Source organism: Pseudomonas chaetocerotis, from assembly GCF_015712105.2.
Lineage (GTDB): Bacteria > Pseudomonadota > Gammaproteobacteria > Pseudomonadales > Pseudomonadaceae > Aquipseudomonas > Aquipseudomonas chaetocerotis.
This window is the reverse complement of record NZ_JACFYX020000017.1, coordinates 1-57,671: the sequence shown is the minus strand read 5'-3', so window position 1 is coordinate 57,671 and position 57,671 is coordinate 1. Positions and strand designations below refer to the sequence as shown.

53 protein-coding genes and 4 tRNA genes (1 of these 57 running past the window's edge) are annotated in these 57,671 nt (G+C 61.8%); 38 read left to right on the top strand and 19 right to left on the bottom strand.

The features are described 5' to 3' along the window. The 9 genes from H3221_RS23625 to H3221_RS23585 form a co-directional block, all read right to left on the bottom strand. Nucleotides 1-339, bottom strand: partial view of a type II toxin-antitoxin system HipA family toxin gene (locus tag H3221_RS23625; protein ID WP_196476150.1) — the beginning only. The gene continues 858 nt to the left of window position 1, outside the view; 339 of the gene's 1,197 nt are visible here — the first part of the coding sequence; its start codon is at nt 337-339; its stop codon lies beyond the left edge, outside the window. Further along, nucleotides 339-590, bottom strand: a complete 252-nt coding sequence (locus H3221_RS23620; RefSeq protein ID WP_196476151.1) for a helix-turn-helix transcriptional regulator — start codon at nt 588-590, stop codon at nt 339-341. Before H3221_RS23620 ends, H3221_RS23625 begins: the two co-directional genes overlap by 1 nt. Nucleotides 591-1,087: 497 nt before the next feature. Beyond that, nucleotides 1,088-1,174, bottom strand: a tRNA-Leu gene (locus H3221_RS23615). Between the two features lie 122 nt (nt 1,175-1,296). After that, a tRNA-Cys gene (locus H3221_RS23610) sits at nt 1,297-1,370 on the bottom strand. Nucleotides 1,371-1,408: 38 nt separating this feature from the next. Further along, a tRNA-Gly gene (locus H3221_RS23605) sits at nt 1,409-1,484 on the bottom strand. A 67-nt stretch (nt 1,485-1,551) separates the two neighbouring features. Then, nucleotides 1,552-2,112, bottom strand: coding sequence for a CDP-diacylglycerol--glycerol-3-phosphate 3-phosphatidyltransferase (pgsA, locus tag H3221_RS23600; RefSeq protein ID WP_017677046.1), 561 nt, complete (start codon nt 2,110-2,112; stop codon nt 1,552-1,554). A 33-nt stretch (nt 2,113-2,145) separates the two neighbouring features. Beyond that, nucleotides 2,146-3,969, bottom strand: coding sequence for an excinuclease ABC subunit UvrC (gene uvrC, locus H3221_RS23595; RefSeq protein ID WP_196476152.1), 1,824 nt, complete (start codon nt 3,967-3,969; stop codon nt 2,146-2,148). 2 nt (nt 3,970-3,971) lie between these two features. Further along, nucleotides 3,972-4,616, bottom strand: a complete 645-nt coding sequence (gene gacA, locus H3221_RS23590) for a response regulator transcription factor GacA (RefSeq protein ID WP_192985671.1) — start codon at nt 4,614-4,616, stop codon at nt 3,972-3,974. Nucleotides 4,617-4,779: 163 nt separating this feature from the next. Beyond that, a tRNA-Ser gene (locus H3221_RS23585) sits at nt 4,780-4,867 on the bottom strand. Nucleotides 4,868-5,031: 164 nt separating this feature from the next. Here H3221_RS23585 and H3221_RS23580 point away from each other — a divergent pair. From H3221_RS23580 to H3221_RS23550, 7 genes are all read left to right on the top strand, one after another. Beyond that, a complete protein-coding gene (locus tag H3221_RS23580; protein WP_160018101.1) occupies nt 5,032-5,700 on the top strand; it encodes a Bax inhibitor-1/YccA family protein in 669 nt (222 codons plus the stop codon). Between the two features lie 133 nt (nt 5,701-5,833). Continuing rightward, nucleotides 5,834-6,226, top strand: coding sequence for a sulfurtransferase complex subunit TusD (tusD, locus tag H3221_RS23575; protein ID WP_196476153.1), 393 nt, complete (start codon nt 5,834-5,836; stop codon nt 6,224-6,226). Continuing rightward, complete coding sequence (tusC, locus tag H3221_RS23570; protein ID WP_196476154.1) at nt 6,226-6,585, top strand: sulfurtransferase complex subunit TusC; 360 nt, start codon at nt 6,226-6,228, stop codon at nt 6,583-6,585. The genes tusD and tusC overlap by 1 nt, the downstream gene beginning before the upstream one ends. Next, nucleotides 6,585-6,884, top strand: a complete 300-nt coding sequence (tusB, locus tag H3221_RS23565; protein ID WP_196476155.1) for a sulfurtransferase complex subunit TusB — start codon at nt 6,585-6,587, stop codon at nt 6,882-6,884. The genes tusC and tusB overlap by 1 nt, the downstream gene beginning before the upstream one ends. Further along, entirely contained in the window at nt 6,881-7,216 is a 336-nt protein-coding gene (locus tag H3221_RS23560) for a TusE/DsrC/DsvC family sulfur relay protein (protein WP_196476156.1), read from the top strand. Before tusB ends, H3221_RS23560 begins: the two co-directional genes overlap by 4 nt. Beyond that, the gene (locus tag H3221_RS23555) at nt 7,213-8,208 is read left to right on the top strand and encodes a glycosyl transferase family protein (protein WP_196476157.1); all 996 of its coding nucleotides are present in this window, start codon (nt 7,213-7,215) and stop codon (nt 8,206-8,208) included. Before H3221_RS23560 ends, H3221_RS23555 begins: the two co-directional genes overlap by 4 nt. Nucleotides 8,209-8,281: 73 nt before the next feature. Then, nucleotides 8,282-9,280 carry a glutathione S-transferase family protein gene (locus H3221_RS23550; protein ID WP_196476158.1) on the top strand — a complete coding sequence of 333 codons (999 nt, stop codon included), beginning with the start codon at nt 8,282-8,284 and terminating at the stop codon, nt 9,278-9,280. Nucleotides 9,281-9,334: 54 nt separating this feature from the next. Here the strand turns inward: H3221_RS23550 and cysG are convergent, their stop codons facing one another. The 6 genes from cysG to ftsK form a co-directional block, all read right to left on the bottom strand. Continuing rightward, nucleotides 9,335-10,723, bottom strand: a complete 1,389-nt coding sequence (cysG, locus tag H3221_RS23545; protein WP_196476159.1) for a siroheme synthase CysG — start codon at nt 10,721-10,723, stop codon at nt 9,335-9,337. 159 nt (nt 10,724-10,882) lie between these two features. Then, nucleotides 10,883-12,163, bottom strand: a complete 1,281-nt coding sequence (gene serS / locus H3221_RS23540; RefSeq protein ID WP_196476160.1) for a serine--tRNA ligase — start codon at nt 12,161-12,163, stop codon at nt 10,883-10,885. An 80-nt stretch (nt 12,164-12,243) separates the two neighbouring features. Then, a complete protein-coding gene (gene crcB, locus H3221_RS23535) occupies nt 12,244-12,624 on the bottom strand; it encodes a fluoride efflux transporter CrcB (protein WP_196476161.1) in 381 nt (126 codons plus the stop codon). After that, nucleotides 12,624-13,946, bottom strand: coding sequence for a replication-associated recombination protein A (locus H3221_RS23530; RefSeq protein WP_196476162.1), 1,323 nt, complete (start codon nt 13,944-13,946; stop codon nt 12,624-12,626). The genes crcB and H3221_RS23530 overlap by 1 nt, the downstream gene beginning before the upstream one ends. 3 nt (nt 13,947-13,949) lie before the next feature. Further along, the gene (lolA, locus tag H3221_RS23525) at nt 13,950-14,576 is read right to left on the bottom strand and encodes an outer membrane lipoprotein chaperone LolA (RefSeq protein WP_017677060.1); all 627 of its coding nucleotides are present in this window, start codon (nt 14,574-14,576) and stop codon (nt 13,950-13,952) included. Nucleotides 14,577-14,701: 125 nt separating this feature from the next. Next, nucleotides 14,702-17,107 carry a DNA translocase FtsK gene (gene ftsK / locus H3221_RS23520; protein WP_394328055.1) on the bottom strand — a complete coding sequence of 802 codons (2,406 nt, stop codon included), beginning with the start codon at nt 17,105-17,107 and terminating at the stop codon, nt 14,702-14,704. Between the two features lie 193 nt (nt 17,108-17,300). On the opposite strand from ftsK, the gene trxB reads away from it, so the two are divergent. From trxB to infA, 4 genes are all read left to right on the top strand, one after another. Further along, nucleotides 17,301-18,251: a thioredoxin-disulfide reductase gene (gene trxB / locus H3221_RS23515; protein WP_074678619.1), complete on the top strand. Its 951-nt coding sequence runs from the start codon at nt 17,301-17,303 to the stop codon at nt 18,249-18,251. Nucleotides 18,252-18,306: 55 nt separating this feature from the next. After that, entirely contained in the window at nt 18,307-18,987 is a 681-nt protein-coding gene (gene aat, locus H3221_RS23510) for a leucyl/phenylalanyl-tRNA--protein transferase (RefSeq protein ID WP_196476163.1), read from the top strand. Between the two features lie 53 nt (nt 18,988-19,040). Further along, a complete protein-coding gene (locus H3221_RS23505) occupies nt 19,041-19,748 on the top strand; it encodes an arginyltransferase (protein WP_196476164.1) in 708 nt (235 codons plus the stop codon). Nucleotides 19,749-19,884: 136 nt separating this feature from the next. Continuing rightward, nucleotides 19,885-20,103, top strand: a complete 219-nt coding sequence (gene infA, locus H3221_RS23500) for a translation initiation factor IF-1 (RefSeq protein WP_002553999.1) — start codon at nt 19,885-19,887, stop codon at nt 20,101-20,103. 95 nt (nt 20,104-20,198) lie between these two features. On the opposite strand, the gene clpA is transcribed toward infA, so the two are convergent. Beyond that, a complete protein-coding gene (gene clpA / locus H3221_RS23495; protein ID WP_074678625.1) occupies nt 20,199-22,469 on the bottom strand; it encodes an ATP-dependent Clp protease ATP-binding subunit ClpA in 2,271 nt (756 codons plus the stop codon). Between the two features lie 29 nt (nt 22,470-22,498). Next, the gene (clpS, locus tag H3221_RS23490; protein WP_003460431.1) at nt 22,499-22,861 is read right to left on the bottom strand and encodes an ATP-dependent Clp protease adapter ClpS; all 363 of its coding nucleotides are present in this window, start codon (nt 22,859-22,861) and stop codon (nt 22,499-22,501) included. Between the two features lie 231 nt (nt 22,862-23,092). Here clpS and cspD point away from each other — a divergent pair, with 231 nt between their 5' ends. After that, nucleotides 23,093-23,362, top strand: coding sequence for a cold shock domain-containing protein CspD (cspD, locus tag H3221_RS23485; protein WP_072424088.1), 270 nt, complete (start codon nt 23,093-23,095; stop codon nt 23,360-23,362). 134 nt (nt 23,363-23,496) lie between these two features. On the opposite strand, the gene icd is transcribed toward cspD, so the two are convergent. Continuing rightward, on the bottom strand, nt 23,497-24,753 hold the full coding sequence (gene icd, locus H3221_RS23480) for an NADP-dependent isocitrate dehydrogenase (protein WP_196476165.1): 1,257 nt from the start codon (nt 24,751-24,753) through the stop codon (nt 23,497-23,499). Between the two features lie 357 nt (nt 24,754-25,110). On the opposite strand from icd, the gene H3221_RS23475 reads away from it, so the two are divergent. The 13 genes from H3221_RS23475 (at nt 25,111) to H3221_RS23415 (ending at nt 40,531) form a co-directional block, all read left to right on the top strand. After that, nucleotides 25,111-27,339 carry an NADP-dependent isocitrate dehydrogenase gene (locus tag H3221_RS23475; RefSeq protein ID WP_196476166.1) on the top strand — a complete coding sequence of 743 codons (2,229 nt, stop codon included), beginning with the start codon at nt 25,111-25,113 and terminating at the stop codon, nt 27,337-27,339. Nucleotides 27,340-27,475: 136 nt separating this feature from the next. Next, nucleotides 27,476-27,916 carry an NUDIX hydrolase gene (locus tag H3221_RS23470; RefSeq protein ID WP_196476167.1) on the top strand — a complete coding sequence of 147 codons (441 nt, stop codon included), beginning with the start codon at nt 27,476-27,478 and terminating at the stop codon, nt 27,914-27,916. A 137-nt stretch (nt 27,917-28,053) separates the two neighbouring features. After that, nucleotides 28,054-29,166 (top strand): tRNA 2-thiouridine(34) synthase MnmA, encoded by a 1,113-nt coding sequence (gene mnmA, locus H3221_RS23465; RefSeq protein WP_196476168.1) that lies wholly within the window; start codon nt 28,054-28,056, stop codon nt 29,164-29,166. Beyond that, nucleotides 29,163-29,783: a high frequency lysogenization protein HflD gene (gene hflD / locus H3221_RS23460; protein ID WP_196476169.1), complete on the top strand. Its 621-nt coding sequence runs from the start codon at nt 29,163-29,165 to the stop codon at nt 29,781-29,783. Before mnmA ends, hflD begins: the two co-directional genes overlap by 4 nt. Before the next feature lie 2 nt (nt 29,784-29,785). Continuing rightward, nucleotides 29,786-30,649, top strand: a complete 864-nt coding sequence (locus tag H3221_RS23455) for a DMT family transporter (RefSeq protein WP_196476170.1) — start codon at nt 29,786-29,788, stop codon at nt 30,647-30,649. A 148-nt stretch (nt 30,650-30,797) separates the two neighbouring features. After that, nucleotides 30,798-32,168, top strand: coding sequence for an adenylosuccinate lyase (gene purB, locus H3221_RS23450; protein WP_072424092.1), 1,371 nt, complete (start codon nt 30,798-30,800; stop codon nt 32,166-32,168). Nucleotides 32,169-32,246: 78 nt separating this feature from the next. Further along, entirely contained in the window at nt 32,247-33,413 is a 1,167-nt protein-coding gene (locus H3221_RS23445; protein ID WP_196476171.1) for a ribosomal protein uL16 3-hydroxylase, read from the top strand. After that, on the top strand, nt 33,406-33,831 hold the full coding sequence (locus H3221_RS23440; protein ID WP_196476172.1) for a GNAT family N-acetyltransferase: 426 nt from the start codon (nt 33,406-33,408) through the stop codon (nt 33,829-33,831). The genes H3221_RS23445 and H3221_RS23440 overlap by 8 nt, the downstream gene beginning before the upstream one ends. Before the next feature lie 8 nt (nt 33,832-33,839). Next, on the top strand, nt 33,840-34,481 hold the full coding sequence (locus tag H3221_RS23435; RefSeq protein ID WP_196476173.1) for a DUF7931 domain-containing protein: 642 nt from the start codon (nt 33,840-33,842) through the stop codon (nt 34,479-34,481). Then, nucleotides 34,478-35,287 (top strand): secretin N-terminal domain-containing protein, encoded by an 810-nt coding sequence (locus tag H3221_RS23430; protein ID WP_196476174.1) that lies wholly within the window; start codon nt 34,478-34,480, stop codon nt 35,285-35,287. The genes H3221_RS23435 and H3221_RS23430 overlap by 4 nt, the downstream gene beginning before the upstream one ends. 562 nt (nt 35,288-35,849) lie before the next feature. Continuing rightward, nucleotides 35,850-37,445, top strand: a complete 1,596-nt coding sequence (locus tag H3221_RS23425; RefSeq protein WP_160018127.1) for an isocitrate lyase — start codon at nt 35,850-35,852, stop codon at nt 37,443-37,445. Between the two features lie 301 nt (nt 37,446-37,746). Then, complete coding sequence (locus tag H3221_RS23420) at nt 37,747-39,750, top strand: PhoX family protein (RefSeq protein ID WP_196476175.1); 2,004 nt, start codon at nt 37,747-37,749, stop codon at nt 39,748-39,750. A 124-nt stretch (nt 39,751-39,874) separates the two neighbouring features. Next, nucleotides 39,875-40,531, top strand: coding sequence for a hypothetical protein (locus H3221_RS23415; RefSeq protein ID WP_196476176.1), 657 nt, complete (start codon nt 39,875-39,877; stop codon nt 40,529-40,531). A gap of 45 nt (nt 40,532-40,576) precedes the next feature. Here the strand turns inward: H3221_RS23415 and H3221_RS23410 are convergent, their stop codons facing one another. Then, nucleotides 40,577-41,974 carry a pectin acetylesterase-family hydrolase gene (locus H3221_RS23410; RefSeq protein ID WP_196476177.1) on the bottom strand — a complete coding sequence of 466 codons (1,398 nt, stop codon included), beginning with the start codon at nt 41,972-41,974 and terminating at the stop codon, nt 40,577-40,579. Between the two features lie 582 nt (nt 41,975-42,556). Here H3221_RS23410 and H3221_RS23405 point away from each other — a divergent pair. The 13 genes from H3221_RS23405 (at nt 42,557) to nuoN (ending at nt 57,448) form a co-directional block, all read left to right on the top strand. Beyond that, a complete protein-coding gene (locus H3221_RS23405; protein ID WP_013715479.1) occupies nt 42,557-42,970 on the top strand; it encodes an NADH-quinone oxidoreductase subunit A in 414 nt (137 codons plus the stop codon). 10 nt (nt 42,971-42,980) lie between these two features. Continuing rightward, the gene (locus tag H3221_RS23400) at nt 42,981-43,658 is read left to right on the top strand and encodes a NuoB/complex I 20 kDa subunit family protein (RefSeq protein WP_036999426.1); all 678 of its coding nucleotides are present in this window, start codon (nt 42,981-42,983) and stop codon (nt 43,656-43,658) included. Nucleotides 43,659-43,721: 63 nt separating this feature from the next. Continuing rightward, nucleotides 43,722-45,503, top strand: a complete 1,782-nt coding sequence (nuoC, locus tag H3221_RS23395; protein WP_196476178.1) for an NADH-quinone oxidoreductase subunit C/D — start codon at nt 43,722-43,724, stop codon at nt 45,501-45,503. Between the two features lies 1 nt (nt 45,504). Further along, nucleotides 45,505-45,999, top strand: coding sequence for an NADH-quinone oxidoreductase subunit NuoE (gene nuoE / locus H3221_RS23390; protein ID WP_196476179.1), 495 nt, complete (start codon nt 45,505-45,507; stop codon nt 45,997-45,999). Continuing rightward, entirely contained in the window at nt 45,996-47,342 is a 1,347-nt protein-coding gene (nuoF, locus tag H3221_RS23385; protein ID WP_196476180.1) for an NADH-quinone oxidoreductase subunit NuoF, read from the top strand. Before nuoE ends, nuoF begins: the two co-directional genes overlap by 4 nt. 58 nt (nt 47,343-47,400) lie before the next feature. Beyond that, nucleotides 47,401-50,124: an NADH-quinone oxidoreductase subunit NuoG gene (nuoG, locus tag H3221_RS23380; RefSeq protein ID WP_196476181.1), complete on the top strand. Its 2,724-nt coding sequence runs from the start codon at nt 47,401-47,403 to the stop codon at nt 50,122-50,124. Continuing rightward, nucleotides 50,121-51,113, top strand: coding sequence for an NADH-quinone oxidoreductase subunit NuoH (gene nuoH / locus H3221_RS23375; protein ID WP_196476182.1), 993 nt, complete (start codon nt 50,121-50,123; stop codon nt 51,111-51,113). The genes nuoG and nuoH overlap by 4 nt, the downstream gene beginning before the upstream one ends. Nucleotides 51,114-51,123: 10 nt before the next feature. Continuing rightward, complete coding sequence (gene nuoI / locus H3221_RS23370; protein WP_196476183.1) at nt 51,124-51,672, top strand: NADH-quinone oxidoreductase subunit NuoI; 549 nt, start codon at nt 51,124-51,126, stop codon at nt 51,670-51,672. A gap of 67 nt (nt 51,673-51,739) precedes the next feature. Continuing rightward, nucleotides 51,740-52,249: an NADH-quinone oxidoreductase subunit J gene (gene nuoJ, locus H3221_RS23365; protein WP_017360843.1), complete on the top strand. Its 510-nt coding sequence runs from the start codon at nt 51,740-51,742 to the stop codon at nt 52,247-52,249. Next, the gene (nuoK, locus tag H3221_RS23360) at nt 52,246-52,554 is read left to right on the top strand and encodes an NADH-quinone oxidoreductase subunit NuoK (RefSeq protein ID WP_003460477.1); all 309 of its coding nucleotides are present in this window, start codon (nt 52,246-52,248) and stop codon (nt 52,552-52,554) included. The genes nuoJ and nuoK overlap by 4 nt, the downstream gene beginning before the upstream one ends. Then, nucleotides 52,551-54,401, top strand: a complete 1,851-nt coding sequence (nuoL, locus tag H3221_RS23355) for an NADH-quinone oxidoreductase subunit L (RefSeq protein ID WP_196476184.1) — start codon at nt 52,551-52,553, stop codon at nt 54,399-54,401. Before nuoK ends, nuoL begins: the two co-directional genes overlap by 4 nt. Nucleotides 54,402-54,414: 13 nt before the next feature. Continuing rightward, nucleotides 54,415-55,944, top strand: coding sequence for an NADH-quinone oxidoreductase subunit M (nuoM, locus tag H3221_RS23350; RefSeq protein ID WP_196476185.1), 1,530 nt, complete (start codon nt 54,415-54,417; stop codon nt 55,942-55,944). A gap of 19 nt (nt 55,945-55,963) precedes the next feature. After that, entirely contained in the window at nt 55,964-57,448 is a 1,485-nt protein-coding gene (gene nuoN / locus H3221_RS23345) for an NADH-quinone oxidoreductase subunit NuoN (RefSeq protein WP_196476186.1), read from the top strand. The last annotated feature ends 223 nt before the right edge of the window (nt 57,449-57,671 follow it).

Here is a 57,671-nt window from a genome sequence, read left to right as displayed (position 1 = left end):
CTGGCGCGCCAGCAACGCATCGACTTGTGGCGAGCTGACTGCCACCCGTCCGATGGGCGAACTGCTACCAGATAGAGCCAGCAACAACATCGGGTCAACGTTCGCCACCTTGGCCAGGCGGTTACGCAACTGTTCCAGGACGTAGCCTTCCGGCAGGTTCATCTGGAAGATTGGGTGCAACTCGCGATGGCGGTATTCGTCGAAGCGCACCGGCATCAGCAAACTGATCGCGGCCTTTGCCTCGACATCTTCGTGGTAGCGGAAGAGGTAGTCTCCGGCACTGGCAAGGATCCTCCCACTGTCACCCTCTGGCGTTGCAACTTGCAGCACGGCCGTCATCAGTCGAATACTCCATGGATTTCGTCCAGCGTGGGCATGGCTGCCGGCACCACGTTGAGCTCACAGTCGAGGGCTGCCAGTACGCGCGCGTAGGCAACCATTCCCACCGAGAGATCGCCCTTTTCGATGGCAATGACCTTTTGCCGGGTGATACTGGCCAGGGAAGCGAGCGCAGCCTGAGTCAGCCCACGATTCAGACGGCGATGCCGAAGCTGCTCTCCGAGTCGCAGCGTGATGAGGGAATAGTCCATGTTCTGTATACGCGACAATTTATATTGTATGTAACGTATACCGAACCAATGGGGAAATCAAAGCGAATGGATGCTTAGCCCACGAATCGACGCCGCACGGCATCCACCAGACGCAATCACGGCTGCATTGTGTTAGCGCACGGTACGCCATGAACGTGATTCATTTGATAGGGCAGCACCCAGGCGGCACCTTGTGCATGGACGAACGCGGCCTGCTACTGGACAACATCGAGGTACGAAGGGCAGGCCAGAAAGGTTGCAGAAACAGCGTTTCACCTACGCGATCTAGGGGCCAAGGCAAGCACCGACATGGCTGAATCGAGTGGAGATATCCTGATGCCTGGCGGTCAGCTTGGCCAAACCACAGCAGTGGCTGCAGCGCTTTACATCCGGTAGGTGCGAGGAAAGAAAGGATCGCCAACAAGATAATGGCGGGAGACGCTAGAACTGCGAAAAACGGGTAAGGTAGCGAAAACGTGGAACTAGTTGATCTTAAATGGTGCCCGAAGCCGGACTCGAACCGGCACGCCATTGCTGGCGAGAGATTTTAAGTCTCCTGCGTCTACCGATTTCGCCATTCGGGCGGTAGCGCTGTGCGAAGGACCGGACTATATACAGCCCTCCCCGTCCTCGCAAGGTATGCAAAAGCACATCAGGGATAATGAAAAAGGCCTCGTAAATCATGGATCTACGAGGCCTTTTAGATTGGAGGCTGAGGTCGGAATCGAACCGGCGTTCACGGATTTGCAATCCGGTGCATAACCACTCTGCAACTCAGCCATGAAGCAAACGAGCCGCCTTGGCGACTCGTGTAGAACTGGAGCGGGAAACGAGACTCGAACTCGCGACCCCGACCTTGGCAAGGTCGTGCTCTACCAACTGAGCTATTCCCGCTTGTCTTGTCGACGGGCGCCATTCTATAGAATCGAATCGCGCCGTCAACCCTTTGATTCAAAAATACTTATTTCTTTTCCGAGGTGGTGCTGAGGTGCGGCCAGGCGGCCAACAGGTACTGCAGCATCGACCACAATGTCAGCACGGCTGCGACCACCAGCAGGATGTATCCGAGCACGACCCAGAAGGTAAATACCGGCGGATTACCCAGCAAGATGACCAGCGCCAGCATCTGCGCTGCGGTTTTCCACTTGCCAAGGTTGGACACCGCGACATGCGCTCGAGCACCGAGCTCGGCCATCCATTCACGCAATGCAGACACGACTATCTCGCGTCCGATGATGGTCGCGGCAGCCAGGGTCAGCCAGAGATTGGAGTGTTCGGCAGCCAGCAGCACCAGCGCCACCGCCACCATCAACTTGTCTGCGACCGGGTCGAGGAAGGCGCCGAAAGGCGTGCCCTGCTCCCAGCGGCGGGCCAGGTAGCCATCGAGCCAATCGGTCACGGCGGCAATCGCGAAGACGCCGCTGGCAGCCCAATAGCTCCAGGAGAACGGTAAATAGAACAGCAGGATGAAGACCGGGATCAGCGCGACCCGGAGCACGGTAAGCAAGTTGGGGATGTTCATCGGCACAACTGGGCTGCGAGGTGAGCGGGCATTCTACTCGCTGTGCAGAGTGTCATAAATCAACTCGGCGAGCTTTTTACTGATTCCGGGTGCTTTGGCAATTTCTTCGGCACTGGCACGGGACAATTCCTGCAGGCCACCAAAGTGATTGAGTAGCTCGCGCCGTCGCTTCGGTCCGATTCCTGCTACCTCCTCCAGCGTCGAAGTGCGCCGCGTCTTGCCGCGGCGAGCACGATGCCCGGTAATTGCAAAACGGTGCGATTCATCACGGATCTGCTGGATCAGATGCAGCGCCGGCGAATTGCCGGGCAAGGTGAACTCATGCTCGGCGTCGTTCAGGTAAAGCACTTCGAGGCCGGGTTTGCGCGTCGTACCCTTGGCCACGCCAAGCAAGATCAGATCCGGCACGGCCAATTCCTGCAGCACCTCACGCGCCATGGCCAACTGCCCCTTGCCACCATCCACCAACAGCACATCGGGCAACTTGCCTTCGCCATCCTTGATCTTGCTGAAGCGCCGGGTCAGCGCCTGGTGCATGGCGGCGTAGTCGTCGCCGGCGGTGACGCCTTCAATGTTGAAGCGACGGTAATCGGATTTCAGCGGGCCTTCGGGACCGAATACCACGCAGGAGGCGACCGTCGCCTCACCGCTGGAGTGACTGATGTCGAAGCATTCCATGCGCTGCGGCGGTTCGTCCATTTCCAGTACGGCGGCCAGCGCTTCGAAACGCTCGGCCAGGTGTTGCCGATTGGCCAGGCGCGCGGCCAGCGCCTGCTCGGCATTGGTCACGGCGAGCTGCTGCCAGCGCGCACGCGTACCGCGCACGCGCAAACTGATGCTGAGGCTACGGCCGCGTAGCGATTCGATGGCCTCGATCAGCGTGGCGAAGTCTTCATGCTGCACATTGACGATCAGCTCGCTGGGCAGATCGCGCTCAGCATTGCCGAGGTAGTACTGGGCGAGGAAGGCCATCAGCACATCGCCGCCCTCCTCTTCGATCGCCACCTGCGGAAAGAAATTCTTGCTGCCCAGTACCCGTCCACCACGCACGCTGATCAGGTGCACGCAGGCACCGCCCGGAGTAAGCATCACCGCAACCACGTCGACGTCGCCGGTGCCGCCTTCCATGCTCTGCTGATCCTGCACGCGACGCAGCAAGGCAATCTGATCGCGCAGCTCAGCAGCCTGCTCGAACTCCAACGCCATGGAGGCTTTCTCCATATTGGCGGAGAGCTCCTCACTCAACGCATTGCTGCGCCCATCGAGAAACATCACCGAGTGGCGGACGTCTTCGGCGTACTCCTCTGGGCTGACCAAGCCGACGCAGGGGCCTTTGCAGCGTTTGATCTGGTATTGCAGGCAAGGTCGTGTGCGGTTCCTGTAGTAACTGTCCTCGCACTGGCGAACCAGAAAGGTCTTCTGCAACAGGCTCAGACTCTCGCGAATCGCCAAGGCGCTGGGATAAGGGCCGAAATAGCGGCCCTTGGCCTTCTTCGCACCACGGTGAATGCCGAGGCGCGGAAATTCGCCGTCGGAGAGAAATACGTAGGGGTAGGACTTATCGTCGCGCAGCAGGATGTTGTACGGCGGCCGCCACTCCTTGATCAGCGTCTGTTCGAGCAACAGCGCCTCGGTCTCATTGGCGGTGATGGTGGTTTCGATCTGCGCGATGCGCGCCACCAGCGCTGCGGTCTTGGGTGCCTGGCCGGTCTTGCGAAAATAACTGGAGAGACGCTTCTTGAGGTTCTTTGCCTTGCCGACGTAGAGCAGACGGGTCTCGCCATCGAACATGCGATAGACACCAGGGCGACCGCTGCAGGTCGCCAGGAAGGCACTCGAATCGAATGGGGCGGACATTATCAGCTGACGGCGTCGACCATGCCGTGGCGAACCGCGAGCAGAGCCAACTCGACGTCGCTGGTGATGGAAAGCTTCTCGAAAATGCGGTAGCGGTAAGTGTTGACCGTCTTCGGCGACAGGCACAGCTTGTCCGAGATGTTCTGCACCTTGTGGCAGTTGGCGATCATCAGGGCGATCTGGATTTCACGTTCGGACAACAGATCGAATGGCGAGCTATTGGTCTGCGGCTGGAAAGATTTCAGCGCCAACTGCTGGGCAATCTGCGGATCGATGTAGCGCTGGCCGGCGAATACGAGGCGAATAGCCTGCACCATCTCATCCAGCGCCGCGCCCTTGGTCAGATAACCGGCGGCGCCCGCCTGCAGCAAACGCGTCGGGAAAGGATCTTCCTCGCACACCGTGACGGCGACGACTTTGATGTTGGGATGACTGCGCATCAGCTTGCGAGTGGCTTCCAGGCCGCCAATGCCGGGCATCTTGACGTCCATCAAGACAACATCAGGCTTGAGTTCGCGAGCCTTGAGCAGGGCTTCTTCGCCGGTGCAGGCTTCGCCCACGACTTGCAGACCGTCGATATCGGACAGCATACGGGTGATGCCCGTGCGGACCAGATCGTGATCATCGACAACCAGGACCCTAATCAATCGCCACCTCGTTGCACCTTGTCAGCCACCGTGCAACGACGGTGAGATTGAACTTGCCGGTCACCTTAACAAAAAGCCAGGGCCTGACCTAGCTTGGCGCACGAGAGTCAAAAAGCAAGCGCCAGATTAAGATCAGCAATTGCGTCGTGGCAATTTAGAGAATTGGCGGAAGCGGTGAGATTCGAACTCACGGATAGTTGCCCATCGACGGTTTTCAAGACCGTTGCCTTAAACCACTCGGCCACGCTTCCAAATTCTGAGCGTGGAGGCCAGGACTGAAACCTCCACAGCAGTGCGGGCGGCAATCTTACCGGAACGCAACACACTGTCAAACTCTAAGTCTTGGCAGGCAATCCTGCTCTGTTATGATCCGGTGCATCTGGATTTAAAGCCTCGTAGCCACAGGAGCGTCGCCATGCAAGAGCGAGATTATGCACTCAACCATTCTCAGGTTGAGCAACAGGAAGTCAGCAGCGTTCTGCGCAATACCTACGGCCTACTGGCCATCACCCTGGCCTTCAGCGGTCTGGTTGCCTTCATCTCGCAGCGCGCCAACGTTCCTTACCCGAACATCTTCGTTGTACTGATCGGCTTCTACGGCCTGTTCTTCCTCACTGCCAAGCTGCGCAACTCTTCGTGGGGCCTGCTTTCTACTCTCGCGCTGACCGGTTTCATGGGGTACACCCTGGGCCCGATCCTCAATCGCTACCTGGGCATGGCGAACGGCGCTGAAGTCATCAGCTCCGCCTTTGCCATGACCGCGCTGGTGTTCTTCGGCCTGTCTGCCTACGTGCTGACCACCCGCAAGGACATGAGCTTCCTCAGCGGCTTCATCACTGCAGGCTTCTTCGTTCTGCTGGGCGCCGTGGTTGCCAGCTTCTTCTTCCAGATCAGCGGTTTACAACTGGCGATCAGCGCCGGCTTCGTGCTGTTCTCCTCGGCCTGCATCCTGTTCCAGACCAGCGCCATCATCCATGGTGGTGAGCGCAACTACATCATGGCCACCATCAGCCTGTACGTATCGATCTACAACCTGTTCGTCAGCCTGCTGCAGATCTTCGGCATCATGGGCGGCGACGACTGATAGCTTTCGTCCCCTTCAAGCCCGCTTCGGCGGGCTTTTTCTTGCGCGCCTGTTTACCTCCACTGCAGTGATTCTTTGTTTGCCAGGCGTCCTGGTCTTATCATTGGCCCAGTTTTACCTCGTCGGACGCCCCATGAAGTTTGCCATCGCTTTGTTCGCCGCTCCTCATCTACCCGCCTCCCGTCGCGCCCTGCGCTTTGCCCAGGCGGCATTGGCCGGCGGCCACGAAATCGTTCGCCTGTTCTTCTATCAGGACGGCGTGCACAGCGCTGCCAGCAACGTGGTCAGCCCTCAGGACGAGCTGGATCTACCCAAGGAGTGGCGCGAGTTCGTCAGCGCCAACGGGCTGGACGCCGTGGTCTGTATTGCCGCTGCCCTGCGTCGCGGAGTGCTCAATGCCGAAGAAGCGCAACGCTATGCCAGGCCGGCTGCCAACCTCGAAGCACCCTGGGAGCTATCCGGGTTAGGCCAGTTGCATGAAGCGGCGCAACAGGCCGACCGACTGATCTGCTTCGGAGGCCAATAGTGAGCAAGTCCCTGCTGATCATCAGCCGCCAAGCCCCCTGGAGTGGCCCCGGTGCACGCGAAGCGCTGGATATCGCCCTGGCCGGCGGCGCCTTCGACCTGCCAATCGGCATGCTGTTTCTCGACGACGGCGTATTCCAACTGAGCAAGGCCCAGCTACCAGGTGCGCTACAGCAGAAAGACCTTGGCGCAAATCTACAGGCTCTGCCGATGTTCGGCGTAGAACGTCTGTACGCCAGCCAGCGCAGCCTGGCCGAGCGCGGCCTGAGCGATGCCGAACTGAACCTGGCGGTAGAGCGACTGGACGACAGCGCGCTGACCACCCTACTCGATCATTATGACCAGGTGATCACCCTCTGATGGCCACCCTGCATATGCTTTCCCATTCACCGTTTGCCGATAGCCGCCTGGCCAGCTGCCTGCGCCTGCTGGGCGCTGCTGATGCCGTACTGCTCAGCGGCGATGCGGTCTACGCGCTACAACCCGGCACAGCCAACCTGCAGGCACTGCAACTGATGCCCGCCAGCGTTGCGCTCTATGCTCTGGACGAAGACCTCAGCGCCCGCGGCCTGCAGGCGCCCGAGCGCGTAAAGGTCGTCGACTATCCAGGGTTCGTCGAACTATGCACTCGCTACGCCAAGGTCAACAGCTGGCTATGAACACACTCAACGTCGCCGGACGCGAAATCGCCCTGGACAAGGACGGCTATCTGGTCGACCTGCAGGACTGGTCACGCCCCGTAGCCGAGGCGCTAGCCGCAGCGGAAGCGCTGCAGCTGAGTGACGAGCACTGGGAAGTTCTCGAACTGCTGCGAGCCTTCTACGCCGAGTTTCAGCTATCGCCGGCCAACCGTCCGCTGATCAAGTACGCCGCCCTGAAACTGGGCACGGACAAAGGCAACAGCCTGCACCTCAATCGTCTGTTCAAGGGCACGCCCGCCAAACTCGCCGCCAAGCTCGCCGGCCTGCCGAAACCGACCAATTGCCTATGAACCTGATCACGCCCGCCGAACACCCCTTCGCTCAATTCGTGCGCATTCTCGGCAAGGGCAAGCGCGGCGCACGCGGCCTGACTCGCGAGGAAGCCCTCGAAGCCATGGGCATGCTGCTCGATGGCAAGGTCGAAGACACCCAGCTAGGCGCCTTTCTGATGCTGCTGCGGCACAAGGAAGAAAGCGCCGAGGAACTCGCCGGTTTCACCGAAGCCATCCGCTCCAGGCTCTCTGCCCCCGCCATCCAGGTTGACCTGGACTGGCCCAGCTATGCCGGCAAGAAACGCCACCTGCCCTGGTATCTGCTGGCGGCCAAGGCGCTGGCCGCCAGCGGCGTGCGCACCTTCATGCACGGCGGCGGCGCCCATACCGCAGGTCGTATGTATACCGAGCAATTGCTGGAGCAGCTGGATATCCCCTGCTGCGACGACTGGCAGGCAGTGGAATCAGCGCTCGACAAGTACAACCTGGCCTTCAGCTACCTGGGCAGTTGGATGCCGGCACTGCAACGCATGATCGACCTGCGTAACACCCTGGGCCTGCGTTCTCCGATCCATTCCCTTGCTCGTGTAATCAACCCGCTCGGCGCCCGCTGCGGACTGCAGAGCATCTTCCACCCCGGCTATCAGGCCGTGCACCGCGAAGCCAGTCGCCTGCTGGGTGACCGCGTCATCGTGATCAAGGGTGAAGGCGGCGAGATCGAGGTCAATCCGGACGGAGCGTGCCATCTCCATGGCACCCTCGATGGCGAGGACTGGGACGAAGAATGGCCTGCGCTGTCAGCGCAGCGCCATGTCAAACCCGAACGACTCGACCCGGCCATGTTGGGCGCGTTCTGGCGCGGCGAGCACGATGATCCCTACGGTCGCCTGGCAGTGATCGCCACCATGGCCGTCGCATTGCGTGGCCTGGGCCTGGCCCGTGAAGAAGCGTTCCAGCAGGCCCAGCAGTACTGGGATGCACGCGTTCAATCTAGCCAGCCGATTATTTAAGCCAGCTTTTTCCACCGTTCAATCGAGTTCATGACGTTAGACTCCGGATTCACTCAAAACGGAGGCAAACGTCATGGGCTTGTTGATCGATGGACGCTGGCACGACCAGTGGTACAACACCGGCAACAGCGGCCGCTTCCAGCGCGAAAGCGCACAACGCCGCAACTGGGTAACCGCCGACGGCAGCGCCGGACCAAGTGGTGACGGCGGCTTCAAAGCCGAGGCCGGGCGTTATCACCTGTACGTCTCGCTGGCCTGCCCCTGGGCTCACCGCACCCTTATCCTGCGCAAGCTCAAAGGCCTCGAATCGCTGATCGATGTATCCGTGGTGAGCTGGCTGATGCGCGAACAGGGCTGGACCTTTGATCGCAACTTCGGCTCCAGCGGTGACCACCTCGACAACCTGAACTACATGCATCAGCGCTACACCGCCGATGATCGTCATTACACCGGCCGCGTCACTGTGCCCGTGCTATGGGACAAGCAGACTGGCGGTATCGTCAGTAACGAGTCGGCGGAAATCATCCGCATGTTCAACAGCGCATTCGATGATCTCACCGGCAACGGCGTGGACTTCTACCCCGAGCCCCTGCGTGAGCGTATCGACCAGCTCAACGAGCGCATCTACCCGGCGGTGAACAACGGCGTTTACCGCGCAGGCTTCGCCACCACCCAGGAGGCTTACGAAGAGGCCTTCGATGAGCTGTTCACGATGCTCGATGAGCTGGATGCGCTGCTGGGCGAGAATCGCTATCTGGCCGGCGAATACCTGACCGAAGCGGACATTCGTCTGTTCACCACATTGATCCGCTTCGATGCCGTCTATCACGGGCACTTCAAATGTAACCTGCGACGCATCGAGGACTATCCGAACCTGTCCAACTGGCTACGCGAGCTGTACCAGTGGCCGGGAATCGCCGAGACCGTGGACTTCACCCACATCAAATCGCACTACTATGCCAGTCACGCCACCATCAACCCGACTGGCGTGGTTCCCAAAGGGCCGCAGCAGGATTTCACTCGCGCGCATGATCGCCAGCGCCTGCTGGGAAAAGGTGTGTTTCAGCACTAGAGTGACGGTGGATGATGGCTGAAGCCCCGATAACGAGGCTTCAGCCAAAACGCGTCAGATGCGGTTCTGGGCGCCTTCGAACCAGGCCAGCTTGTCACGCAGGGTGACCACCTCCCCGACGATGACCAGCGTGGGCGCATGCACGTCGTGCTCGGCCACCAGCTGCGGCAGAGTCTCCAGGGTACCGGTGAATACCCGCTGATTTTGCGTGGTACCCTGCTGCACCAGTGCCGCGGGCGTAGTGCCTGAACGGCCGTGAGCGATCAACTGCTCGCAGATGCCCGGCAGGCCAACCAACCCCATGTAGAACACCAGTGTTTGCCCTGGCGCTACCAGGTCTTGCCACGGTAAGTTGCTGCTTCCGTCCTTGAGGTGGCCGGTGACGAAACGCACCGACTGCGCATGATCGCGGTGGGTCAACGGGATACCGGCATAGGCCGCACATCCAGAGGCAGCAGTAATACCCGGCACGACCTGGAAGGGAATGTCTTCCGCCGCCAGTTGCTCGATCTCCTCACCACCACGACCGAAGATGAACGGATCGCCGCCCTTCAGACGCAGCACACGCTTGCCCTGGCGGGCCAGGTCGATCAGCAACTGGTTGATCTGCTCCTGCGGCACGGCGTGATCGGAGCGGCGCTTGCCGACATAGATGCGCTCAGCATCACGACGGCACAGCTCGATGATGGCGGGCGCCACCAGGCGGTCGTACAACACCACATCGGCTTGCTGCATCAGACGCAGGGCGCGGAACGTCAACAGATCGGGATCGCCCGGTCCGGCACCGACCAGATAGACCTCGCCCAGCGCGCGCGGCGCCGCGCCAGCCAGACGCTCTTCCAGCAATCGCTCGCCCTCCTCCGGCTTGCCGGCAAACACGCTCTCGGCGATCTGCCCCTGGAAGACGTCCTCCCAGAACACGCGGCGCTGCTGCACATCGGGAAACAGCTGCTTGACCCGCTCACGGAAGCGCTTGCCCAGATTGGCCAATTGACCGTAAGTAGCCGGAATCCAGGTTTCGATCTTGGCGCGGATCAGCCGTGCCAGTACCGGTGCATCGCCACCACTACTGACCGCAACGATCAAGGGGGAGCGATCGACGATGGCCGGGAAGATCACGCTGCACAGCGCCGGCGCATCCACCACGTTGACGGGAATGCCCAGCGCCTGGGCGTCGGCAGAAATCTGTGCATTGAGCGGTACGTCATCGGTCGCGGCAATGACCAAGGCAATGCCCTGCAAATCGCTGCTCGCGTAGCCGCGCAGGAAGATGCCACCAGGACCCGCCAGTGCCCGCAACTCGCTGCGAATATCCGGGGCGACCACGCGCAAGACAGCACCCGCATCGCTTAGCAGGCGCGCCTTGCGCAGCGCGACTTCGCCACCGCCGATCACCAACACCTGGCGACCCTGCAGTTTGTGGAACAGCGGAAGGAATTGCATAAATCAGCCTCGAATGAGGTGGGAAGGCGAAAGACGGGCTCGTAGGGCGCGCCCGCACCGAAGCAGGCTGAAAGACCTTGGTACCCACAGCGCACCCTACGCCCATCGCCAGGCGCGCCGCCTGTAACCGGGGCAGCCGTGCTACCCCGTTTGCACGGCTCAGCCGATCACTTCAATGCCGCCCATATAGGGCTTCAGAACCTCGGGCACACGAATGCTACCGTCGGCCTGCTGGTAATTCTCCAGTACCGCCACCAAGGTACGGCCGACCGCCAGGCCGGAGCCATTGAGGGTGTGCAGCAGCTCCGGCTTGCCGGTTTCCGGGTTGCGGTAGCGCGCCTGCATGCGGCGCGCCTGGAAGTCGCCGCAGTTGGAGCAGGAAGAAATCTCACGGTACTTGTCCTGGCTCGGCACCCAGACTTCCAGGTCGTAAGTCTTCACCGCCGAGAACCCCATGTCCCCGGTGCACAGGGCCAGCTTGCGATAGGGCAGTTCCAGCAGTTGCAGCACACGCTCGGCGTTTGCGGTCATCCCTTCCAGGGCCTCGAAGGACTTGGAAGGCTCGACGATCTGTACCATCTCGACCTTGTCGAACTGGTGCTGACGGATCATCCCACGTGTATCGCGACCGGAGGCGCCCGCCTCGCTGCGGAAGCACGGCGTGTGGGCGACGAACTTCAGCGGCAGCTGTTTGGCATCGAGAATTTCACCAGCGACGATGTTGGTCAGCGAGACCTCGGCAGTCGGAATCAGGTACAGATCGGCCTGGTCTTCACGGCCGATCTTGAACAGGTCTTCCTCGAACTTCGGCAACTGACCGGTGCCCTGCAGCGCCGGAGCTTGGACCAGGTACGGCGTGTAAGCCTCTTCGTAACCGTGCTCGCCGGTGTGCAGGTTGATCATGAACTGCGCCAGGGCGCGATGCAGGCGGGCGATGGGGCCGCGCAACAGGGCAAAGCGTGCTCCGGAAAGCTTGGCAGCGGTCTCGAAGTCCAGCCAGCCGTGTTGCTCGCCCAGGGCGACGTGGTCCTTGATCTCGAAATCGAAGCTGCGCGGGGTACCCCAGCGCGCCACCTCGACGTTGTCGTCTTCATCCGCGCCGACCGGCACGGACTCGTGCGGCAGGTTGGGGATGTTCAGCAGCAGGTTGTCCAGCTCGTTCTGGATCGCGTCCAGCTCCCGCTTGCCAGCTTCCAGGTCGCTGCCCATCTGATCGACTTCCGCCAGCAACGGAGCGATATCTTCGCCGCGCGCCTTGGCCTGGCCGATGGACTTGGAACGGCTGTTGCGCTCGGCCTGCAGTTGCTCGGTGCGGACCTGCACCGACTTGCGCTGACTCTCCAGGGCCTCGAATCGGGCGACGTCGAGGGCGAAGCCACGGGTGGCGAGGCGCTCGGCGATTTCGGTGAGTTGCGTGCGGACAAGTTTGGAATCGAGCATGTTCGGGTCTCAATACATCGACGAAAAAAGGTTGCGGCCACCAGCGTGACGCGGGTTGCCGAGTGTAAAGCTTTAGCGGGTCAGGATGCCAATCGGGCCAGGCTCAGACCAGCCCAGGCGGCCAGCAGCCCCCCCATGATACTGAGCGCCAGGTAGCCGAGCGCTTCAGGGGTGCGACCGCCCTCCATCAGCTTCATGATTTCCAGGCTGAAAGACGAAAAAGTGGTGAAGCCACCCAGAACACCAGTGATCAGTCCGGTACGCAGCTCCAGCGGCAGATCGGTACGGGTCAGGAACAATCCTGACAGCAGACCAATCAGCAGGCACCCGATGATGTTGACCGCAAAGGTGCCCAGGTAGAAATACCGGGGCCAGTTGCCCGCTAACCAGCTGGCAACCAGAAAGCGCATAACCGAACCAGCCGCGCCCCCCACAGCTACGGCAAACGCCACACGAATCATCACGTTCTCCTCTGCTTAGGACTATTGGCGTCCAGACTACGCAGATGTTGCAATTTTTCGCGAATCTTCAACTCCAGGCCGCGTGGCACCGGGTCGTAATACTGACGCGGCTGCAGATTCTCCGGGAAATAATCCTCACCAGCGGCGTAAGCATCCGGCTCATCATGGGCATAGCGGTATTCATCGCCGTAACCGAGTTGCTTCATCAGCTTGGTCGGCGCGTTGCGCAGGTGCAGCGGCACTTCCTGCGAACCCTGCTCAGCGGCATCACGCATGGCAGCCTTGAAGGCCGTGTACACCGCGTTGCTCTTCGGTGCGCAGGCCAGATAGACGATGGCCTGGGCGACGGCCAACTCGCCTTCCGGACTGCCCAGGCGCTCCTGCACGTCCCAGGCATTGAGGCACAAGGTCAGTGCGCGCGGGTCGGCGTTGCCGATGTCCTCGCTGGCCATGCGGACCACACGGCGGGCGATGTACAGCGGGTCGCAGCCACCGTCGAGCATGCGTGCATACCAATACAGTGCACCATCCGGGCTGGAGCCGCGTACCGACTTGTGCAGCGCGGAGATCTGGTCGTAGAAAGCCTCGCCCCCCTTGTCGAAGCGACGCCGGCTATCGCCCAACAGGCTCTGCAGTAACTCCACGCCGATCTCGCCATCATCCTCGGCCAGATCGGCGGCGTTCTCGAGAAAGTTGAGCAGGCGCCGGCCGTCGCCATCAGCAGCGGCCAGAAGAATCTGAAAGGCCTCGTCTGACAGGCCGAGATGACGTTCGCCCAGGCCTTTCGGGTCGCTCAACGCACGATTGACCAGCTTGCGCATCGCGGCCTCGTCGAGGCTCTTGAGGACATAGACACGCGCACGCGACAGCAGCGCATTATTCAGTTCGAACGAGGGATTCTCGGTGGTGGCACCGATGAAGATCAGTGTGCCGTCTTCCACATAGGGCAAAAAGGCATCCTGTTGACTCTTGTTGAAGCGGTGCACTTCGTCGACAAAGAGAATGGTGCGACGGCCGTACTGAGCCGCATGCTGCTGGGCGACCTCGACTGCCTGACGAATCTCCTTGACCCCGGAGAGCACGGCGGAAATGGTTTCGAAATGGGCGTCGGTTACCTTGGCCAGCAGCCGCGCCAGGGTGGTCTTGCCCACCCCTGGCGGCCCCCAGAAGATCATCGAGTGCAGCGCCCCCTGCTCCAGCGCCTCACGCAACGGTTTGCCCGGCGCCAGCACGTGCTCCTGTCCGACGTATTCGTCCAGGCTGGTAGCACGTAAACGCGCAGCCAGGGGCTGCGCGACGGGTTGGCGACCGAACAGATCCACGCCTTACTCCTGGATGACGTCCGCGCCTTCCGGAATGTCGAAGGTGAACAGATGGTCTTCGACCGGCTCGTTCATCTTCACATTCAGGAAAAGGATGTTGGTGCGCTGGCCAATGCTGTCGATCAGTTGCATGTCGTTGAGGACGCGATTGCGGAACGACAGGCGCAGGCTGTCGAACAAGCTGTCCTTGGCCTTGGGCTTGAGAATGAAGTCGACCACACTACCGCCTTCCTTGTAGTCGATCTCGAAGTTTTCGCGGATCTGCGAGACATCGCCGGAGAGCAACAACGCCGGGGTATGGGTCAGGCGCTGATCGAGCGTCTGAATGGTGACCTGCTCCAGATCCGGATCGTAAAGCCAGACCTTCTCGCCATTGGAAACCAGCAATTGCTCCATGGGCTGGTCGGTGTGCCAACGGAACATGCCCGGACGCTTGAGCGCCAGCTGCCCTGCGGTTTCCTGCAACTGAGTGCCGCTGGCGTCGAGGGTCAGCTGAGAGAAGCGCGCACTGATGGTTTGCGCCTGGCTGAGCAATTCGCTCAAACGCTTGGTGGCAGCCTCTTCATCAGCCTGGGCGGTCAGCAGGGTAAAGCTCAAAGCAGCCAGCATCAGCAGGCGAATAACACGCATATAAACCCCTTGAGTCCGTATGAGAATGGCGAGGCGACTCCGTACCTCGCACTGCTCGGCAGCACCTTGGCTGCCGTGAATCCTGTAGACCGCGAATTCAGCGGTTTATCCACGAGGCGTAACACTCAGTCGCGAGATGAACCGGGTGCAAGCACCTCGCGAGATCCGTTGGTATTCATCGAGCTGACCACGCCAGCCATTTCCATCGCCTCGATCATCCGCGCGGCACGGTTGTAGCCGATCTTCAGCTTGCGCTGTACGGCGGAAATGGAAGCGCGACGGCTTTCCAGCACGAAGTTGACCGCTTCGTCGTACAACGGGTCTTCCTCGCTACCCTCGCCGCCTTCACCACTGCCACCTTCGAAGCTGCCGCCACCCTCTTCGGAGCCGGCGAGAATGTCTTCGTTGTAATCCGGCGCACCGCGCAGCTTCCAGGCTTCGACCACACGATGCACTTCGTCGTCCGAGACGAAGGCGCCGTGAACACGAATGGGCAAGCTGGTGCCCGGCGGCATGTAGAGCATGTCACCGTGGCCGAGCAACTGCTCAGCGCCGCCCTGGTCGATGATGGTGCGCGAGTCGATCTTGCTCGACACCTGGAACGCCATGCGGGTCGGGATATTGGCCTTGATCAGACCCGTGATCACGTCCACGGATGGGCGCTGGGTGGCGAGAATCAGGTGAATGCCCGCCGCACGCGCCTTCTGGGCGATACGGGCAATCAGCTCTTCGACCTTCTTGCCGACGATCATCATCATGTCGGCGAATTCGTCGACCACCACGACGATGGTCGGCAGAGGTTTGAGTAAGGGTGCTTCGTCGTCCATGCTTTCGCGGCGGAACAACGGATCAGTCAACGGCTCACCGGCCTCGATGGCGTCCTTGACCTTGCGGTTGAAGCCCGCCAGGTTGCGCACGCCCATCTTCGACATCAGCTTGTAGCGTCGCTCCATCTCGGCAACGCTCCAACGCAGGGCGTTGGCCGCTTCCTTCATATCGGTGACAACCGGGCAAAGCAGGTGCGGAATGCCTTCGTAGATCGACAACTCGAGCATTTTCGGGTCGATCATGATCAGTTTGGCGTCTTCCGGGCTCGACTTGAACAGAATCGACAGAATCATTGCATTCACGCCCACCGACTTACCGGAACCGGTGGTACCCGCCACCAGTAGGTGCGGCATCTTGGCCAGATCGGTGATCACCGGTTTACCGCCGATGTCGTGCCCCAGCGCCAGAGTGACTGGCGACTTTGCATCGTCATATTCGGGTGTCGACAGCACTTCGGAGAAGCGCACGATCTGACGATTCTCGTTGGGAATCTCGATACCGACAGTGGTCTTGCCCGGAATGACCTCCACGACCCGCACGCTGGTCACCGCCAGCGAACGCGCCAGGTCCTTGGCCAGGTTGGCAATGCGGCTGACCTTGACCCCGGCAGCTGGCTGGATTTCGTAGCGCGTGATCACCGGCCCCGGATGGATCGAGTCCACCGCGACCTCGACACCGAACTCCTTGAGCTTGATTTCCAGCAGGTGGCCGACGCCCTTGAGCGACTCAGGCGAGTACTCGACCTTCTTGGCTTCCGCCGGATCGAGCAGAGAAATCGGCGGCAAGGTGCCTTCCACCGCGCTGTCGACAAATAGTGGCGCCTGCTTTTCCTTCTGCACGCGCTTGCTTGGTTCTGGCGCCTTGGCCACTGGCGGCGGCGCAATTACCGGCGCTGGACGCTTCTCGCGCTCGCTCATGTGCTTGCTCAGCGACTCTTCGCGTTCGAGCAGGCGCTCCTTGACCTTGGCCTGCTCACGACGATCCGACACCACTGGCGCAGCCACCTCGGTGACCCGTTCGTCCAGCTCGCGCAGCTGAATCTTCATCTGCTTGCGCTCGCTACGGGCATTCCACCAGCCAGTGATGGCGCTATGAATCAGCTCGATCAGATCGAGGGTGATCTTGCCGGTCAGATCCATCACGCGGAACCAGGAAAGGTCGGTGAATACGGTCAAACCGAACAGGAACAGCGCCAGGAATAACAGCGTACTGCCCTGTACGTTCAGCGCATGCACGGCCAGATCGCCCAGGCTGGCACCGAGCATGCCGCCACCCGAGCCCTGCATGCCAGCGGCCGCTGCAAAATGAATATCGCCAAGCGCAGCACCGGAAAGAATCAGGAAGACCAGGCCGATGCTGTGCCAGGAAAACAGCCAGCCGTTCCAGTGCCAGGGTTGATTGCGGGTGCGAAACACCTGCCAGGTCTTGGCCGCCAGCAGGAGCGGGAAGATGTAGGCGAAGTAACCCAGTGCGCCGAACAGTGCGCTGGAGAGCCAGGCGCCAATGCTGCCGCCGGCGTTGATGATGCGCTCGACCTGCACACTGTTGTCCCAGGCCGGGTCGGCGACGTTATAGGTCAACAGTGCCATCAGCAGGTACAGGCACAGAGCGCCCAGGGCGATCAATGCGCCTTCCTTCAGTCGATACTGAAGCTTCTGACGCCAGTCGGTAATCTGGGTGGTGGAATTTTTCAAAACAGCCATTTCCTGCGCCCTTGGCGCGTCCATCTGATGGTTAACCGCGAAGCGGCCTATTGTAGGGCCAGCCTGACGCCCAGGCCAATTGCCAAGCTCCCGCACCCACCCCGCTTCGGTGTAGCATAGCCGCCAGCAGCTTCCATGCGGCTCAATTGGAGCACGCATTCTCTTTTGTGACAAAGGCTTATGGGGGTTTTTTATGAGCGAAGTCAAGCATTCCCGCCTGATCATCCTGGGTTCCGGCCCTGCCGGTTACAGCGCCGCCGTTTATGCTGCGCGCGCCAATCTCAAGCCCGTGGTCATCACCGGCATCCAGCCTGGCGGTCAGCTCACCACCACCACCGAAGTGGACAACTGGCCGGGCGACGTCGAAGGCCTCACCGGCCCGGCACTGATGGAGCGCATGCAGAAGCACGCAGAACGCTTCGACACCGAGATCATCTACGACCACATCCATACCGCCGAGTTGCAGAGCCGCCCCTTCGTGCTCAAGGGCGACAGTGGCACCTATAGCTGCGATGCCCTGATCATCGCTACCGGCGCCAGCGCCCAGTACCTTGGCCTGCCGTCGGAAGAGGCCTTCTCCGGCAAGGGCGTCTCCGCCTGCGCCACCTGCGATGGCTTCTTCTATCGCAACCAGGTGGTAGCCGTGATCGGTGGCGGCAACACCGCTGTGGAAGAGGCGCTGTACCTGTCGAACATCGCCAAGGAAGTGCACCTGGTGCACCGTCGCGACAAACTGCGCTCGGAGAAGATCCTGCAGGACAAACTGTTCGACAAGGTCGAGAACGGCAACATGCGCCTGCACTGGAACCACACCCTGGACGAAGTACTGGGCGACCAGACCGGCGTGACTGGTATGCGCCTGAAAAGCACCCTGGACGGCAGCACCAAGGAGCTGGATCTGGCTGGCGTGTTCATCGCAATCGGCCACAAGCCCAACACCGAGCTGTTCGTCGGCCAGTTGGACATGCATGACGGCTACCTGAAGATCAAGGGCGGCAGCGAAGGCAATGCCACTGCCACCAGCATCGAAGGTGTGTTCGCCGCTGGCGACGTGGCCGATCACATCTACCGTCAGGCTATTACCTCGGCAGGCGCAGGCTGCATGGCCGCGCTGGATGTCGAGAAGTTTCTCGACGGCAATTGATGGACAAGGGCAAGCGTCACCGCTCGCCCTACCCTCTTCCGCTGGACAATCGCACATGCTGACCTGGCTGCAACGTGACTCACAGCAGTTTCCGCCACTGGCAAAAGCCATGCGTGAACCCAACGGCCTGCTGGCTGCCGGCGGCGACCTGAGCGCCGACCGCCTGATCAGCGCCTATCGGCACGGCTGCTTCCCCTGGTTTCAGGATGGCCAGCCGATTCTCTGGTGGTCGCCCGATCCGCGCACCGTTCTGCTCCCTGATGAGCTGCATGTTTCCCGCAGCCTGGCCAAACTGCTGCGCCAGCAGCGCTATCGCGTTACCTTCGACCAGGACTTCGCCGCTGTCATACAGGCCTGCGCCGAGCCACGCATTTACGCCGATGGGACCTGGATTACTCGCGACATGCAGGAGGCTTACCTACAGCTGCATCAGCGCGGTATCGCCCACTCCGTGGAAGTTTGGAGTGGAGACGAGTTGGTCGGCGGACTTTACGGTCTGGCGATGGGGCAATTGTTTTTTGGTGAATCGATGTTCAGCCGCACCGACAACGCCTCCAAGGTCGGTTTCGCCACACTGGTCGGCAAGCTGCGAGACTGGGGCTTCGTCCTCATCGACTGCCAGATGCCCACGCAGCACCTGCACAGCTTCGGCGCCAGAGCCATACCGCGCGCCAGCTTCGCCGAGTATCTGCAGCGTCATCTTGATCTGGCTTCCAGTGCAGACTGGCTCGCCTAGTCGATCTTCGCAGCCTGGCATACACTCTTATCAGGCTTCCCCGAGACACCGCCATGACCGAGCTGGCCCGCCTGAAGTTCTATGCCACTCAACCCCATCCATGCAGCTATCTGCCGGAAGAACAGGCCACTACCCTGTTTCTCGACCCCAGCCAGCCCATGGATGTGCTGGTTTATGCAGAACTTTCGGAAATGGGCTTTCGCCGCAGCGGCGACCATCTCTACCGACCGCATTGCCAGCAGTGCACCGCCTGCATTCCTGCACGCATTCCTGCCGCACGCTTCACACCTAACCGCCAGCAGCGACGCATCCTCAAACGCAATGAAGACATCGTCGTTCGCTGTGTGCGCCCGGCATTCACTGAAGAGTATTACGATCTCTACGTGAGCTATATCGAGCAGCGCCACGCTGACGGTGACATGTATCCACCGAGCCGCGACCAGTTCTCGACCTTTCTGATTCGCGACCTGCCGTTCTCACGTTTCTATGAGTTTCGTCTGCAGGGCAGACTGGTCGCCATCGCAGTCACTGACGTTCTGCCAAACGGCCTATCGGCGGTTTATACCTTCTATGACCCCACCGAAGAACGCCGCAGCCTGGGGCGATTCGCCATCCTCTGGCAAATTGGCGAAGCCGAGCGCCTGGGGCTGGAGGCTGTCTACCTCGGCTACTGGATCAAGAATTGTCGCAAGATGAACTACAAGACCCAGTACCGCCCCATCGAACTTTTCGTCAATCAGCGCTGGACACTGCTCACCTAGCCCCTCTGCCACCCCCCAGCCAACTCGACACTCCAAGCCACTTGGCGCAGCCCCCTGTTTTCGGGCACAATGCACGCCGCTTTTGCCTGGCGCCAGTTGCACCGGGCCATTTCTTGGATACCGAGGGCTTTACTGCATGTCGAAAGAAGACAGCTTCGAAATGGAAGGCACTGTCGTCGACACCCTGCCCAACACCATGTTCCGCGTGGAGTTGGAAAACGGGCACGTCGTTACCGCGCACATCTCCGGCAAGATGCGCAAGAACTACATCCGCATTCTCACTGGTGACAAGGTGCGCGTTGAGCTGACACCTTATGACTTGAGCAAGGGCCGCATCACCTACCGCGCCCGTTAAGCCAAGCACCAAACGAAAACGCCCGGCATATGCCGGGCGTTTTCGTTGATTCACTGAAAGCCATCAAGGCTTTCAGTGAATCTGAGGCCATTCGATCAGGCGACTTCTGCCGCCGTCTCGAACTCGAAGCTGGGCTCACCATCCTTGACGTCGATGTGTACCACACCGCCATGCTCGGCCAGTTCGCCAAAGAGGATCTCCTCTGCCAGCGGACGCTTGATCTTGTCCTGAATCAAACGCGCCATCGGCCGCGCGCCCATCATCACATCGTAACCACGCTCGGCCAGCCAGCCACGTGCCGCATCACTAACTTCCAGCGTGACACGCTTGTCTTCCAGCTGTGCCTGCAGTTCGGTGAGGAACTTGTCGACAATGCTCTTGATGGTCTCGTGACTCAGGCGGCCGAACTGGATGATGGTATCCAGGCGGTTGCGGAACTCCGGCGTGAAGCTTTTCTTGATGACTTCCATGGCATCGGTGGAGTGATCCTGCTGAGTGAAACCGATCGACGCACGCGAGGCGGTTTCCGCACCGGCGTTGGTGGTCATGATCAGGATCACGTTGCGGAAGTCCGCCTTGCGCCCGTTGTTGTCAGTCAGCGTGCCGTGGTCCATGACCTGCAGCAGCAGATTGAAGACTTCCGGGTGCGCTTTCTCGATTTCATCGAGCAGCAATACGCAGTGCGGCTGCTTGGTGATCGCCTCAGTCAGCAGGCCGCCCTGGTCGAAACCTACGTAACCAGGTGGCGCACCGATCAGGCGCGACACGGTGTGGCGCTCCATGTACTCGGACATGTCGAAACGTACCAGCTCGATACCCATGGCCTTGGCCAACTGCCGTGCGGCCTCGGTCTTGCCCACACCAGTAGGGCCGGCGAACAGGAAGGAACCGACCGGCTTGTCCGGCGCCTTGAGGCCCGCACGCGACAGTTTGATCGCGGTAGCCAGCGAATCGATAGCGGCATCCTGACCGAATACCGTGAGTTTCAGATCGCGCTCCAGATTACGCAGCAGCTCCTTATCGGAGCTGGACACGTGCTTCGGCGGAATCCGCGCGATCTTGGCGACGATGTCCTCGACCTGCGCCACCTCGATACGCGCCACACGCTTTTCTTCCGGTTGCAGGCGCTGGTAAGCCCCCGCCTCGTCGATCACGTCGATAGCCTTGTCCGGCATGTGGCGATCGTTGATGTAGCGCGCAGCCAACTCGGCCGCTGCACGCAGGGCTTCGTCGCTGTATTCGATGTGATGGTGCTGCTCGAAGCGCGCCTTGAGCCCCCTGAGGATACCCACGGTATCCTCCACGGAAGGCTCGACCACGTCGACTTTCTGGAAGCGCCGCGCCAGCGCGCGGTCCTTCTCGAAGATGCCGCGAAATTCCTGGAAGGTGGTCGAACCTATGCAGCGAATCTCGCCGGACGACAGCATCGGCTTGAGCAGGTTGGATGCATCCATCACCCCGCCCGACGCCGCACCTGCACCAATGATGGTGTGGATCTCGTCGATGAAGAGGATGGCATGCGGCCTTTTGCGCAGCTCGTTGAGCAGCGCCTTGAAGCGCTTCTCGAAGTCACCACGGTACTTGGTACCCGCCAGCAGCGCGCCGAGATCCAGCGAATACACTACGCTATCAGCCAGCAGGTCAGGTACCTGCTCGTCGACGATGCGCTTGGCCAGTCCTTCGGCGATGGCTGTCTTGCCGACACCAGCCTCACCTACCAGCAGCGGGTTGTTCTTGCGACGGCGGGCGAGAATCTGCGCAACACGCTCGACCTCATGCTCGCGACCGACCAGTGGATCGATACGCCCCTGACGAGCCAACTCATTGAGGTTGCTGGCGTAGGCATCCAGCGGATTGCCAGAAGCGGATGACTCGCCGCCCTCATCATCCTGCATGTCCTGATCATTTTCGTGCTGATCACCATGCCCAGGCACCTTGGAGATACCGTGGGCGATGTAGTTGACCACATCGATACGGGCCACGCTCTGCTGCTTGAGCAGGAACACGGCCTGGCTTTCCTGCTCGCTGAAGATCGCGACAAGCACGTTGGCGCCGGTCACTTCACGCTTGCCGGAGCTCTGCACATGGAACACCGCACGCTGCAGGACGCGCTGGAAGCCAAGCGTTGGCTGCGTTTCGCGGTCTTCATCATGCTGAGGAATCAGCGGCGTGGTGGAGTCGATGAACTCCTGCAAATCATGGCGCAGCTTGTCGAGGTTGGCCCCACAGGCCCTTAAAACGCTGGCCGCCGCTTCATTATCCAGCAAGGCGAGCAGCAGATGCTCGACCGTCATGAATTCATGACGCTTGGCACGGGCCTCCTTGAAAGCCAGATTGAGGGTGACTTCGAGCTCTCGATTCAACATAGCTTCACCTCATACCCAAGTGGCCGGCGTTAACCGTCCTTCTCTATTTCACAGAGTAGCGGATGCTGGCTCTCTCGCGCGTACTGGTTGACCTGCATTGCCTTGGTCTCCGCAATATCGCGGGTGTACACACCGCACACCGCACGCCCTTCTGTATGGACGGCCAGCATGATCTTGGTCGCCAGCTCCCGGTTCATGCCGAAAAACGTTTCGAGCACTTCGACGACGAAATCCATCGGGGTGTAGTCGTCATTGAATAAGACCACCTTGTACATCGGTGGTGCCTGCAATGCTGGCTTGGATTCCTGAACAGCAATACCAGAGGAGTCATCCTCATGCTCTGCCGGGTGATCCTGATTGAATGTTAGTCGAATCTGGCTACTTGCATGCATGCTGAAATCAGAGGTTCAAGGCCGGGCGAACGGGGATGCTAGAGGGAGTTTGACTGAGTTCTCAGCCAACCGCCGTATAGCCTTGACTAACGGCAAAAGGGTGTTACAACAAATAAATACCCACTGGTGGGTATCAGGGATTCCACGCCTTCGCCCAGCCTGGTCGGTTATCGCGTGGAATCGAAGTGGATGATACTCCAGAGATGGAGTCCTTTGCAGAGGGATATCAGCATGCTCAGCGGTAAGGTCAAGTGGTTCAACAACGCCAAAGGCTATGGATTCATCCTGGCCGATGGCCGAGATGAGGACCTGTTCGCCCACTACTCGGCTATCCAGATGGACGGTTACAAGACATTAAAGGCCGGCCAGCCGGTCCGCTTCGAGATCGTGCAAGGCCCCAAAGGACTGCATGCCATCAATATCAGCGCGGTTACCGCCAACCAGGACGCCCCCGTGGCCGTACCCCAGGCGCAAAATATCGCGAGCACTGTCGAAGTCTGAGTCTCCTGCAGCCACAAAAACGCCGAGAGCGTTTTCGCGCGCAAGCCCCGAAGGGGCGAAGCACATGGATGTGCTGAACACAAAAAGGCCGGTCATATGACCGGCCCTTCTCACGCTGTCGATCAGTGAACTGATCACATATGGCTGATCATCGCATCGCCGAACGCAGAACACGACATCAGCTTCGCACCCTCCATCAGACGCTCGAAGTCATAGGTCACGGTCTTGGCGGCGATGGCGCCGTTGGTGCCCTTGATGATCAGATCAGCCGCTTCGGCCCAACCCATGTGACGCAGCATCATCTCGGCGGAGAGAATGACCGAACCCGGGTTGACCTTGTCCTGACCGGCATACTTGGGCGCCGTGCCGTGAGTCGCCTCGAACATGGCCACCGAATCGGACAGGTTGGCGCCGGGCGCGATGCCGATGCCGCCGACTTCGGCCGCCAGGGCATCGGACAGATAGTCGCCATTGAGGTTGAGAGTGGCGATCACATCGTATTCGGCCGGACGCAGCAGAATCTGCTGCAGCATGGCGTCGGCGATCACGTCCTTGACCACGATATTCTTGCCGGTGCGCGGATTCTTGAACTGCATCCATGGGCCGCCGTCAAGCAGCTCGGCGCCGAATTCCTCGCGGGCGATCTCGTAGCCCCATTCCTTGAAGGCACCCTCGGTGAACTTCATGATGTTGCCCTTGTGCACCAGGGTCACCGAGCTGCGGTCATTGTCCACGGCATATTGCAGCGCCTTGCGCACCAGGCGCTTGGTACCCGCCTCGGAAACCGGCTTGATGCCGATACCGCACATGTCGGTGAAACGGATCTTCTTGACGCCCATTTCCTCGGTGAGGAATTTGATGACCTTCTGGGCCTCGGGGCTGCCAGCTTTCCACTCGACACCGGCGTAGATGTCCTCGGAGTTCTCGCGAAAGATCACCATATCGACGTCGCCCGGCTTCTTCACCGGGCTTGGCACACCTTCGAACCAACGCACCGGGCGCAGGCAGACGTAGAGGTCGAGTTCCTGGCGCAAGGCCACGTTCAATGAGCGGATACCGCCGCCAACAGGCGTGGTCAGCGGGCCTTTGATCGAAACCACGTAATCACGTACCGCCTCGAGGGTTTCTTTCGGCAGCCAGGTGTCCTGGTCGTAAACCTGAGTGGCTTTCTCACCGGCGTAAACTTCCATCCAGGAGATCTTGCGAGCTCCGCCGTAGGCTTTTTCGACGGCAGCGTCTACGACCTTGATCATCACCGGAGAAATATCGACGCCAATTCCATCACCCTCGATGAACGGGATGATCGGGTTATCCGGAACAGTCAGCGACATATCGGCGTTGACGGTGATTTTGTCACCGCTGGCTGGCACCTGGATCTTCTGGTATCCCATGCTGGACTCCATCTTGTGGTTAGACAGGCACTCCCGAGAGTAGCGCAAACCGCTCGCGGAGACACATGTGCAAAGGTCTTATTCAACTGGGCATTCTGTGGCGAGGTGTCGCAGTGGTATACTGCTTAGGTGACTAACGAGTCATAAGGGGTGACCTGACTGGAACCAGGCAGCAACCTCTTGAAACCGGTAAACGGCCACCACTGTCTGCCGGCTCGAAATGCTCGACACTCTACGGGTGCATCCAACATCACCGCGGCGAGTCCTCGACCCGGCCCCGCCATCATGGGGCTCAAGCGCCTACCTGCGCAGGTCGAGTTTCTATGCGCGCTCAGCAAAGAAGAGAGTTAACCCTAAATGTCCACCCCTTCGAAGATCATCTACACCTTCACCGACGAAGCTCCGGCCCTCGCTACCTATTCGCTTCTGCCCATTGTAGAAGCCTTTGCCGCCTCGGCTGACATCTCCGTTGAAACCCGCGACATCTCTCTTGCTGGACGGATCCTGGCAAGCTTTGCCGACCGCCTGGACGCCGATAAGCGCATCGATGACGACCTGGCCAAACTGGCCGAACTGACTCTGCAAGCCGACGCCAATATCATCAAACTGCCGAACATCAGCGCTTCCGTACCTCAGCTCAAGGCGGCCATCGCCGAGCTGCAGGCTCAGGGCTACAACATTCCTGATTTCCCGGAAGATCCGCAGAACGACGAAGACAAAGAAGTTCGCGCCCGCTACGCCAAGATCCTGGGCAGCGCCGTGAACCCGGTTCTGCGTGAAGGCAACTCCGACCGCCGCGCTCCGGCCGCAGTCAAGGCCTATGCCCGCAAGCATCCACACAGCATGGGCAAGTGGAGCATGGCTTCGCAGTCCCACGCTGACTACATGCGCGGCGGCGACTTCTTCTCCAGCGAGCAATCGATCACCATGGCCAAGGCCGGTGACGTGCGCATCGAGTTCGTCGGCAAGGACGGCAAGGTCGAAGTCAAGAAACAACTCGCCCTGCAGGAAGGCGAAGTGTTCGACAGCATGTTCATGAGCTGCCGCAAGCTGCGTGACTTCTTCGAGAAGACCCTGCAGGACTGCAAGGACACCGGCGTGATGTGGTCCCTGCACGTCAAGGCGACCATGATGAAGGTCTCCCACCCGATCGTCTTCGGCCACGCTGTCAGCGTTTACTACAAGGACGTGTTCGACAAGTACGGTGATCTGTTCAAGGAACTGGGCGTCAACCCGAACAACGGTATCAGCAGCGTCTACGACAAGATCAAGTCGCTGCCAGCCTCGCAGCAGGAAGAAATCCTGCACGACATCCACGAGGTCTATGCCCATCGCCCGGAAATGGCTATGGTCGACTCGGTCAAGGGCATCACCAACCTGCACATCCCGAGCGACGTCATCGTTGACGCCTCGATGCCGGCGATGATCCGCAACTCCGGCCAGATGTGGGGCAAGGACGGCAAGCAGAAAGACACCAAGGCCGTCATGCCTGAGAGCACCTACGCGCGCATCTATCAGGAAATGATCAACTTCTGCAAAACCAACGGTGCGTTCGACCCGACCACCATGGGTACCGTGCCGAACGTCGGCCTGATGGCGCAGAAGGCCGAAGAGTACGGCTCTCACGACAAGACCTTCGAAATGACCGCCGACGGCACCATGCGCGTCGTAGCTGCCGACGGCACCGTGCTGATGCAGCACCAGGTCGAAGCCGGTGACATCTGGCGCGCCTGCCAGACCAAGGACGCGCCGATTCGCGACTGGGTCAAGCTGGCCGTTACTCGCGCCCGTCAGTCCGAGACCCCGGCCATCTTCTGGCTGGACCCGGAACGCGCCCACGACCGCGAACTGCAAAAGAAGGTCGAGCTGTACCTCAAGGATTACGACCTGACCGGTCTGGACATCCGCATGATGGGCTACAACGAAGCCATTCGCGTATCCATGGAGCGCATGATCCGTGGCCAGGACACCATTTCGGTGACCGGCAACGTGCTGCGTGACTACCTGACCGACCTGTTCCCGATCATGGAGCTGGGCACCTCGGCCAAGATGCTGTCCATCGTTCCGCTGATGGCTGGCGGCGGCATGTACGAAACCGGCGCCGGCGGCTCGGCACCCAAGCACGTGCAGCAACTGGTCGAAGAGAACTACCTGCGTTGGGATTCCCTGGGCGAGTTCCTGGCCCTGGCCGTGTCGCTGGAAGAGACCGGCATCAAGACCAACAACGCCAAGGCCAAGGTTCTGGGCAAGACCCTGGATCAAGCCACCGGCAAGCTGCTGGACAATAACAAGTCCCCGGCGCGCAAGGTCGGCGAGATCGACAACCGTGGTAGCCACTTCTACCTGGCCCTGTACTGGGCACAAGCCCTGGCCGAGCAGAATGACGACGCCGAGCTGAAAGCCCGCTTCGCCCCGCTGGCCAAGCAACTGACCGAGCAGGAAGCGACTATCGTTGGCGAACTGGCTGCCGTACAAGGCAAGCCGGTCGAAATCGGTGGCTACTACCGCTCCAACCCCGAGCTGACCAGCAAGGTGATGCGCCCCAGCGCCACCTTCAACGCCGCTCTGGCCGCACTGAATGCCTGATTAAGGCCTTTGCGTGAAAAGAACCCCGGCCTCGTGCCGGGGTTTTTCGTTAGGCTAGGCCCCCTGTTCGATGAGTACAGACATCAAGTTGGTGACAGTCGGTGCGCGCGGCGCACCCTACCCCGGAGGATTTCAGATGGTGTGGCAACCCCACATCACCGTGGCCACGGTGATCGAAGATGATGGTCGTTTCCTGTTCGTCGAAGAACTCAAGGCCGGTCGCATGGTGCTCAACCAGCCGGCCGGGCATCTGGAAGCCGACGAGACCCTACGCGAAGCTGCGCTGCGCGAGACGCTCGAAGAAACCGGCTGGGAGGTGGAGCTCAACGGCCTGCTCGGCATCTACCTCTATACCGCGCCGAGCAATGGCGTGACCTACCAACGCGTGTGCTTCAGTGCCCGACCCGTGCGCCATGACCCTGATCGCAAACTGGACACCGATATCAACGGCATCACTTGGCTGACCCGTGACGAGCTGGCAACACAGCCCGAGCGCTGGCGCAGCGAGCTGGTGCTGCGTTGCGTCGACGACTACCTGGCCGGTATCAGCGGGCCATTGGCGTTGGTGCGCGATTGACCACGAGCGTACGCTTTTGCGTAGGGCGCGCTGAGCGCTCCGTCGATACCGCGACGCCTGCCTGGTACGGCGCCCCCTACCGGGCACGAGCTTTCTGGTAAACTCGACGGCTTTTCAGGCTTCACTCGCAGACTCCCATGCAAGCACCTAGCACCCAACGCGTGATCGTCGGCATGTCCGGCGGTGTCGATTCGTCCGTTTCCGCCCTGCTGCTCATCGAGGCGGGCTACCAGGTCGAAGGCCTGTTCATGAAGAACTGGGACGAAGACGACGGCACCGAATACTGCACCGCCATGGACGATCTGGCCGACGCCCAGGCCGTATGCGACCGCATCGGCATCAAGCTGCACACCGCCAACTTCGCCGCCGAGTACTGGGATAACGTGTTCGAGCATTTCCTGGCCGAATACCAGGCCGGACGCACGCCGAACCCGGACATCCTGTGTAACCGCGAGATCAAGTTCAAGGCCTTCCTCGACTACGCACTGTCGCTCGGCGCCGATTTGATCGCCACCGGCCACTACGTGCGTCGCCGTGATATCGACGGCCGCACCGAACTGCTCAAGGGCCTGGACCCGAACAAGGACCAGAGCTACTTCCTGCATGCCGTCGGCGGCGAGCAGATCGCCCGGACTCTGTTCCCGGTCGGCGAGCTGGAAAAACCACAGGTGCGCGCCATTGCCGAGAAATACGAGCTGGCCACCGCGAAAAAGAAAGACTCCACGGGTATCTGCTTCATCGGCGAACGACGCTTCAGTGACTTCCTCAAGCAGTACCTGCCGGCGCAGCCGGGCGATATCGAAACCACCGACGGCCAGGTCATCGGCCGTCATCATGGCCTGATGTACCACACCATCGGCCAGCGTCAGGGCCTGGGTATCGGCGGCCTCAAGGATGCCAGCGACGATCCCTGGTACGTGCTGCGCAAGGACCTGACTCGCAACGTGCTGATCGTTGGCCAGGGCAACGAACACCCCTGGCTGTTCTCGCGCGCCCTGCTCGCCTCTGACATCTACTGGGTCAACCCGCTGGATCTGAGCAGCCCGCGCCGCCTGACCGCCAAGGTGCGTTACCGCCAGAGCGACCAGCGCTGCACCCTGGAGAAGACCGAGAACGGCTATCGTGCCGTGTTCGAAGAGCCACAACGTGCCGTCACGCCCGGTCAGTCCGTGGTGTTCTATGACGGCGATGTCTGCCTGGGTGGCGGTGTGATCGAAACCGCAGAAGCCTGGTACGAGGACGCCCGATGAGCCCGATTCAGGAGCAACTGGTGGCCCTCGGCGCCGTCTTCGAAGCGGCCTCCCTGGCCGACAAGATCGCCCGTACCGGCCAGGTCAGCGAAGCCTCCATGGGCTGTATGCTCGGCAGCCTGCTGGTGCGCGACCCGAAAAGCACGCTGGACGTATACGGCGGAGATGACCTCAACCTGCGCGACGGTTATCGCGCGTTGATCAGCTCGCTGGAGCGCAATCCATCTGCCCTGCAGCGCGAGCCGCTGCGCTATGCGCTGGCGATGATCGGCCTGGAGCGCCAACTGGACAAGCGCGGCGACATGTTGCAGGTCATGGGCAGCCGCCTGGATCAGATCCAGCAGCAGGTCGAGCATTTCGGCCTGGTCCATGACAACGTCATTGCTGCGTGCGGCGGCCTGTATCAGGACACCATCAGCACCTTCCGCCAGCGGATTCAGGTGCATGGCGACATGCGCTTTCTGCAGCAGCCGAACAACGCCGCGAAAATCCGCGCCCTGCTGCTCGCCGGTATCCGTTCGGCACGCCTGTGGCGTCAGCTCGGCGGCCACCGCTGGCAGCTGGTGTTCAGCCGCAGCAAACTGCTCAAAGAACTCTACGAACTGACGCGAAGCTGACCATGGAGCCCGCCAGCCGCAGCGTAAAACCCCTTCAGGGTGCCCTGCTGCTGGCGCTCTCGGCGCTGCTGTTCGCCTTCACCGGGGTCGGCATTCGCGAAATCTCCGTCAGCGTCAACAACGAGTCGGTGGTGTTCTTCCGTAACCTGGTCGGCGTCTTGTTCTTTCTGCCGCTGCTGCTGGTGCGCGGCGTGCGACCACTGCGCACGACACGGCTGAAATCCCATCTCTGGCGCACCACCTATGGCCTGGCGGCGATGTACTGCTTTTTCTACGCCATCGCCCACCTGCCGCTGGCCGACGCCATGCTTTTCACTTATTCGGCACCGGTGTTCACACCGCTGATCGCACACCTCTGGCTCAAAGAGCCACTGACTCGGCGCATGCTGGTCTGCAGCCTGATAGGCCTGTGCGGTGTACTGCTGGTGGCCAAGCCCAGCGCCGCCCTGTTCGAGGGGCCCGCGCTGTTTGGCCTGGCGGCCAGCCTGTTGGCGGCTTTCGCCTTCGTCTCCATCCGCGAGATGAGTGACAGCGAGCCAGCCACCCGCATCGTTTTCTATTTCTCGCTGTTCAGCGCGCTGTTCTCCGCCATCCCGCTGACCTGGAGCTGGCAACCGCTCGACTCCACGCAACTGAGCTGGCTGCTGGGCATCGGCCTGCTGGCCACCGCCAGCCAGGTGATCATGTCACGCGCCTACGGCCTGGCACCGCCAGGGCTGATCGGTCCAGTCGCCTACCTGGCCATCGTCTTCGCCGGCATCATTGCCTGGCTGCTCTGGGGCGAGACGCCGGACACCCTGTCGCTGCTCGGTGCAGCATTGATCTTCGCCGCCAGTCTGTTATCGGTCGCAAGACGCAGGGCATAGGCGGCCAAGCGCTGGTTTTCATGTATGATGTGCGCCCTTTTCGTCAGAGGTCGTCCAGGCACCTGAGCCAGCGCCTGCTTCATCCAAGCCGGCACGATGCACAGCGCCCCCGGATGGCTTTTCAGCCCGACAGCCCGAGAACGCCTACATGCAGCTTTCCTCGCTCACCGCGGTTTCCCCCGTCGACGGCCGCTACGCCGGCAAAACCAGCGCCCTGCGCCCCATCTTCAGCGAATACGGCCTGATCCGTAGCCGTGTACTGGTCGAAGTGCGCTGGCTGCAGCGCCTGGCTGCCCACGAGGGCATCCCGGAAGTCGCACCCTTCTCCGCCGAAGCCAACGCCCTGCTCAACGAGCTGGCCGAGAACTTCGCCGTCGAGCACGCCGAGCGCGTCAAGGAAATCGAGCGCACCACCAACCACGACGTCAAGGCCGTGGAATACCTGCTCAAGGAGCAGGCTGCCAAGCTGCCGGAGCTGGACAAAGTCAGCGAGTTCATCCACTTCGCCTGCACCAGCGAGGACATCAACAACCTGTCCCACGCCCTGATGCTGCGCGAAGGCCGTGACAGCGTGCTGCTGCCGCTGATGAAGCAACTGGCAGGCGCCATTCGTGAGCTGGCGGTTAAATTCGCCGATGTGCCGATGCTGTCGCGCACCCATGGCCAGCCGGCCTCGCCGACCACTCTGGGCAAGGAACTGGCCAACGTCGTCCACCGCCTGGAGCGCCAGATCGCTCAGGTCGCTGCCGTGCCGCTGCTGGGCAAGATCAACGGCGCCGTGGGCAACTACAACGCCCACCTGTCCGCCTACCCGAGCATCGACTGGGAAGCCAACGCCCGACAGTTCATCGAAGGTGACCTGGGCCTGACCTGGAACCCCTACACCACCCAGATCGAGCCGCACGACTATATTGCCGAGCTGTTCGACGCCATCGCCCGCTTCAATACCATCCTGATCGACTTCGACCGCGATGTGTGGGGCTACATCTCCCTCGGCTACTTCAAGCAGAAGACCGTCGCAGGTGAAATCGGCTCCTCGACCATGCCGCACAAGGTCAACCCGATCGACTTCGAGAACTCCGAAGGCAACCTGGGTATCGCCAACGCAATCTTCCAGCACTTGGCCAGCAAGCTGCCGATCTCCCGCTGGCAGCGTGACCTGACCGACTCCACCGTGCTGCGCAACCTGGGTGTCGGTTTCGCTCACAGCGTCATCGCTTATGAAGCCAGCCTCAAGGGAATCAGTAAGTTGGAGCTTAATGCTCAGAAAATTGCTGAAGACCTGGATGCCTGCTGGGAAGTGCTCGCCGAGCCGATCCAGACCGTCATGCGTCGCTACGCCATCGAGAACCCGTACGAGAAGCTCAAGGAGCTGACCCGCGGCAAGGGCATCAGCCCCGAGGCCTTGCTGGCCTTCATCGACGGCCTGGACATGCCGACCGCCGCCAAGGAAGAGCTCAAGCAACTGACCCCGGCGCGCTACATCGGTAACGCCGTGGCCCAGGCCAAGCGCATTTAAGTGCGATCAGCCTCGAGGACGCCCGGCTGAGCCGGGCGTTTTTGTTTAAAGGTTTTTATCAATTTCAAGGGCTTACTGATGAATCCTGATACTCCGCTGCAATTGCTGGGTGGCCTCACAGCCCGTGAATTCCTGCGCGACTACTGGCAAAAGAAACCGCTGCTGGTGCGCCAGGCGATCCCCGACTTCGAAAGCCCGATCAGCCCGGACGAACTCGCCGGCCTGGCACTGGAAGAAGAAGTCGAATCGCGCCTGGTGATCGAGCACGGCGAGCGCCCCTGGGAGCTGCAGCGCGGCCCGTTCAATGAAGACACCTTCCAGGAGTTGCCCGAGCGCGACTGGACCCTGCTGGTCCAGGCCGTAGACCAGTTTGTCCCGGAAGTGGCCGAACTGCTGGAAGACTTCAAGTTCCTGCCCAAGTGGCGCATCGACGATCTGATGATCAGCTTCGCCGCACCCGGTGGCGGTGTCGGCCCGCATTTCGACAACTACGACGTATTCCTGCTGCAGGCTCACGGCCATCGTCGCTGGCAGATTGGCCAGATGTGCGATGCCGACAGCCCGCTGCTTCCCCACGCCGATCTGAAGATCCTGGCTCAATTCGAACCAACCGATGAATGGGTGCTGGCACCCGGCGACATGCTTTACCTGCCGCCATGCCTCGCCCACTGTGGCACCGCTGAGGATGATTGCATGACCTATTCCGTGGGCTTTCGCGCGCCGAGCGCCGCTGAAGTACTGACCCATTTCACCGATTTCCTCGGCCAGTTCCTGCCCGACGAAGAGCGCTACAGCGATGCCGACATCCAGCCGAGCGAGGATCCCAACCAGATCCAGCGCGACGCCCTGGAGCGCCTCAAGGCCCTGCTCAACGAACACATGAGCGACGAGCGCCTGCTGATGACCTGGTTCGGCCAGTTCATGACCGAACCCAAGTACCCGGAGCTGGTTGCCGGCATCGAGATCGAGGAGGAGGATTTCCTCGGCGCCCTGGAAGATGGCGCGATACTCATCCGCAACCCCAGCGCCCGCATGGCCTGGTCGGAGGTCGGTGAAGACCTGGTGTTGTTCGCCAGCGGTCAGAGCCGCTTGGTCTCGGCTCGCCTGCGCGAACTGTTGAAGCTGATCTGCAGCGCCGATGCGTTACATGTGGAAAACCTCGGCGCCTGGCTGGCCGACGACGAGGGGCGTACCCTGCTGTGGGAACTGGTCAAGCAAGGCAGCCTGGGATTTGCCGATGAGTGAAATCACCGTCCGTGTCGCGGACTGGCATAGGGACAATGCCGAGCTTCGCCGTATCCGCGACAGCGTGTTCGTCGCAGAGCAATCGGTTCCGCCGGAACTGGAATGGGACGCCGAGGATACCGACGCCTTACACTTCATTGCCGAGGAAGGCGATTACCCGGTGGGTACCGCGCGCCTGCTGCCCGACGGCCATATTGGTCGCGTTTCGGTGCTCAAGGATTGGCGCGGCCTGAAAGTGGGCGAAAAACTGATGCAGGCGGTGATTGCAGAAGCGGAAAAACGCGGCCTGCATCAGCAAATGCTCACTGCTCAGGTGCACGCCACGCCGTTCTATGAAAGGCTAGGCTTCAGGATTGTCAGCGACGAGTACCTCGATGCCGGCATACCGCACGTGGATATGGTGCGCACCAGCCAGTAGAGACCGAAATGAACGACAAAGACGCCCCGGTCGATCCGATCGATACGCCAGAGCCCAGCGAACTGGCGGCCATCGAATTCGAGTCGCCTGGGCGTTTTGCCGTGCACAATCCCGAATCCGTTATGCCCGATGTGGCGCAATGGGAGCCCGCCCCGTTCATACTCGGTCAGCACGAGCACCTGGAGCGTTTCAGCCAGCCTCAGCAGGCTCGCGCCCACATCCTGGCGCTGATCCAGCAGGCCCAGCGCACTCTGTGCCTGTACAGCGATGATCTGGAACCATGGCTCTATCACCACAGCAGCGTGCAGCAGGCCTGCACGGGGTTCTTGCTGAGCAGCCCGCGGGCGCGCCTGCGCATCCTCCTGCGTGACCCGACCCGTGCCGTGAAGGAAGGTCACCGGCTGCTCGCCCTGTCACGCCGGCTGTCCTCCAACCTGCATATCCGCAAACTCAACCCGGACTACGCCAGCATCGATCAGGCCTACCTGATCGCCGATGACACAGGCCTGTTCCTGCGGCCTGAGCTCGATCAACAATCCGGCTACACCCTGTATAACGATCCGGCGCGCGTGCGCCAATGCCAAACCCAGTTCGACCAGGCCTGGGATACCAGCATCACCGACCCTGATCTGCGGAGCTTTCTGCTATGACCCTGCGCACGCTGTTCGCCGCCCTGCTTCTCGGCCTGTGCCTGCCGCTGCATGCGGCCACCGAGGTAATCCCGCTGAATTACCGCACCGCTGATGACGTGCTCGGCGTGGTGCAATCGATGCTCGGCAACGAGGGCAAGGTCAGCGCTTACGGTAATCAGCTGATCGTCAATGCGTCCCCAGCCAAGATCGGTGAGGTGCGCGTACTGCTGCAGCAACTCGACACTCGCCCTCGCCGCCTGCTGATCACCGTGGAAAGCGCCGACAGCAACTACCAGAACGACCGTGGCTATCGCGTCGACGGCACCCTCAGCGCCGGCAATGCCGAAGTACAGGTCGGCCGCGGCGAAGTGAACGGTCGCGACCAGGTGCGCATCATTCGCCGCAGCACCGACAGCCGTGGTGGCGGCACCCAGCAGGTACAGGCTACCGAAGGCTATCCGGCACTGATTCAGGTCGGCCAGAGCGTACCGCTGACCACCACCAGCACCGGCCCCTACGGCCAGGTCTACCAGGACACTCAATATCGAGACGTGACTCGCGGCTTCTACGTGACAGCCAGTCTCTCCGGCGAGCTGGTCCATGTTTCCATCAGCAGCCAGCGTGATCGCGTCAGCAACAGCCGTCCCGGTGTGATCGATGTGCAAAGCACCGACACGCGCGTCAGCGGTCGTCTCGGCGAGTGGATTACCCTGGGCGGCGTCAGTGAGGAAACCAGCTCCAGCGGCCGCGACGTGTTGCGTCGGCACACCACTCAGGGGCGCGAAGACATGTCGCTGCGCGTCAAGGTCGAAGCCCTCGACTGACCCCCCCCGACCAAAGTCGAAGTCTTTAACTCCACAAGAACGATGGACAGCTCGTGCAGCCCGCGAAATGCCTGAAACGCCCACCCCATGGGCTACCAAGCGTGACCAGGCAGTCGCCTACTGAATATGTAGTAGTTTTAAAAAAGCACTACAAAACGTTTGACGAAGCATTTTCCCAGAGGCATGATGGCCTCGCTCCCGCTAGCCAGGGGTCCTGAAAAGGATCTCCAGACCGCCCGCGAAGTACTTCGCAACGGTCCGTGTCCCAACAGCCCACAAGGCCGTACGACGAGGTTGCGACTGGAACGAAGTTGTCCTGAGGGACGGGGAAGCGTTTAGCGTCAGACAGATCGAAAGCCCAGCGGGTGCCCAAGGTTTCCACGAGCCAACCGGCCCAAGCGAAGTTCTCGAACTGTTCGCCACATCTCCCCCCCCTCGCGGTCAATCCTCGCCCCAGCCGTATTCTCGCCGTCAAAGTGGAAGCCTCCCGCAGCCGCTGCATCCGTGCACGCATTGCGTGGGTAGTCGGTGCTCAACCAACACATTTTCTGAAGGATTGACCATGTCCGCATATCAAAACGACATCAAGGCTGTAGCCGCTCTGAAAGAGAAGTTCGGCAGCAGCTGGAGCGCTATCAACCCCGAGTCCGTCGCCCGTATGCGCGCTCAGAACCGCTTCAAGACCGGTCTGGAAATCGCTCAGTACACCGCTGACATCATGCGCAAGGACATGGAAGAGTACGACGCCGACTCCTCCGTCTATACCCAGTCGCTGGGTTGCTGGCACGGCTTCATCGGTCAGCAGAAGCTGATCTCGATCAAGAAGCACCTGAAAACCACCAACAAGCGCTACCTCTACCTGTCCGGCTGGATGGTTGCCGCTCTGCGCTCCGACTTCGGCCCGCTGCCGGACCAGTCGATGCACGAGAAGACCGCCGTCTCCGACCTGATCGAAGAGCTCTACACCTTCCTGCGTCAGGCCGACAGCCGCGAACTGGATCTGCTGTTCACCGCACTGGATGCTGCTCGCGCAGCTGGCGATCAAGCCAAGGCTGCCGAGATCCAGAACCAGATCGACAACCACGAAACTCACATCGTGCCGATCATTGCCGACATCGATGCTGGCTTCGGTAACCCGGAAGCCACCTACCTGCTGGCCAAGCGCATGATCGAAGCCGGTGCATGCTGCATCCAGATCGAGAACCAGGTTTCCGACGAGAAACAGTGCGGCCACCAGGACGGTAAAGTGACCGTTCCTCACGCCGACTTCCTCGCCAAGATCGCTGCCGTTCGCTACGCCTTCCTCGAACTGGGCATCGACAACGGCGTAATCGTTGCGCGTACCGACTCCCTGGGCGCCGGCCTGACCAAGCAGATCGCCGTAACCAACGAGCCGGGCGACCTGGGCGACCTGTACAACAGCTTCCTCGATTGCGAAGAAGTTTCCGCTGCCGACCTGGGCAACGGTGACGTCGTGATCAACCGTGGCGGCAAGCTACTGCGTCCGAAGCGCCTGCCGTCCAACCTGTTCCAGTTCCGTGCTGGCACCGGTGAAGCACGCTGCGTACTGGACTGCATCACCAGCCTGCAGAACGGCGCCGACCTGCTGTGGATCGAAACCGAGAAGCCGCACGTTGGTCAGATCGCGGCCATGGTCAACGAAATCCGCAAGACCATCCCGAACGCCAAGCTGGTTTACAACAACAGCCCATCGTTCAACTGGACCCTGAACTTCCGTCAGCAGGTGTTCGATGCCATGGTTGCCGAAGGCAAGGACGTTTCCGCCTACGACCGCGCCAAGCTGATGAGCGTCGAGTACGACGAAACCGAACTGGCCCAGATTGCCGACGAGAAGATCCGCACCTTCCAGCGCGACGGCTCGGCTCAGGCAGGCATCTTCCACCACCTGATCACCCTGCCGACCTACCACACTGCGGCGCTGTCCACCGACAACCTGGCCAAGGGCTACTTCGCCGACCAGGGCATGCTGGCCTACGTGAAAGGCGTGCAGCGTCAGGAACTGCGTCAGGGTATCGCCTGCGTCAAGCACCAGAACATGGCTGGCTCCGACATCGGCGACAACCACAAGGAGTACTTCGCTGGCGAAGCAGCTCTTAAGGCGAGCGGTAAAGACAACACCATGAACCAGTTCCACTAAGAACGGTTCGCCTGCTGCGGACCACGCATCCGCAGCAGTCTGTTTGCCTAATCCGCCCCGGCTTTGCCGGGGCTTTTTTTATGCCTGGCCGCAGGTTGCGTCCTGCGCACCAATACCGCCGCAAATGCCTACCCCGTGGCCTGCACAGACTCGCCGCACCCGATGAAATGATGCCAACCTGATGGGTGGCCATCACCCCTCCGTGCAGTTTTGTGCAACAGCGCACAGGCACTGTCACTATTCCGTCGTTTTCCTTGGTTAGCGTCATGACTCCGTCGATCAGCCTCACCAGGAGCCCTCCATGCGCAATGAACAAGAGCAAGACGTGCTATTCGGCAATGGCGATGAGCCGCTTAGCAACGCTTCCAGCAATCCCCATATCAACGACCTGATCAATGCCGACCTGAGCCGTCGTCAGGTGGTCGCCGGCGGCGCTGCGCTCGGCGTAATGGGTTTTCTCGGCGTAGCCATGCCCGGCAGCGCCGAAGCCGCCGGCAACCCGGTCATGGACCTGCTCGACCGCCTGAAGAAACGCAGCAAACGCCTGCCGTTCAGCCCGGTGGCGGTGACTCGCGCCGACACCATCAGCGTGCCTGCCGGTTACAAGGCCACCCCCTTCATCCCCTGGGGCACGCCCATTCGTGGCAGCTTCCCGGCCTTTCTCGACAACGCCGGAAACAGTGCCGCCGACCAGGCCGACCAGATCGGCATGCACCATGACGGCATGCACTTTTTCCCCATCGACGGCCAGCGCGGCGGCGGTCGCAAGAGCGACCACGGCCTGCTGGTACTCAACCACGAGTACATCGACGCTCCACTGCTGCACCCCAACGGCCCCACATTGGTCGGTGGCAAGCGCAGCAGTGCCGATGAAGTGCTCAAGGAAATCAACGCCCATGGCGTTTCAGTGGTGGAAGTGCGCCGTGTGCGCGGCCAATGGGAAGTGCTGCCCAGTGCACGCAACCGCCGCATCACGGGTGCGACACCGATGCAGATCAACGGACCGGCGCGCGGTCACGCCTTGCTCCGGACTCGCTACAGCCCCGACGGTACTGCTACCCGTGGCACGCTGAACAACTGCGCCAATGGCTTCACACCCTGGGGCACCTACCTGACCTGCGAGGAAAACTGGGCCGGCTATTTCGCCAGCGGCGATGCCGAGCGCCCGCGTGAAATGACCCGCTACGGTGTCGGCAGCGCCAGCCGCTACGGCTGGGATCACCTGACCGGCGACGAATTTCAGCGCTTCAACGCCACCCGTCTGGCCGCCGAGGCAGCAGGCGACTATCGCAACGAGCCGAACCACTTCGGCTGGATCGTCGAGATCGATCCCTTTGCGCCGGAATCCGCGCCGATCAAGCGCACCGCTCTGGGCCGTTTCGCTCACGAAGGCCTGGTGTTCGCCCCGGTCAAACCGGGCCGCCCGGTGGTCTGCTATTCCGGCGACGACTCGCAGAACGAGTACATCTACAAATTCGTCAGCCGCGGCAGGTACGTACCGGGTCGCAGCAACGGCAGCCTGCTCGATGAAGGCACGCTCTACGTGGCGCGCTTCAAGGCCAACGGCAAGGGTGAGTGGCTGGCGCTGGACATCAAGGACAAGGCCTTTCAGGCAGCCTGCAGGACTGCCGGGGTGAGCTTCGCCGACCAGGGCGAGGTGCTGATCAACACCCGCCTGGCTGCCGACATCGTTGGCGCCACCAAGATGGATCGTCCGGAATGGGGGGCAGTGAACCCGAACAACGGCGACGTCTACTTCACCCTCACCAACAACAGCTCGCGCACCATCGTCGATGCGGCCAACCCGCGCCCAGCCAACGCTTACGGCCACATCATCCGCTGGCGCGAGCAGAGCCGCGACTATGGCAGCCGTGAGTTCGTCTGGAGCCTGTTCCTGCTGGCGGGGCCGGAGAACGACAGCCTCGACCCCAACGGCAGACCGCTGACCGCCGACAACCGCATGGCCAGCCCGGACGGTTTGTGGTTCGACGACGATGGCCGTCTGTGGATCCAGACCGACATGAGCGGCAGCCAGCTCGCCAGCGGCCCGTTCGGCAACAACCAGATGCTGGTCGCCGAGCCCAGCACCGGCGAAATCAAGCGCTTCCTGGTCGGCCCCGTGGGCTGCGAGGTCACCGGCATCACCGCCACACCGGACTTCCGCACGCTGTTCGTCAACATCCAGCACCCGGGCGAAGGCTCGACCCCGACGGATTTTCGCAGCACCTGGCCGGACGGCCCCGGCCGCCGCCCGCGCTCGTCCACCGTGATCGTCACGCGCGAAGACGGCAAACCGCTGCTCTGATCCACACGCCTGCACCTTCTCACTCCTGACGAGAAGGTGCAGGCTCCCAATTCAATGCTTGGACAGGCAAGGCGCGGCAGCAGCTTCTACGCTGGAAGGCAGTCGACTCGCGCAAGGATTGCCCATGCCCCGCTCCACCCTGCTGTTCGGCAGTTGCATCGTGATAGGCAGCCTGACACTCACTTGGTACTGGCAACGCCCGAACACCGGAGAGCCTGCCACCTCGCCGCCAGAGCAAGCGCCAGCACTGCCATTCGCGCAAGGCAGCGCCGTGTCAGCACCAATCGACCTCAGCCCCGAGCAGATGCACCTGCTGAGCAGACCGGAAGTCCAGCAACAGCAACGGCGCCTGGATTTTCATCAGCGCTACACAGGCTTCATCAAGCGTGCCACGGAACTCGACAGCAACAGTCGCGAAGCTCAGGCGCAGACGCTGAGCGAGGGCATTGATGCACTGGAGCGCCAAGGTGAAGTGGCGCTGAGCGAGGCCCTGTTGCTGCAGATCGCCCTGATCAAGGCCGTCAGCGAAAACGAAGACGAGCAGAAGAGACGCGCTGAAGCGCTGATCAAGCGTTACCAGGCCATCAGCGCTGAGCGTGAAGCCAAACTGGCGCAACGATCTGATCCGAACTTCGAGCGCTACAAGGCCGAGGAAAAAAATATCGTCGACGAAGTGCTCGGCCTGCAGAACATTCCCGAAGGGCTCACTCGCGACCAATACCTCAGGCAACGCCTGCAAGAGGCTCGCGAGCGCAATTACCAACAAGCCCCGGATAGCTGAACGCGGCGACAACCCAAGCTATCGCCGCGTTGCTTTCGCGCCTGTTCAGAGCAACTGGTCCAGCAGGTAATAGAGCAGATTGAAGGGTTTGTTGCGGTCGGCCACATCGCTGCTTTCCGACGCATCCAGTACCTGCCCACTGCCATCGAGAACGCTGTTGACGAAGTTGTCCAGCTGCAGGTTCTGCTCCTGGATATCGGAGTTGGCGAACTCGATGATGCTGGTGCAATGGCTTTCGTTGACGTTACGGAACTGCGGGAAATAACCACCGACATTGCTCAGGCTGGCCAGTTGGCTGCGCAGACGCGTGGTGTCCGCGGCCCAGCGCTGCTTGATCAGTGCTTCCTTGGCGGCCTGATTCGGCGCGTTGACGATATCCGGGTAGAAGCGCTCGTAGGAATAGGACGAATAGTTCAGGTCCTGCCAGAAATGTGTATGCCCCATGCGGTCACCCGGCAGATTACTCGAAAGCGCCGGATACAGGCTGCCCAAGTCGTTGCCGCTGAAGCCTGGCAGGCGCGCCTGCAGGTACTGCAATGGCCCCTGAGCGGCATCGAGGCCCCAGGCCTGACGGATCAGCGTCTGCAGCGGATAGGAAGGATAAGCCTGGTTGTCGCCAGCCAGCGCGGTATAGACGGGCCCTGAATCGTTGATCAGGTAACCCCGGTTCGGCGCAATGTCCTGGCGCAGGTTGGCGTAGTTGGTCAGGCTGCCCGCGCCGCCGGCACTGCATCCCGTGGTGAGCATCTGGGTCGGTCGCGGCAGATTGTCCTTCAGCCACCCCACCACCGCGCGCATGTTACGCAAGCCGTTGTGGTGCCACACCAGCGGAGGATTTTCCCCTTGCGGGTCTTCGTAGATCGCCACCTTGTCGCCGGAGTAGATGTCGCCTGTGCAATACGGCACATAGACCATGTTCCAGTTCTGCGTCTTGACGCGCGTCCAAGGATGCAGACGCACGACGAAGGGACTGACCAGGCTGGCGCCGGGGTTGAGCAGCGACATGTAGTCATTGGCAATTCCATCAGGATTACGCGCGCCGCGTATGCCACTTTGCCCGCTGCAACTGGCGTAATCCCAGCAGGCACCGCCACCTTCCAGATAAACGATGGTGTTGCGCGTGTTCGGCACACGATTGATGAAGAACTTGTAGGGCGAGCCATTGCCGCACACCGCACCGGTCTGTGGCGCCATCTGAATCGTTTGCCAGCCGTAGTAATTGCCAGGGTTGAAGCCGCTGTTGAAACCACTCGGATTGGCCAGCAGCGGGTAAGGCCCCACACGTTGAGCGGGCGTCACCGGATTATCGGCCCTGGGCGGCGACACCAGATTGCTCAGGCTCTGCCAGAAACTGTAATCGCCCAGTTCCGCGCTGGCAGGCGCGCTCAGGGCTAGCAACAGAACGGTGGGGACAATACGCGGCAAGGACTGGACAACAGGCATGGCAAAACCCCTCATGTTGTTATTCGTACGAAGGGTCGGCATACCCAGGCAGGGGCAACTTCGCAGACCCAGCGGATGGTGGGCACTGCTCGATCGATGGCATATCGCGCTTTGGCGATTCATGCACGCTAGTACAAAATCAGCTTGACAGCCTCGCTGAATGAATAAAATTTGGTGATAGCGCAAGCCTTTCGATATGCGCTATTGGAATTTAACGCGATGCCCTGCTGCTTTGGCCTTAACACCAAAGTGGCAATGAATTGCTTATCTCGCCGAAGCTCATCAGAGCTCGAAATGAGGCAGATTAGTCAGGTGAATGGCTGTCGGAAATTGCCAGAACAGAGCTGTCAGCTATAGTCCTGAAACGTCGGGCCATACGGCTCGACGCAAAATTGCATCGATGCGACAAGTCAATCAGAAGCTCGACAGAAATGGTCCAACTTCGGGAATAATTTTTTGCTGAAAAATTTACTTACAGTTGGTCTGCACATAGTATTGTATACACACTTCGCGCCAGCGCCCTTGACGGTGCCTGGCAGCTACTAAATTAAAAAGCCGTTCCTTAATTCAAGGAGTACCGGCATGCCTGATGCGGTAACGACCATGTCCCATAACTGGGCTTTCGCTGTGTTCTTGCTGGGTGTCTGCGGGCTCATCGCCTTCATGCTCGGCGTTTCCAGCCTGCTCGGCAGCAAAGCCTGGGGACGTAGCAAGAACGAGCCGTTCGAGTCGGGCATGCTTCCTACCGGCAGCGCGCGTCTGCGCCTGTCAGCCAAGTTCTATCTGGTCGCGATGCTCTTCGTGATCTTCGACGTTGAAGCCCTCTATCTCTTCGCTTGGGCAGTCTCGGTACGCGAAAGCGGCTGGGCAGGCCTGATCGAAGCTACAGTTTTCATAGCAATTCTGTTGGCAGGTCTTGTCTATCTTTGGCGTATCGGGGCGCTCGATTGGGCACCTCAGGGACGTCGTGAACGGCAGGCGAAGCTGAAACAATGAGGCTTTGGCGATGCAATACAAACTTACTCGGGTCGACCCGGATGCGCCCAACGAGGCGTATCCGATCGGCCAGCGGGAGGTCGTCTCCGACCCGCTGCTAGAGGACCAGGTTCACAAGAACATCTACATGGGCAAGCTCTCGGACGCGCTCAACGGCGCGGTCAACTGGGGGCGCAAGAATTCCTTGTGGCCTTACAATTTCGGCCTGTCCTGCTGCTATGTGGAAATGACCACCGCCTTCACCGCCCCGCACGATGTGGCGCGCTTCGGTGCGGAAGTCATTCGCGCATCACCCCGCCAGGCCGACTTCATGGTCATCGCCGGCACCTGCTTCATCAAGATGGCGCCGGTCATCCAGCGTCTCTATGAGCAGATGCTGGAGCCCAAGTGGGTCATCTCCATGGGTTCATGCGCCAACTCCGGCGGCATGTACGACATCTACTCGGTCGTTCAGGGTGTGGACAAGTTCCTCCCCGTGGACGTCTACATTCCCGGCTGCCCGCCGCGTCCGGAGGCGTTCCTGCAAGGCTTGATGTTGCTGCAGGAATCCATCGGCCAGGAGCGCCGCCCGCTATCCTGGGTCGTTGGCGATCAAGGCATCTACCGTGCCGAAATGCCTTCGCAGAAGGAACAGCGGCGCGAGCAGCGAATCGCCGTGACCAACCTGCGTAGCCCCGACGAAGTCTGAGCCGATGCTTGCCTGCGCAAGCGTCACGCCCACTTTCTACGTTGATCGACAGCGACCGAGACCATGACTCAAGACACCGTTGTGTCCATACCGCCTTACAAGGCTGACGACCAGGACGTCGTCGCCGAACTGCGCGCCCGTTTTGGCGACGACAGTTTCACCCTGCAATCGACCCGCACCGGCATGCCGGTACTCTGGGTCGCCCGTGAGCGACTGATCGAAGTCCTCACCTGCCTGCGCAACCTGCCGCGCCCCTATGTGATGCTGTTTGATCTGCACGGCGTCGACGAGCGCCTGCGCACCCAGCGTCGCGGCCTGCCGGACGCCGACTTCACGGTGTTCTATCACCTGATGTCGCTGGAGCGTAACAGCGACGTGATGATCAAGGTCGGCCTGAGCGAGCGCGATCTCAACCTGCCCACCGCCACCAGTATCTGGCCCAACGCCAACTGGTACGAGCGCGAAGTCTGGGACCTGTACGGCATCACCTTCACCGGTCACCCGCATCTGAGCCGCATCATGATGCCGCCGACCTGGGAAGGTCATCCGCTGCGCAAGGACTACCCGGCGCGCGCCACCGAATTCGACCCGTTCAGCCTGACCCTGGCCAAGCAGCAACTGGAAGAAGAAGCCGCGCGCTTCCGCCCCGAAGACTGGGGCATGAAGCGTGGTGGCGAGCACGAGGACTACATGTTCCTCAACCTCGGCCCCAACCACCCCTCCGCGCACGGCGCCTTCCGCATCATCCTGCAGCTCGACGGCGAAGAGATCGTCGATTGCGTACCGGAGATCGGCTACCACCACCGTGGCGCCGAGAAGATGGCCGAGCGTCAGAGCTGGCACAGCTTCATCCCCTACACCGACCGTATCGACTACCTCGGTGGGGTGATGAACAACCTGCCCTACGTGCTGGCGGTGGAGAAGCTCGCTGGCATCAAGGTGCCGCAGAAGGTCGACGTGATTCGCATCATGCTCGCCGAATTCTTCCGCATCACCAGCCACCTCCTGTTCCTCGGCACCTACATCCAGGACGTCGGCGCCATGACGCCGGTGTTCTTCACCTTCACCGACCGTCAGCGCGCCTACAAGGTGATCGAAGCCATCACCGGTTTCCGCCTGCACCCGGCCTGGTATCGCATCGGCGGCGTCGCCCACGACCTGCCGCGCGGCTGGGACAGGCTGGTCAAGGAATTCGTCGACTGGCTGCCCAAGCGTCTCGACGAATACGAGAAGGCGGCGCTGAAGAACAGTATCCTCAAGGCCCGCACCATCGGCGTTGCGCAGTACAACACCAAGGAAGCGCTGGAATGGGGCACTACCGGAGCCGGCCTGCGCGCCACCGGTTGCGACTTCGACCTGCGCAAGGCGCGCCCCTACTCCGGCTACGAGCACTTCGATTTCGAGGTGCCGCTGGCCGTCAATGGCGACGCCTATGACCGCTGCATGGTGCGCGTGGAGGAGATGCGCCAGAGCATCCGCATCATCGACCAGTGCCTGAAGAACATGCCGGAAGGCCCGTACAAGGCCGATCACCCGCTGACCACGCCACCGCCGAAAGAGCGCACGCTGCAGCACATCGAAACCCTGATCACCCACTTCTTGCAGGTTTCCTGGGGCCCGGTCATGCCGGCCAACGAAGCCTTCCAGATGATCGAGGCGACCAAGGGCATCAACAGCTACTACCTGACGAGCGACGGCAGCACCATGAGCTACCGCACCCGGATTCGCACCCCCAGCTTCCCCCATCTGCAGCAGATCCCCTCGGTGATTCGCGGCAGCATGGTGGCGGACCTGATCGCCTACCTGGGCAGTATCGACTTCGTCATGGCCGACGTGGACCGCTGATATGAATACGCTAATTCAGACCGATCGTTTCACCCTCAGCGAAACCGAGCGCTCGGCCATCGAGCACGAGATGCATCACTACGAGGACCCGCGCGCCGCCAGCATCGAAGCGCTGAAGATCGTGCAGAAGGCACGCGGCTGGGTGCCGGACGGCGCCGCTGACGCCATTGGCGAAATCCTCGGCATTCCGGCCAGCGACGTCGAGGGCGTGGCCACCTTCTATAGCCAGATATTCCGCCAGCCAGTTGGCCGCCACATCATCCGCGTGTGCGACAGCATGACCTGCTACATCGGCGGCCATGAGTCTGTGGTCAGTGAGATGCACAAGCAGCTTGGCATCGGCCTCGGCCAGACCACCACCGACAACCGTTTCACCCTGCTGCCGGTGTGCTGCCTGGGCAACTGCGACAAGGCACCGGCACTGATGATCGACGACGACACCTTCGGCGACATCCAGCCCGCCGACGTCGCCAAGCTGCTGGAGGCCTATCAATGAAAGCGCTCACCTCCATTGGTCCAGCCAACCGCGTTGCCCGCAGCGAAGAAACCCATCCGCTGACCTGGCGCCTGCGTGACGACGCCCAGCCGGTATGGCTGGCCGAATACCAGGCCAAGAACGGCTACGCTGCCGCGCGCAAGGCACTGACCGAGATGGCCCAGGCCGACATCGTGCAGACCGTCAAGGAATCCGGCCTCAAGGGCCGTGGCGGCGCAGGCTTCCCCACGGGCGTGAAGTGGGGCCTGATGCCGGCCGACGAATCCATGAACATCCGCTACCTGCTGTGCAATGCCGATGAAATGGAGCCCAACACCTGGAAAGACCGCATGCTGATGGAACAGCTGCCGCACCTGCTGGTGGAAGGCATGCTGATCTCGGCGCGCGCGCTCAAGGCCTATCGCGGCTACATCTTCCTGCGTGGCGAGTACGTCGACGCCGCCGCCAACGTCAACCGTGCCATCGATGAGGCCAAGGCCGCCGGCCTGCTCGGCAAGAACATCTTCGGCTCAGGCTTCGATTTCGAGCTGTTCGTGCACACCGGCGCCGGCCGTTACATCTGCGGCGAAGAAACCGCACTGATCAACTCGCTGGAAGGCCGCCGCGCCAACCCGCGCGCCAAGCCGCCCTTCCCCGCCGCCGTCGGCGTGTGGGGCAAGCCGACCTGCGTCAACAACGTCGAGACCCTGTGCAACGTGCCGGCCATCGTCGGCCAGGGCGTGGACTGGTACAAGGGCCTCGCCCGTCCTGGCAGCGAAGACCACGGCACCAAGTTGATGGGCTTCTCCGGCAAGGTGAAGAACCCCGGCCTGTGGGAACTGCCGTTCGGCATCAGCGCCCGTGAACTGTTCGAGGAGCATGCCGGCGGCATGCGCGACGGCTACCGGCTCAAATGCTGGCAGCCCGGCGGAGCCGGTACCGGCTTCCTGCTGCCCGAGCACCTCGACGCGCAGATGTACGCCGGCGGCATCGCCAAGGTCGGTACGCGCATGGGCACCGGCCTGGCGCTGGCGGTCGATGACTCGATCAACATGGTGTCACTGCTGCGCAACATGGAGGAGTTCTTCGCTCGCGAGTCCTGCGGCTGGTGCACGCCATGCCGTGACGGCCTGCCCTGGAGCGTGAAGATCCTCCGTGCGCTGGAGCGCGGGCAAGGCACCGCCGAAGACATCCGCACCCTGCTCGGCCTGGTCAACTTTCTCGGCCCGGGCAAGACCTTCTGTGCTCACGCGCCAGGCGCGGTGGAGCCATTGGGCAGTGCCATCAAATACTTCCGTGAAGAGTTCGAGGCCGGTGTGGCCAAGGTGGCGACCACGCCCCGCATGCCGGCAAGCGCGAGCTGAACAGACGAATTCCCTTAGCCAGCCGCTTTAGCAAGCGGGTAAACGAAGACTTGAAGAAATGGCCACTATCCACGTAGACGGCAAAGATTTCGAAGTCGATGGTGCAGACAACCTCCTGCAGGCCTGCCTGTCCCTCGGACTCGATATCCCCTACTTCTGCTGGCACCCGGCGCTAGGTAGCGTCGGGGCGTGCCGGCAGTGCGCGGTCAAGCAGTACAACGACGAGAACGACACCCGCGGTCGTATCGTCATGTCCTGCATGACGCCTGCCACTGACAACACCTGGATCAGCATCGACGACGAAGAGTCCAAGGCGTTCCGCGCCAGCGTCGTCGAATGGCTGATGACCAACCACCCGCACGACTGCCCGGTGTGCGAGGAAGGTGGTCACTGTCACCTGCAGGACATGACGGTGATGACCGGGCACAACGCCCGCCGCTACCGCTTCACCAAACGCACCCACCAGAATCAGGAGCTAGGTCCGTTCATCGCCCACGAGATGAACCGCTGCATCGCCTGCTACCGCTGCGTGCGCTACTACAAGGACTACGCCGGCGGCACCGACCTGGGTGTGTTCGGCGCGCACGACAACGTGTACTTCGGCCGCGTCGAGGACGGCACGCTGGAAAGCGAGTTCTCCGGCAACCTGGTCGAGGTCTGTCCGACTGGCGTGTTCACCGACAAGACCCACTCCGAGCGCTACAACCGCAAGTGGGACATGCAGTTCGCCCCGAGCATCTGCCATGGCTGCTCCAGCGGCTGCAACATCAGCCCCGGTGAGCGCTACGGCGAGCTGCGCCGCATCGAGAACCGCTTCAACGGCTCGGTCAACCAGTACTTCCTCTGTGACCGGGGCCGCTTCGGCTACGGCTACGTCAACAACGCGGATCGTCCGCGCCAGCCTCTGCTGGCCGGCCAGGCCATCGGCATCGATGCCGCGCTGGACAAGGCCGCCGAGCTGCTCAAGGGCAAGCGCGTGATCGGCATCGGTTCGCCTCGCGCCAGCCTCGAATCCAACTTCGCCCTGCGCGAACTGGTCGGCGCCGATAATTTCTACAGCGGCATCGCTGCCCGCGAACTGGACAACATCGGCCTGATTCGCGACATCCTGCAAAACGGCCCACTGCCGACGCCGACCCTGCGCGACATCGAGCTGCATGATGCCATCTTCGTCCTCGGCGAGGACCTGACCCAGACCGCCGCGCGCATGGCCCTGGCCCTGCGTCAGGCCGTCAAGGGCAAAGCCACCGAGATCGCTGCCGGTGCGCGCATTCAGGACTGGCACATGGCAGCCGTGCAGAACGTTGCGCAACACGCTCTGCACCCGCTGTTCATCGCCAGCATTGGCGAGACCCGCCTGGATGACGTAGCGACCGAGAACGTGCATGCCGCACCGGCCGATCTGGCCCGTATCGGCTTCGCCGTAGCCCATGCCATCGACCCGAGCGCACCGGCGGTCGATGGTCTGGAAGCCGAGGCTCAAGCGCTGGTACAGCGCATCGCCGATGCCCTGCTGGCAGCCCAACGCCCGCTGATCGTCTCCGGCGCCTCACTGGGCGACAAGGCCTTGATCGAAGCTGCCGCCAATATCGCCAGCGCGCTGAAAAACCGCGAGAAAAACGGCTCGCTGAGCCTGGTGGTGCCGGAAGCCAACAGCCTGGGCCTGGCACTGCTGCTGGGCGAAGCGTTGGACGGCAAGTCCGTCGATGCCGCACTGGATGCCCTGAGCAGCGGCCAGGCCGATGCCGTGATCGTGCTGGAAAACGACCTGTACCGCCGCGCCGATGCGGCCAGGATCGATGCGGCGCTCGACGCCGCACAGGCAATTATCGTCGCCGATCACCAACGCACCGCCACCAGCGAACGTGCCCACCTGCTACTGCCCGTAGCCTCCTTCGCCGAGGGCGATGGCACGCTGGTCAGCCTCGAGGGCCGAGCTCAGCGCTTCTTCCAGGTCTATGAACCGAGCTACTACGACAGCAACATTCTGATCCGTGAAGGCTGGCGCTGGCTGCACGCGCTGCACAGCACCCTGCAGGGCGCGGCCGTGGACTGGACGCAACTGGATCAGGTCACCGCAGCCTGCGCCGCCAGCCATCCGCTGCTGGCCGGCATCAAGGACGCTGCGCCGAGCGCCTCGTTCCGCATCAAGGGCCTCAAGCTCGCGCGCGAACCGCACCGCTACAGCGGCCGCACCGCCATGCGCGCCAACATCAGCGTGCACGAGCCGCGTCAGCCGCAGGATCAGGACTCGGCCTTCGCCTTCTCCATGGAAGGCTACGCCGGCAGCTCTGAGGCTCGACAGCAGATTCCGTTCGCCTGGTCGCCGGGCTGGAACTCGCCGCAGGCCTGGAACAAGTTCCAGGACGAGGTCGGTGGTCACCTGCGTGCCGGAGACCCTGGCGTGCGCCTGCTCGAAGCCGCCGGCAACGCCCTGCCCTGGTTCGCGGTGAACGACGCGTTCAACCCGGCCGCAGGCACCTGGCAGGTTGCACCGCTGCACCACCTGTTCGGCAGCGAGGAAAACTCCGCGCGCGCCAAACCGATTCAGGCGCGCATGCCCGAGCCCTACGTGGCCCTGGCCCGCGAAGAGGCGGCACGCCTTGGGTTCAGCGACGGCGCGCTGCTGACCCTGCGCGTCAACGGCCAGGCGCTGCGCCTGCCGCTCAAGGTCCGTGAAGACCTGGCCATCGGCCTGGTTGGTCTGCCGGTTGGCTTGCCGGGCATTGCGGCGACGCTCGCCGGTGCCAGCGTGACCCTGCTGCAGGAGGCCGCACAATGAGCTGGCTGACGCCCGAACTGATCGAGATCGTCGTTGCAGTGCTCAAGGCCATCGTCATCCTGCTGGTGGTGGTGGTCTGCGGCGCGCTGCTGAGCTTCGTCGAGCGGCGCCTGCTGGGTTGGTGGCAGGATCGCTACGGCCCCAACCGCGTGGGGCCGTTCGGCATGTTCCAGATCGCCGCCGACATGATCAAGATGTTCTTCAAGGAGGACTGGACGCCGCCGTTCGCCGACAGGTTCATCTTCATCCTGGCGCCGATGATCGCCTTCTCGGCGATGCTGATGGCCTTCGCCATCATCCCGATCACCCCGACCTGGGGCGTGGCGGACCTGAACATCGGCATCCTGTTCTTCTTCGCCATGGCGGGCCTGTCGGTCTACGCGGTGCTGTTCGCCGGCTGGTCGAGCAACAACAAGTTCGCCCTGCTCGGCAGCCTGCGTGCCTCGGCCCAGACCATTTCCTACGAGGTGTTCCTGGCCTTGGCGTTGATGGGCGTGGTGGCGCAGGTCGGCTCGTTCAACATGCGTGACATCGTCGATTATCAGGCGCAGAACCTGTGGTTCATCATTCCGCAGTTCTTCGGCTTCTGTACCTTCTTCATCGCTGCCGTCGCCGTGACCCACCGTCACCCGTTCGATCAGCCAGAAGCCGAGCAGGAGCTGGCCGATGGTTACCACATCGAATACGCCGGGATGAAATGGGGCATGTTCTTCGTCGGCGAATACGTCGCCATCGTCACCGTATCCGCGCTGCTGGTGACCCTGTTCTTCGGTGGCTGGCATGGCCCGTTCGGCCTTCTGCCGCAGATTCCGTTCTTCTGGTTCGCGCTGAAAACGGCCTTCTTCATCATGATCTTCATCCTGCTGCGCGCGTCGATCCCACGCCCGCGCTATGACCAGGTCATGGCCTTCAGCTGGAAGTTCTGCCTGCCGCTGACCCTGATCAACCTGCTGGTGACCGGCGCCGTCGTGCTGGCCACGGCCCAGTAAGGAGAAAGCAATGTTCAAGTACATCTGGGACATCCTGGTTGGCACTGCCACCCAGCTGCGCAGCCTGGCCATGGTCTTCAGCCATGGCTTTCGCAAGCGCGACACCCTGCAATACCCGGAAGAGCAGGTCTACCTGCCGCCGCGCTACCGTGGCCGTATCGTTCTGACCCGCGACCCTGATGGCGAGGAGCGCTGCGTGGCCTGCAACCTGTGCGCCGTGGCCTGCCCGGTGGGCTGCATCTCGCTGCAGAAGGCCGAGACCGACGACGGTCGCTGGTACCCGGAGTTCTTTCGCATCAACTTCTCGCGCTGCATCTTCTGCGGTCTGTGCGAGGAAGCCTGCCCGACCACGGCGATCCAGCTCACCCCCGATTTCGAGATGGGCGAGTTCAAACGTCAGGATCTGGTGTACGAGAAGGAAGACCTGCTGATCAGCGGCCCCGGCAAGAACCCGGACTACAACTTCTACCGCGTGGCCGGTATGGCCATCGCCGGCAAGCCCAAGGGCGCCGCGCAGAACGAGGCCGAGCCGATCAACGTCAAGGGCCTGTTGCCATGACTCGTTCTTACCCTCTCCCCCAGCCCCTCTCCCGTAAGCGGGAGCGGGGCGCCATGAGGAGCTTCTGATGGAATTTGCGTTCTACTTCGCCGCCGGTGTGGCGGTGGCAGCAACGGTCGGGGTGGTTACCAACACCAACCCGGTGCATGCCTTGCTTTACCTCATCGTCTCGCTGCTGGCGGTGTCGATGGTGTTCTTTGCCCTCGGTGCACCCTTTGCCGGCGCGCTGGAAATCATCGTCTACGCCGGCGCCATCATGGTGCTGTTCGTGTTCGTGGTGATGATGCTCAACCTAGGCCCGGCCGCAGCCGAGCAGGAACGCAAGTGGCTGACACCTGGCATCTGGGTCGGCCCGGCGATTCTCAGTGCCCTGCTGCTGGGCCAGTTGCTCTACGTGCTGCTCAACCATGTCAGCGACGCCCACATCGGCCACACCACGGTCGAAGCCAAGGCCGTCGGTATCAGCCTGTTCGGCCCCTACCTGCTGGCCGTGGAGCTGGCCTCCATGCTGCTGCTCGCCGCACTGGTCGCCGCCTACCACCTGGGCCGTCATGACGCCAAGGAGCCAACCGCATGACTGGCATTCCACTCGAACACGGCCTGGCCCTGGCCGGTGTGCTGTTCTGCATCGGCCTGGTCGGCCTGATGGTGCGGCGCAACATCCTGTTCATCCTGATGAGCCTGGAAGTGATGATGAACGCCGCCGCGCTCGCCTTCGTCGTGGCCGGTGCCCGCTGGGGCGCGGCTGACGGCCAGGTGATGTTCATTCTGGTGATCACCCTGGCGGCCGCCGAGGCCAGCATCGGCCTGGCGATCCTGCTGCAGCTGTATCGCCGCTTCAACACCCTGGATATCGACGCTGCCAGCGAGATGCGCGGATGAACCTTCTAGCCCTGACTCTATTTTTTCCGCTGCTCGGCTGGTTGCTGCTGGCCTTCTCGCGCGGACGTTTCTCGGAGAACGCCAGTGCCGTGATCGGTGTCGGCTCCATCGGTCTGGCGGCTGCCAGCGCCGCCTGGGTGATCGCCGCCTTCCTCGGCAACCCGCCAGCCGGTGGCGCCTACAGCCTGACCCTGTGGCAGTGGATGAGCGTCGAAGGCCTGGCGCCGAGCTTCACCCTGCACCTGGACGGATTGTCCGTGACCATGCTCGGCGTGGTCACCGGCGTGGGTTTTCTGATCCACCTGTTCGCCAGCTGGTACATGCGCGGTGAAGAAGGCTATTCGCGCTTCTTCGCCTACACCAACCTGTTCATCTTCAGCATGTTGCTGCTGGTACTGGGCGACAACCTGCTGGTGCTGTTCTTCGGCTGGGAAGGCGTGGGCCTGTGCTCGTACCTGCTGATCGGCTTCTACTACAAGCACGTGCCCAACGGCAACGCGGCGCTCAAGGCGTTCATCGTCACCCGTATTGGCGACGTGTTCCTGATGATTGGCCTGTTCCTGCTGTTCCTCAACCTCGGCACCCTGAACATCCAGGAGCTGATGCTGCTGGCCCCGCAGCGATACGTGGCCGGGGACACCTGGCTATGGCTGGCCACGCTGATGCTGCTGGGCGGCGCGGTGGGTAAATCCGCCCAGTTGCCGCTGCAGACCTGGCTGGCCGACGCCATGGCCGGTCCGACCCCGGTGTCGGCGCTGATCCACGCGGCGACCATGGTCACCGCGGGTGTGTACCTGATCGCCCGTACCCACGGCCTGTTCCTGCTGACCCCGGAGATTCTCGAACTGGTCGGCATCGTCGGCGGCGTGACCCTGGTGCTGGCCGGTTTCGCCGCGCTGGTGCAGACCGATATCAAGCGCATCCTCGCCTACTCGACCATGAGCCAGATCGGCTACATGTTCCTCGCCCTGGGCGTCGGTGCCTGGGACGCGGCGATCTTCCACCTGATGACCCATGCCTTCTTCAAGGCCCTGCTGTTCCTGGCCTCCGGCGCGGTGATCCACGCCTGCCACCACGAGCAGAACATCTTCAGGATGGGCGGACTATGGAAGAAGCTGCCGCTGGCCTACGCCAGCTTCGTCGTCGGTGGCGCGGCGCTGGCTGCCCTGCCGCTGCTGACCGCCGGCTTCTACTCCAAGGACGAAATCCTCTGGGAAGCCTTCGCCAGCGGCCATAGCGAGCTGCTCTATGCGGGCCTGGTCGGCGCCTTCCTGACCTCGATCTACACCTTCCGCCTGATCTTCATCGCCTTCCACGGCGAGCAGAAGACCGAGGCACACGCCGGCCATGGCATCGCCCACAACCTGCCGCTGCTGGTGCTGATCGTGCTGTCGACCTTCATCGGCGCCTGGATCACCCCGCCGCTGGCCGGCGTGCTGCCGCAAAGCGTCGGCCACGCCGGCGGCGAGGCCAAGCACAGCCTGGAACTGCTCTCCGGCCTGATCGCGGTATCCGGCATCGTCATCGCCGCCCTGCTCTTCCTTGGCCAGCGCCGCGTCGCTTCGGCGGTGGCGCAGAGCGCGACGGGTCGCCTGTTGAGCGCCCTGTGGTTCGCCGCCTGGGGCTTCGACTGGCTCTACGACAAGCTGTTCGTGCGCCCTTACCTGGTGCTCTGCCACCTGCTGCGCCGCGACCCCATCGACCGCAGCATCAGTCTGATTCCGCTGCTTGCACGTGGCGGCAACGCCGCGCTGGTGCGCAGCGAAAACGGCCAGGTGCGCTGGTACGCCGCTTCGATCGCCGGGGGCGCCGTACTGGTGCTCGCCGCCATCCTCTTTTTGAGTTAAGGAAAACAGCCTGATGATTCTGCCCTGGCTAATCCTGATTCCCTTCATCGGCGGGCTACTGTGCTGGCAAGCCGAGCGCTTCGGTCACGTCCTGCCACGCTGGATCGCCCTGATCACCATGGCTCTGCTGTTCGGCCTGAGCCTGTGGCTGTGGGTCAGCGGTGACTTCACCCTGGCCCCGGCACCCGGCAGCGAGCCACGCTGGGCCCACGAGTTCGTCATCGACTGGATCCCGCGCTTGGGGATAACCATCCACCTGGCGATGGACGGCCTGTCGGTGCTGATGGTGACGCTAACCGGCCTGCTCGGTGTGCTGTCGGTACTCTGCTCGTGGAACGAGATCCAGAACCGCGTCGGCTTCTTCCACCTCAACCTGATGTGGATTCTCGGCGGCGTGGTCGGCGTGTTCCTCGCGGTCGACCTGTTCCTGTTCTTCTTCTTCTGGGAAATGATGCTGGTGCCGATGTACTTCCTCATCGCGCTCTGGGGTCATAGCGGCAGCGACGGTCGTACCCGCATCACCGCCGCCACCAAGTTCTTCATCTTCACCCAGGCCAGCGGCCTGATCATGCTGCTGGCGATCCTGGCCCTGGTGTTCGTGCACTTCAACCAGACCGGCGTGCTGACCTTCAACTACGCCGACCTGCTGAAGACCGAGCTGGCGCCAGGCACCGAGTACCTGCTGATGCTCGGTTTCTTCGTCGCCTTCGCGGTGAAGTTCCCGGTGGTGCCGGTGCACTCCTGGTTGCCGGACGCTCACGCCCAGGCACCGACCGCCGGATCCGTCGACCTGGCTGGCATTTTGCTGAAGACCGCCGCCTACGGCCTGCTGCGCTTCGCCCTGCCGCTGTTCCCCAATGCCTCGGCCGAGTTCGCGCCGATCGCCCAGTGGCTCGGTGTGTTCGCCATCCTCTATGGCGCCCTGCTGTCGTTCGCGCAGACCGACATCAAGCGCCTGGTGGCCTACTCCAGCGTCTCGCACATGGGCTTCGTGCTGATCGCCATCTATTCGGGCAGCCAGATCGCCCTGCAGGGTGCGGTGGTGCAGATGGTCGCCCACGGCCTGTCGGCCGCCGCGCTGTTCATCCTCTGCGGCCAGCTCTACGAGCGCGTGCACACCCGTGATCTGCGCCAGATGGGCGGCATCTGGGCGCGCATGCCCTGGCTGCCGGCCATCAGCCTGTTCTTCGCCGCTGCCGCGCTGGGTCTGCCGGGTACCGGCAACTTCGTCGGCGAATTCCTCATTCTGCTGGGCAGCTTCCCCGGCGCGCCCTGGGTCGTGGTGCTGGCCGCCACCGGCCTGGTGCTCGGCTCGGTGTATGCACTGGCGATGATCCACCGTGCCTATTTCGGGCCGGTGCAGGAGGACGCGCCGTTGCCGGGCCTCAAAGCCCGCGAACTGGCCATGGTCCTCGGCCTTGGCGTACTGCTGATTCTGCTCGGCGTTTACCCGCAACCGGTGCTCGATACCTCCGCGGCCAGCATGCATGGCGTGCAGCAGTGGATGGCTGGCGCTCTCGATCAACTCGCCTCGGGCCGGTAAGGGTAAGGATTAGAGACTCATGGAACATCACGCTGTCGAATTCACCCTGCAACACCTGATCGCCCTGCTACCGCTGCTGGTGACCAGCCTCACCGTGGTCGTGGTGATGCTGGCCATTGCCGCCAAGCGCAATCACGCCCTGACCTTCATCCTCTCGGTGGTGGGCCTGAACCTGGCGCTGCTGTCGTTGATACCGGCTATGGATGTGACGCCGCTGGAGGTCACCCCGCTGCTGCTGATCGACACCTTCGCCTGCTACTACATGGCGCTGGTGCTGGCCGCCAGCCTGGCCTGCGTCACGTTGATCCATGCCTACCTGGGCGGCAAGTCCGGCAAGGGCTACCCGGGCAACCGCGAGGAGCTGTACCTGCTGGTGCTGCTCTCCGCTGCCGGCGGCCTGGTGCTGGTCAGCGCCCAGCATCTGGCGGGCCTGTTCATCGGCCTGGAACTGCTGTCGGTGCCGACCTACGGCATGATCGCCTATGCCTTCTTCAACAAGCGTTCGCTGGAAGCCGGCATCAAGTACATGGTGCTGTCGGCCGCAGGCTCCGCCTTCCTGCTGTTCGGCATGGCGCTGCTGTACGCTGAATCGGGCAACCTGGGCTTTGCCGATATCGGTATCAGCCTGGCGCGGGAAAGCAGCCAGCTGGTGCAGATCGGCATCGGCATGATGCTGATCGGCCTGGCCTTCAAGCTGTCGTTGGTGCCCTTCCACCTGTGGACGCCGGATGTCTATGAAGGCGCGCCGGCACCAGTGGCCGCCTTCCTGGCCACCGCCAGCAAGGTGGCGGTGTTCGCCGTATTGCTGCGCCTGTACCAGATTTCCCCGGCCATGAGCGGCGGTTGGCTGAGCGAACTGCTGACGCTGATCGCCATTGCCTCGATCCTGTTCGGCAACCTGCTGGCGCTGCTGCAGAACAACCTCAAGCGCCTGCTCGGCTACTCCTCCATCGCCCACTTCGGCTACCTGCTGGTGGCGCTGATCGCCAGCAAGGGCCTGGCCGTGGAAGCCGTGGGCGTGTACCTCGCCACCTACGTGCTGACCAGCCTCGGCGCGTTCGGTGTGATCACCCTGATGTCCACGCCCTACAGCGGCCGCGATGCCGATGCGCTGTACGAGTACCGTGGTCTGTTCTGGCGCCGTCCGTACCTGACTGCCGTGCTCACGGTGATGATGCTGTCGCTGGCCGGCATTCCGCTGACGGCGGGTTTCATCGGCAAGTTCTACGTGATCGCTGCCGGTGTCGAGGCGCAGCTATGGTGGCTGCTCGGTGCCATGGTGCTGGGCAGCGCCATCGGCGTGTTCTATTACCTGCGGGTGATGGTCACGCTGTTCATGCGTGAGCCCAACATGCATCGCCACGACGCTCCCTTCGACTGGGGTCAGCGTGCTGGTGGCATCATGCTGCTGGTGGTTGCCCTGCTCGCCTTCATCATCGGCGTTTACCCGCAGCCACTGCTGGAGCTGGTGCAGCACGCCGGGCTGGTCGCCCTGGCACCGTAACCGTAGCTGTCTGACGAGACCGGCTTCTCTGAGGCAGTCCGCCTGGATCTGTGGGGCTTTCGCCCGCCAATCCAGGCAAACGGCGCCCTGCCGTTCAGGCATGCACAGTCATGGGCGCATCCTGAATCCATTCATGTGCGGCAGTTGTTCGAACGCATCGAGGTTGGCGTAAGGCAGGGATTGCCCCTCACCCACCTCGAAGATCGTCAGCGGCAGCGAGAAA

Coding starts and splice junctions, on each gene's coding strand:
- lolA (WP_017677060.1), bottom strand. CDS start 14,576: ATGCGTGTTATTCGCCTGCTGATGCTGGCTGCTTTGAGCTTTACCCTG.
- infA (WP_002553999.1), top strand. CDS start 19,885: ATGTCGAAAGAAGACAGCTTCGAAATGGAAGGCACTGTCGTCGACACC.
- H3221_RS23555 (WP_196476157.1), top strand. CDS start 7,213: ATGAACCTGATCACGCCCGCCGAACACCCCTTCGCTCAATTCGTGCGC.
- H3221_RS23420 (WP_196476175.1), top strand. CDS start 37,747: ATGCGCAATGAACAAGAGCAAGACGTGCTATTCGGCAATGGCGATGAG.
- trxB (WP_074678619.1), top strand. CDS start 17,301: ATGAGCGAAGTCAAGCATTCCCGCCTGATCATCCTGGGTTCCGGCCCT.
- H3221_RS23430 (WP_196476174.1), top strand. CDS start 34,478: ATGACCCTGCGCACGCTGTTCGCCGCCCTGCTTCTCGGCCTGTGCCTG.
- ftsK (WP_394328055.1), bottom strand. CDS start 17,107: ATGGCTGTTTTGAAAAATTCCACCACCCAGATTACCGACTGGCGTCAG.
- H3221_RS23470 (WP_196476167.1), top strand. CDS start 27,476: ATGGTGTGGCAACCCCACATCACCGTGGCCACGGTGATCGAAGATGAT.
- nuoG (WP_196476181.1), top strand. CDS start 47,401: ATGGCCACTATCCACGTAGACGGCAAAGATTTCGAAGTCGATGGTGCA.
- clpA (WP_074678625.1), bottom strand. CDS start 22,469: ATGTTGAATCGAGAGCTCGAAGTCACCCTCAATCTGGCTTTCAAGGAG.
- H3221_RS23580 (WP_160018101.1), top strand. CDS start 5,032: ATGCAAGAGCGAGATTATGCACTCAACCATTCTCAGGTTGAGCAACAG.
- tusB (WP_196476155.1), top strand. CDS start 6,585: ATGGCCACCCTGCATATGCTTTCCCATTCACCGTTTGCCGATAGCCGC.
- nuoM (WP_196476185.1), top strand. CDS start 54,415: ATGATTCTGCCCTGGCTAATCCTGATTCCCTTCATCGGCGGGCTACTG.
- tusD (WP_196476153.1), top strand. CDS start 5,834: ATGAAGTTTGCCATCGCTTTGTTCGCCGCTCCTCATCTACCCGCCTCC.
- cspD (WP_072424088.1), top strand. CDS start 23,093: ATGCTCAGCGGTAAGGTCAAGTGGTTCAACAACGCCAAAGGCTATGGA.
- H3221_RS23405 (WP_013715479.1), top strand. CDS start 42,557: ATGCCTGATGCGGTAACGACCATGTCCCATAACTGGGCTTTCGCTGTG.
- H3221_RS23425 (WP_160018127.1), top strand. CDS start 35,850: ATGTCCGCATATCAAAACGACATCAAGGCTGTAGCCGCTCTGAAAGAG.
- uvrC (WP_196476152.1), bottom strand. CDS start 3,969: ATGTCCGCCCCATTCGATTCGAGTGCCTTCCTGGCGACCTGCAGCGGT.
- H3221_RS23410 (WP_196476177.1), bottom strand. CDS start 41,974: ATGCCTGTTGTCCAGTCCTTGCCGCGTATTGTCCCCACCGTTCTGTTG.
- H3221_RS23505 (WP_196476164.1), top strand. CDS start 19,041: ATGACCGAGCTGGCCCGCCTGAAGTTCTATGCCACTCAACCCCATCCA.
- nuoF (WP_196476180.1), top strand. CDS start 45,996: ATGAAAGCGCTCACCTCCATTGGTCCAGCCAACCGCGTTGCCCGCAGC.
- nuoK (WP_003460477.1), top strand. CDS start 52,246: ATGACTGGCATTCCACTCGAACACGGCCTGGCCCTGGCCGGTGTGCTG.
- H3221_RS23440 (WP_196476172.1), top strand. CDS start 33,406: ATGAGTGAAATCACCGTCCGTGTCGCGGACTGGCATAGGGACAATGCC.
- clpS (WP_003460431.1), bottom strand. CDS start 22,861: ATGCATGCAAGTAGCCAGATTCGACTAACATTCAATCAGGATCACCCG.
- hflD (WP_196476169.1), top strand. CDS start 29,163: ATGAGCCCGATTCAGGAGCAACTGGTGGCCCTCGGCGCCGTCTTCGAA.
- cysG (WP_196476159.1), bottom strand. CDS start 10,723: ATGCAATTCCTTCCGCTGTTCCACAAACTGCAGGGTCGCCAGGTGTTG.
- H3221_RS23455 (WP_196476170.1), top strand. CDS start 29,786: ATGGAGCCCGCCAGCCGCAGCGTAAAACCCCTTCAGGGTGCCCTGCTG.
- serS (WP_196476160.1), bottom strand. CDS start 12,163: ATGCTCGATTCCAAACTTGTCCGCACGCAACTCACCGAAATCGCCGAG.
- H3221_RS23435 (WP_196476173.1), top strand. CDS start 33,840: ATGAACGACAAAGACGCCCCGGTCGATCCGATCGATACGCCAGAGCCC.
- nuoH (WP_196476182.1), top strand. CDS start 50,121: ATGAGCTGGCTGACGCCCGAACTGATCGAGATCGTCGTTGCAGTGCTC.
- mnmA (WP_196476168.1), top strand. CDS start 28,054: ATGCAAGCACCTAGCACCCAACGCGTGATCGTCGGCATGTCCGGCGGT.
- H3221_RS23560 (WP_196476156.1), top strand. CDS start 6,881: ATGAACACACTCAACGTCGCCGGACGCGAAATCGCCCTGGACAAGGAC.
- nuoL (WP_196476184.1), top strand. CDS start 52,551: ATGAACCTTCTAGCCCTGACTCTATTTTTTCCGCTGCTCGGCTGGTTG.
- H3221_RS23475 (WP_196476166.1), top strand. CDS start 25,111: ATGTCCACCCCTTCGAAGATCATCTACACCTTCACCGACGAAGCTCCG.
- nuoN (WP_196476186.1), top strand. CDS start 55,964: ATGGAACATCACGCTGTCGAATTCACCCTGCAACACCTGATCGCCCTG.
- H3221_RS23445 (WP_196476171.1), top strand. CDS start 32,247: ATGAATCCTGATACTCCGCTGCAATTGCTGGGTGGCCTCACAGCCCGT.
- purB (WP_072424092.1), top strand. CDS start 30,798: ATGCAGCTTTCCTCGCTCACCGCGGTTTCCCCCGTCGACGGCCGCTAC.
- H3221_RS23620 (WP_196476151.1), bottom strand. CDS start 590: ATGGACTATTCCCTCATCACGCTGCGACTCGGAGAGCAGCTTCGGCAT.
- aat (WP_196476163.1), top strand. CDS start 18,307: ATGCTGACCTGGCTGCAACGTGACTCACAGCAGTTTCCGCCACTGGCA.
- H3221_RS23550 (WP_196476158.1), top strand. CDS start 8,282: ATGGGCTTGTTGATCGATGGACGCTGGCACGACCAGTGGTACAACACC.
- crcB (WP_196476161.1), bottom strand. CDS start 12,624: ATGATTCGTGTGGCGTTTGCCGTAGCTGTGGGGGGCGCGGCTGGTTCG.
- H3221_RS23400 (WP_036999426.1), top strand. CDS start 42,981: ATGCAATACAAACTTACTCGGGTCGACCCGGATGCGCCCAACGAGGCG.
- nuoC (WP_196476178.1), top strand. CDS start 43,722: ATGACTCAAGACACCGTTGTGTCCATACCGCCTTACAAGGCTGACGAC.
- icd (WP_196476165.1), bottom strand. CDS start 24,753: ATGGGATACCAGAAGATCCAGGTGCCAGCCAGCGGTGACAAAATCACC.
- pgsA (WP_017677046.1), bottom strand. CDS start 2,112: ATGAACATCCCCAACTTGCTTACCGTGCTCCGGGTCGCGCTGATCCCG.
- nuoI (WP_196476183.1), top strand. CDS start 51,124: ATGTTCAAGTACATCTGGGACATCCTGGTTGGCACTGCCACCCAGCTG.
- nuoE (WP_196476179.1), top strand. CDS start 45,505: ATGAATACGCTAATTCAGACCGATCGTTTCACCCTCAGCGAAACCGAG.
- H3221_RS23415 (WP_196476176.1), top strand. CDS start 39,875: ATGCCCCGCTCCACCCTGCTGTTCGGCAGTTGCATCGTGATAGGCAGC.
- nuoJ (WP_017360843.1), top strand. CDS start 51,740: ATGGAATTTGCGTTCTACTTCGCCGCCGGTGTGGCGGTGGCAGCAACG.